Source organism: Streptomyces sp. NPDC057623 (assembly GCF_042800355.1).
GTDB lineage: Bacteria > Actinomycetota > Actinomycetes > Streptomycetales > Streptomycetaceae > Streptomyces.
The window spans coordinates 1-53,501 of the sequence record NZ_JBHVGZ010000069.1 but is presented as its reverse complement, the minus strand read 5'-3'; the positions used below and the strand labels follow the sequence as shown (position 1 = coordinate 53,501).

At 70.0% G+C, this 53,501-nt stretch carries 34 protein-coding genes, 1 tRNA gene and 1 pseudogene; 10 read left to right on the top strand and 26 right to left on the bottom strand.

Translation table 11 applies throughout. The features are described 5' to 3' along the window. Window positions 1-67: 67 nt before the first annotated feature. The 14 genes from ACFU95_RS41345 to bldG form a co-directional block, all read right to left on the bottom strand. Window positions 68-5,599: an RHS repeat-associated core domain-containing protein gene (locus ACFU95_RS41345; RefSeq protein WP_383839738.1), complete on the bottom strand. Its 5,532-nt coding sequence runs from the start codon at window positions 5,597-5,599 to the stop codon at window positions 68-70. Between the two features lie 456 nt (window positions 5,600-6,055). Next, on the bottom strand, window positions 6,056-9,535 hold the full coding sequence (locus ACFU95_RS41340) for a LamG domain-containing protein (RefSeq protein WP_383839729.1): 3,480 nt from the start codon (window positions 9,533-9,535) through the stop codon (window positions 6,056-6,058). Continuing rightward, complete coding sequence (locus ACFU95_RS41335; protein ID WP_383839726.1) at window positions 9,522-9,755, bottom strand: hypothetical protein; 234 nt, start codon at window positions 9,753-9,755, stop codon at window positions 9,522-9,524. The genes ACFU95_RS41340 and ACFU95_RS41335 overlap by 14 nt, the downstream gene beginning before the upstream one ends. Window positions 9,756-10,363: 608 nt before the next feature. Continuing rightward, a tRNA-Thr gene (locus ACFU95_RS41330) sits at window positions 10,364-10,440 on the bottom strand. A 165-nt stretch (window positions 10,441-10,605) separates the two neighbouring features. After that, the gene (locus ACFU95_RS41325; RefSeq protein WP_383839724.1) at window positions 10,606-12,240 is read right to left on the bottom strand and encodes an alpha/beta hydrolase; all 1,635 of its coding nucleotides are present in this window, start codon (window positions 12,238-12,240) and stop codon (window positions 10,606-10,608) included. A gap of 180 nt (window positions 12,241-12,420) precedes the next feature. After that, the gene (locus ACFU95_RS41320; protein WP_383839721.1) at window positions 12,421-13,626 is read right to left on the bottom strand and encodes a DNA polymerase III subunit delta'; all 1,206 of its coding nucleotides are present in this window, start codon (window positions 13,624-13,626) and stop codon (window positions 12,421-12,423) included. Window positions 13,627-13,867: 241 nt separating this feature from the next. Continuing rightward, a complete protein-coding gene (tmk, locus tag ACFU95_RS41315) occupies window positions 13,868-17,089 on the bottom strand; it encodes a dTMP kinase (RefSeq protein WP_383839720.1) in 3,222 nt (1,073 codons plus the stop codon). Between the two features lie 188 nt (window positions 17,090-17,277). After that, window positions 17,278-20,112: a type I DNA topoisomerase gene (topA, locus tag ACFU95_RS41310; protein ID WP_383839717.1), complete on the bottom strand. Its 2,835-nt coding sequence runs from the start codon at window positions 20,110-20,112 to the stop codon at window positions 17,278-17,280. Between the two features lie 249 nt (window positions 20,113-20,361). Beyond that, complete coding sequence (locus ACFU95_RS41305) at window positions 20,362-20,559, bottom strand: hypothetical protein (protein WP_383839714.1); 198 nt, start codon at window positions 20,557-20,559, stop codon at window positions 20,362-20,364. A 443-nt stretch (window positions 20,560-21,002) separates the two neighbouring features. Then, a complete protein-coding gene (locus ACFU95_RS41300; RefSeq protein WP_383839712.1) occupies window positions 21,003-22,541 on the bottom strand; it encodes a methyltransferase in 1,539 nt (512 codons plus the stop codon). A 36-nt stretch (window positions 22,542-22,577) separates the two neighbouring features. Then, window positions 22,578-23,168, bottom strand: coding sequence for a small secreted protein (locus ACFU95_RS41295; RefSeq protein ID WP_383839709.1), 591 nt, complete (start codon window positions 23,166-23,168; stop codon window positions 22,578-22,580). Between the two features lie 214 nt (window positions 23,169-23,382). Then, window positions 23,383-25,788 (bottom strand): sodium-translocating pyrophosphatase, encoded by a 2,406-nt coding sequence (locus tag ACFU95_RS41290; RefSeq protein WP_383839707.1) that lies wholly within the window; start codon window positions 25,786-25,788, stop codon window positions 23,383-23,385. 324 nt (window positions 25,789-26,112) lie between these two features. After that, complete coding sequence (locus tag ACFU95_RS41285) at window positions 26,113-26,550, bottom strand: ATP-binding protein (protein ID WP_383839704.1); 438 nt, start codon at window positions 26,548-26,550, stop codon at window positions 26,113-26,115. 121 nt (window positions 26,551-26,671) lie between these two features. Beyond that, window positions 26,672-27,013 carry an anti-sigma factor antagonist BldG gene (gene bldG / locus ACFU95_RS41280; RefSeq protein WP_003975386.1) on the bottom strand — a complete coding sequence of 114 codons (342 nt, stop codon included), beginning with the start codon at window positions 27,011-27,013 and terminating at the stop codon, window positions 26,672-26,674. A gap of 83 nt (window positions 27,014-27,096) precedes the next feature. Between bldG and ACFU95_RS41275 the strand changes: the two genes are divergently transcribed. Further along, window positions 27,097-29,727, top strand: coding sequence for a DEAD/DEAH box helicase (locus tag ACFU95_RS41275; RefSeq protein ID WP_383839701.1), 2,631 nt, complete (start codon window positions 27,097-27,099; stop codon window positions 29,725-29,727). On the opposite strand, the gene ACFU95_RS41270 is transcribed toward ACFU95_RS41275, so the two are convergent. The 7 genes and pseudogenes from ACFU95_RS41270 to ssd form a co-directional block, all read right to left on the bottom strand. After that, window positions 29,633-30,229 carry an Rv3654c family TadE-like protein gene (locus ACFU95_RS41270; RefSeq protein WP_383839698.1) on the bottom strand — a complete coding sequence of 199 codons (597 nt, stop codon included), beginning with the start codon at window positions 30,227-30,229 and terminating at the stop codon, window positions 29,633-29,635. The genes ACFU95_RS41275 and ACFU95_RS41270 overlap by 95 nt on opposite strands. After that, window positions 30,226-30,615, bottom strand: coding sequence for a TadE family type IV pilus minor pilin (locus ACFU95_RS41265; RefSeq protein ID WP_383839695.1), 390 nt, complete (start codon window positions 30,613-30,615; stop codon window positions 30,226-30,228). Before ACFU95_RS41265 ends, ACFU95_RS41270 begins: the two co-directional genes overlap by 4 nt. Beyond that, entirely contained in the window at window positions 30,602-30,811 is a 210-nt protein-coding gene (locus ACFU95_RS41260; protein ID WP_383839692.1) for a DUF4244 domain-containing protein, read from the bottom strand. Before ACFU95_RS41260 ends, ACFU95_RS41265 begins: the two co-directional genes overlap by 14 nt. Window positions 30,812-30,971: 160 nt before the next feature. Then, on the bottom strand, window positions 30,972-31,772 hold the full coding sequence (locus ACFU95_RS41255) for a type II secretion system F family protein (protein ID WP_383839689.1): 801 nt from the start codon (window positions 31,770-31,772) through the stop codon (window positions 30,972-30,974). Window positions 31,773-31,811: 39 nt separating this feature from the next. Continuing rightward, on the bottom strand, window positions 31,812-32,663 hold the full coding sequence (locus ACFU95_RS41250) for a type II secretion system F family protein (RefSeq protein WP_383839735.1): 852 nt from the start codon (window positions 32,661-32,663) through the stop codon (window positions 31,812-31,814). Between the two features lie 94 nt (window positions 32,664-32,757). Then, entirely contained in the window at window positions 32,758-33,990 is a 1,233-nt protein-coding gene (locus ACFU95_RS41245; protein WP_383839686.1) for a TadA family conjugal transfer-associated ATPase, read from the bottom strand. A 374-nt stretch (window positions 33,991-34,364) separates the two neighbouring features. Continuing rightward, window positions 34,365-35,491, bottom strand: a pseudogene (gene ssd, locus ACFU95_RS41240) (septum site-determining protein Ssd). A 558-nt stretch (window positions 35,492-36,049) separates the two neighbouring features. On the opposite strand from ssd, the gene ACFU95_RS41235 reads away from it, so the two are divergent. Next, window positions 36,050-36,883, top strand: coding sequence for an HAD family hydrolase (locus ACFU95_RS41235; protein ID WP_383839683.1), 834 nt, complete (start codon window positions 36,050-36,052; stop codon window positions 36,881-36,883). A 412-nt stretch (window positions 36,884-37,295) separates the two neighbouring features. Here ACFU95_RS41235 and ACFU95_RS41230 read toward each other — a convergent pair whose 3' ends face one another. After that, on the bottom strand, window positions 37,296-38,120 hold the full coding sequence (locus ACFU95_RS41230) for an oxidoreductase (protein WP_383839680.1): 825 nt from the start codon (window positions 38,118-38,120) through the stop codon (window positions 37,296-37,298). 101 nt (window positions 38,121-38,221) lie between these two features. Between ACFU95_RS41230 and ACFU95_RS41225 the strand changes: the two genes are divergently transcribed. Next, window positions 38,222-39,232, top strand: a complete 1,011-nt coding sequence (locus ACFU95_RS41225; RefSeq protein ID WP_383839678.1) for an ATP-binding protein — start codon at window positions 38,222-38,224, stop codon at window positions 39,230-39,232. Here ACFU95_RS41225 and ACFU95_RS41220 read toward each other — a convergent pair. Beyond that, window positions 39,222-40,493: a hypothetical protein gene (locus tag ACFU95_RS41220; RefSeq protein WP_383839732.1), complete on the bottom strand. Its 1,272-nt coding sequence runs from the start codon at window positions 40,491-40,493 to the stop codon at window positions 39,222-39,224. The genes ACFU95_RS41225 and ACFU95_RS41220 overlap by 11 nt on opposite strands. Window positions 40,494-40,866: 373 nt before the next feature. On the opposite strand from ACFU95_RS41220, the gene ACFU95_RS41215 reads away from it, so the two are divergent. The 6 genes from ACFU95_RS41215 (at window position 40,867) to ACFU95_RS41190 (ending at window position 49,249) form a co-directional block, all read left to right on the top strand. Further along, window positions 40,867-43,446, top strand: a complete 2,580-nt coding sequence (locus tag ACFU95_RS41215) for a bifunctional SulP family inorganic anion transporter/carbonic anhydrase (protein ID WP_383839675.1) — start codon at window positions 40,867-40,869, stop codon at window positions 43,444-43,446. 362 nt (window positions 43,447-43,808) lie between these two features. Next, window positions 43,809-45,767: an acetate--CoA ligase gene (acs, locus tag ACFU95_RS41210; RefSeq protein WP_383839672.1), complete on the top strand. Its 1,959-nt coding sequence runs from the start codon at window positions 43,809-43,811 to the stop codon at window positions 45,765-45,767. Window positions 45,768-45,971: 204 nt separating this feature from the next. After that, the gene (gene nhaA, locus ACFU95_RS41205) at window positions 45,972-47,411 is read left to right on the top strand and encodes a Na+/H+ antiporter NhaA (protein ID WP_383839670.1); all 1,440 of its coding nucleotides are present in this window, start codon (window positions 45,972-45,974) and stop codon (window positions 47,409-47,411) included. Window positions 47,412-47,488: 77 nt separating this feature from the next. Beyond that, a complete protein-coding gene (locus ACFU95_RS41200) occupies window positions 47,489-47,992 on the top strand; it encodes a phage holin family protein (protein WP_383839667.1) in 504 nt (167 codons plus the stop codon). Beyond that, on the top strand, window positions 47,989-48,939 hold the full coding sequence (locus tag ACFU95_RS41195) for an alpha/beta fold hydrolase (protein WP_383839664.1): 951 nt from the start codon (window positions 47,989-47,991) through the stop codon (window positions 48,937-48,939). Before ACFU95_RS41200 ends, ACFU95_RS41195 begins: the two co-directional genes overlap by 4 nt. Before the next feature lie 127 nt (window positions 48,940-49,066). Continuing rightward, window positions 49,067-49,249 carry a hypothetical protein gene (locus ACFU95_RS41190; protein ID WP_383839661.1) on the top strand — a complete coding sequence of 61 codons (183 nt, stop codon included), beginning with the start codon at window positions 49,067-49,069 and terminating at the stop codon, window positions 49,247-49,249. Between the two features lie 13 nt (window positions 49,250-49,262). On the opposite strand, the gene ACFU95_RS41185 is transcribed toward ACFU95_RS41190, so the two are convergent. The 3 genes from ACFU95_RS41185 to nth form a co-directional block, all read right to left on the bottom strand. After that, window positions 49,263-50,462 carry a MarP family serine protease gene (locus ACFU95_RS41185; RefSeq protein ID WP_383839658.1) on the bottom strand — a complete coding sequence of 400 codons (1,200 nt, stop codon included), beginning with the start codon at window positions 50,460-50,462 and terminating at the stop codon, window positions 49,263-49,265. A 13-nt stretch (window positions 50,463-50,475) separates the two neighbouring features. Further along, window positions 50,476-51,171 (bottom strand): NUDIX hydrolase, encoded by a 696-nt coding sequence (locus tag ACFU95_RS41180; RefSeq protein ID WP_383839655.1) that lies wholly within the window; start codon window positions 51,169-51,171, stop codon window positions 50,476-50,478. 105 nt (window positions 51,172-51,276) lie between these two features. Beyond that, the gene (gene nth, locus ACFU95_RS41175; RefSeq protein ID WP_383839652.1) at window positions 51,277-52,320 is read right to left on the bottom strand and encodes an endonuclease III; all 1,044 of its coding nucleotides are present in this window, start codon (window positions 52,318-52,320) and stop codon (window positions 51,277-51,279) included. 273 nt (window positions 52,321-52,593) lie between these two features. Between nth and ACFU95_RS41170 the strand changes: the two genes are divergently transcribed. Continuing rightward, on the top strand, window positions 52,594-53,268 hold the full coding sequence (locus ACFU95_RS41170; RefSeq protein WP_030046018.1) for a Crp/Fnr family transcriptional regulator: 675 nt from the start codon (window positions 52,594-52,596) through the stop codon (window positions 53,266-53,268). Window positions 53,269-53,501: the final 233 nt, after the last annotated feature.

The window sequence follows — 53,501 nt, the reverse complement described above, 5'->3', positions numbered from 1 at the left end:
GACGACTCGACACGTCACCACTCCCCGAGACTCCCGACCTCACGCCCGACCAGCGGAAACGCAACCCTCAACGCCGGAACGACAACAACCACTTAGGGCTGCACTCCGAGAACCACTTCATCAGTTCGTCGAGGTCGTTGGTAGTCGGCGAGTGGTTGGCGACCCACCCGCTGCTGTCATACCCGGTGCCCGTGCCTGTCTGGGCACCGCCTCCGGAGTCGGACGGCTCAGGTCCGGGTCCGGGCCCGCATTCGTTCCAGCCGCCCTCGCATTGCGTGCCGTCGGGATTGAGCCGGATGGTACCGGTCGGGTCGCTGAACGAGACGGGGTTGTTGCCGGCGTAGCTGTAACCGTTGACGGTCTGCGGTGCGGCCGGGTCCAGGATCGGGTCGACGCTGATGAACTGGCCGATGGACGGGTCGTATTCGCGCGCCCCGACGTGCGTCAGTCCGGTCCCGGCGTCGGCGGACTTTCCGAGGAAGCCCTTGTCGTCGGGCCAAACACCAATCATCGCTCCCCGGCTCGTGCCGAAGGGCGTGCTGTAGCGCTTGGTCAGCGCCTGGGTGGAGTCGGCGGTGACGGAGACCGAACTCGTGCCATGCCGGTCGGCGGCGAGGAAGCTGAGCTTCTCGGAGCCCGACTGGTTGGTGCGCAGGGCGATGGTGGAGCCGGCCACGCCGTAGTAGCGGTTGGCCCACTTCTGCCCGGTCTTGAGGTGGACCTCGGTGTTGCCGAGGTAAAGGACGGTCTCACCGTCCGTGGCGTTGTCCCGGCGGATGAGGAGATCGCCGTCGGCGTCGTAGAGGTAGTTGGTGGCGGTGGCCGCCGCGCCCTCGGTGACTCGGGTGAGCTTGCCCTCGGCGCCCCAGGCGAGGCTCTGTGTGGAGGTGGAACCGGCCTTCTCGACGCGCTTGTCGGTGTTGCCGGTGGCGTCGTAGGTGTACTGCGCGGCCACACCGGTGCAGGTGCTGCCGGTCGTGGTGGCGGTCAGGGCGTGCGAGCGGGTTGTGTCGTTATAGCAGTAGGTGGTGGTGACCGGGGTGGCCGTGTTCTGCTTCTCCGTCTTGCGCTGGCCGGACGTGGTGTACGTGTACGACGTCCAGTACGGTGCCGGACCGCCGAGGTTGGCTGTGGTCCGGCCGGAGGCTGCGCAGTCGGCGGTCTTCGGCGTCCAGGCCTCCGTCAGGCGGCCTTGGGGGTCGTAGGCGAAGCACTGGTTGTCGGTGCCGGTTCCGGTGTTGGCGCTGTCGGCGACGGAGGTGACATTGCCGGCTTGGTCGTACCCGTAGGTCAGTTCCTGGATCGGACCTCGAGTCTGGTCGTCTACGGCCGCGTTCAGCAGGCGGCCTGTGCCCTTCTCCCAGGTGTTGGTGACGAAGACCCGCTTGGTGCCTGCCGCGGTTCCGAGCTGGAGCTGACCGACCTGACCGAGCGCCGTGTAGTCGGCCGCGAGCAGGTAACCGGAGGCGCCGGAGAGCTCGTTGGGCAGGCCCGCACTGTTGTAACGGGTCTCGACGGTCTCCGATGCCAGGCCGCCGGCCGCGGGCGACTTCGTGCTGCCGACCGTGCCGTCGAGCCGGTACGTCGTTTCGAAGGTGACGGTGGGCGCAATAGCACCGGAGGTCACCAGCGCGTCGTCGGATGGCAGAGTGAGGCTGGTCGCGGTGGGTCGGTAAAGGTTGTCGTAGGCCGTGACCTGCTTGGTGTAGGTCTTGCCGCCCTGGTAGCGGGTGGACGCGGTGGGCAGGCCCTTCAGGACAGTGTCGAAGGTCCAGGCGGCAAGCTTGTTCGCGTCCGTGCGGCTGGTCTGCCACATGCCCGTCTTGCGGCCCAGCTCGTCGTAGCCGTACAGCAGGACTCGGTTCTCGGCGTCCTTCGCCGTGTCGATCTGATCGAGCTCGGTGTAGCCGGTGACCGTAGTGCCCTTGTCCGGGTCGACCGACTTCACCTGCCGGCCGAACAGGTCGTAGGTGTAAGACCACTTGGCATTGTCAGGACCGGTGATGGTGTCCTGCTTGTCGTCGTCCGTGTAGGTGTTGTGGACGCTCGTGTAGGACGTACCAGTGGTCGCACCGTATTCGGTGTCGTTGGGCGCTGTGCCACCATAGGTACGGGTCTCGACCGTGCGACCGAAGACGTCGGTGATCGCGCGGGTGGCGTTGCCTCCCTGGACTGCCGTGATCGCCGTCGAGTCACCGGTGTAGGTCGTGGTCGTCGACCACTTCTTCACCCCGTCCACGAGCACGGTCGACGTGGTGGGCCGCTCGGCGCCGTCGAATTCCGTGTTGGTCTGGCTGCCGCCGCCGTACGGAACCTGGCTGTACTTGCTGGTCGGCCCCGTGGTGTTGTCGTAGACGTCGGCGTAAGTCTCGTAGGCCAGACCACGGCTGTCGTAGCGGGTGTCGGTCAGGACCCGGCCGCCCTGCGGCGAGGTGACCTGTGTCTGGATCGGCCGCAGTTGCGCGTCGTACAGCGCGTAGGAGGTGGTGTACGTGGCGCCGTCGGCCTTGAGCGTGGCCACGGAGGTCCAAGGCGCCTTGTCGCGCTCCATGCCATAGCCGTACTTGACGTTCGGGCTGTCGCCCGCGGACTTGGAACGGTTGGGTATCCAGGTCGCCGTGACTCGGCCGAGGGAGTCGTAGGTGTTCTCGGTCCGCTTGGTGTTCTGGTCGAGGGTGTAGTTCACGGAGCCGCGGGCCGGGTCGTAGACGGTGGTCGTCTGGTGGGCCTGGCTGTTGGAGGCCAGCTTCGGCTGCGTGATGACCTTGGTGGTCATCGGTCCCGCGGCTGCCGGGTAGTAGGCCGTGTTCGTGGTGCGGCCCTTGGCATCGGTGACCGTAAGGGGGCGGCCCAGCTTGGCCGCGGCGGTGTCGTACGTCGTCGTGGTGACGGTCTGCCAGCCGGTGGCCGGGAGGGGGTTGCGCTCGGCGGCTCCCGAGGCCGCCGGGTACGCCTTCGCGCGACCGGTCCACGTGGGCAGGCCCAAGGTCGGAACCTGGTCCGGCGACCAGCCGGTGACCGACGGGCTGTCGTACACCGTCGCCGTGTCGGACAGGACGTCCCCGCGAGTGTCGGGGTTGGCCGGGAGAGTGAGCGAAGCCTCAGTCGTGGCACAGGGCTTGGCCACAGTACGAGTCCGGGATACCAGCGAGGTCAGGCCCTTGGCGTCGTTGCGCGCGTACCAGGTGCGCGCACAGGTCTCATCCCCGGACACCGACCAGTCGCCGTGGTTCTCGACGGACGTGGTCATGCCGTAGGTGGAGTCGTACGTGGAGGTGACCGCACCGGCCCGCCACTTCTTCGCGGCCGTCAGGTAGGTATAGGTGTAGGTGCGGGCGGTCCTGACGAAGTACGCCTCGATGTCCGCGTACGACTTCTGCTGGCTGGCGGTCCGCTTTGCCCAGAGGTTGTTGACCGTCGCGGAGACCGCTGTGGCGCCGTCATAGACGATCTCCTGGCGCAGCTGGCCCGCGTAGTAGTCACGGTCGTCGAGGTCTGCGACGTCGAGGTTGTCGGTCGTGACCGCGGAGGTGTTGTCCAGATCTATGCCTGCGACGACGGCCGTACGGGTCGTGCCGTCCTTCTTCTTGTCGCCGTCCATGCCCCGCGCGAACAGCTTCACGGTCTTCGACCGGGTCGCTCCCGCATCACCCTTGTAGACGGTGACCTTCTGATAGCCCCGCCAGATCGACCAGGTCCGCTCCTTCTCCTTGGTGAAGGGGTCATCGTTGTAGTGCCAGCCGGGTGTTGAGTAGTCGTACGACGTCTGTGTACCCGGGTTGCCCGCGCCGGGGTCGTTCGTGGTGATCGCGGTGACCCGGTACTTGTGGAACCAGTCCAGCTTCGGGTCGCCGCCGTTGACCGGCCAGTACACCGGGTAGCAGGACATGCTGTTGTTGTCTTCGGCCGCGGGCATGTTGCTGTCCCGCGCGCACTCCGGGTCGTTGAAGGTGACCGAAGTGATCGCACCGGTCTCCGCGATGATGGAGGCGATGCGCGGGCGGGTCAGGGCCAGAATGTCGTCGTCGGTGGTGTCGACCCGGTTCGGGCGCTGCTGGTAGATGAAGTCAATGGGCGGCACGGAGATGTCCGTACCGTTCTTGCCCGTGCGGGTCAGGGACTCCAGGACCAGGACCTGGTCGGAGCTGTTGCCGATGTCCTGACCGTTGAAGAAGTCCTGCTCCAGTGTGTAGGAGTCGACCGGCAGGAAAGCGTCCGGCTCGGCCGCCCGCGACCAGAAGTGCGTGTTGATCGACGCCAGACGCTTGCGCGTGAAGAAGGACGGACCGTTGGAGTTGCAGTCATCCTCGTCCTGCGAGCAGATCGCGTCGAAGGGCACGTCGGGCCAGTTGTCCGCGGTGTCCTCGGTCAGTGAGGAGCAGTCGGAGGCGGTGCAGCGCTCTTTGTAGGTGAAGGTCACCTTGTTCGAGGCCGGCGCGCTGAACAGAGTGTCGCTGCGCTGGCCGTAGCGGATCTCCTCCAGGTAGCCGCCGCGCGTGTAGGACGCCAGTGCCGTCTTGTCGCCGTTTTTGGCGTAGTTGTTGGTCTCCGACTTGTACCAGTACGTCGCGGCGTTGCCGCGCGGGTCTTCGACCAGGTCGAGGTTCCAGCGCCAGGCCTGTCTCGTCGAACGGCTCTTGAACTCGCTGCCCTTGTCGTAGCCGGACTCGTCGCTGTCGTCGCCGAACACTGGGGTGGTCCACACCGAGTCTGTGCGCTCGCTCCCCGCGCCCGGCAGTTTGTTCAGGCCGAACGTGTACGTCGTACCGTCACCGGTCACTACCTTCCAGTACTCGCCCTCGCCGTCGATGTCGGCGTCGCCCTCATCGCCGTTGTCGGCGCCGGTGGAGTGGGTGACGACGGAGGCGTCGTCGTCCTTCAGGCGCCACTCGCCGCTGGTGTCGTCCTTGACGAGTTCGCTGGCGGAACCGTTCAGCACCAGGGAGGCATTGTCGTACTTCCAGCACAGGTCGGACTTGTCGGCGTGACCGTCGTCCTCGCAGACGCCGTACTTGCGCTCGATGTACGACGAGGTCAGGTCGAAGCCCTCACCGACCATCGAACCCTGGTTGTTGGTGTTGGCCGTCCGCCCGTCGATGGCGGCCGAGTTGTAGGACAGCTCCAGAGCGGGCGCCGGGCCCGCGGCGGCGGGAGGTGCCGTGATCGGATAGGACCAGGCGAACGCACCGGAGGAGCCTCCGGCCTCCCAGGTCGACGAGGCCGCCAGCGGAGTGGCCTTGAAGTCACCGGAGCCCGCCGTGGAGGCCGTGGTCGCTGTAGCGGCCAGGGCCATGACAGTCGGAGCGGCGGTCGAGGCGACCGAGGTGCGGGAGGTGACCAACTCCTCGGTCACGTCGTTGTCCGAGGCCACCGGAGTGGTGGTGCGGCAGGCCGCCTTCTCGGGAGTCGTCATCGCACAGGCCGGAAGCCGGACCAGGCCAAGGCGTGAGGCCCAGTTGCCGCCCACGGCCGACGCGAACGCGCCATAGTCGACAGTGACCCGAGCCGCGCCCGGCTTCTCTGCGGCGACCGTGAAGAGCACGCCCGTCACGCCGGCGCGGCGGGCCGCCTTCTGGTCCAGGACGGTGACCTTCGCCATCCCCGAGGCTGAGGTGGCGCCGGCCTTCACCGGCTCCACCTCGACGACGGACTTCGCCTTGGACGCGCGGGCCAGGTCCGTGGTCGATGTGGACGCCTTCGGCCACGCCGAGGCGCGCTCCGCCCGGGCCGTGTCGACGAGCTTCTGGTTGGCCTTCTTCTGCTGGGCCACCTTGGCGCGGGCGGCCTTGGCCTGGGGGGTGGTGATCTGCCGTACCTTGGTGGGCTTCACCCCGGGTACGTCGGGGCGGCCCGGCAGTTCGGCCGCCTGCGCCAACGGTGTCAGCGAGGCCGGCACGGACAGGAGTACCGCGAGGAGCACGGTCAGCGCACTCCGCCAGCCGCGTGGGCCTGGTGGATACAAGCGAGGGGACACAGGGAGTTCTCCAAAGAGGTGAAGACGGCTCCAGTGCCCGCACCACTCCTCACCAGGGGGTGCGGGCACAGCAGCGGGGGTTCAGTAACCGATGAGGTTCTCGACCTGAGTGGCGTCGGTCACCGCGCCCGCCCACAAGCGGATGTCCGTGATCCGGCCGGACAGGTGGTGGCCCCACGCGCCGGTGTAGCCGCTGCCCACCGCGAACTCTCCGGTTCCGGCCGAAGCGGTGTAGGCGAGTGGATCGCCCTGTCGCGTGCTGCCGACGAACAGCGTGATCTCGCGCGTCCGGGCGTCATAGGCGCCGACCAAACCGACCTCGCTGTCCAGGACAGCGGCCTCGTCGCTGACGACGGAGGTGCCACTACCGTCGCCCGTAAGCCTGCCGAAGTGCCAGCGGGCCACCGCGACCGTGCGGGTCTGCGGGACTCCGTTGTCGTCCAGGACAGGGTTACCGTCGTCGTCCAAGACCGGCTCGCTCTCCGTCCCGGTCTTCTCCACCCACAGACTCCACGACGATCCCGACGCCGTGCGCTGACCCAGAACCTGGGCACGGTAACCGTTCGGCTTGCCCGTCAGTTCCTGCGTGTCGACGCTGACCGACGTGGCCGCGGTGAAGGAGCCGGTGTCGGACACCAGCGGCCGCGACGCCATCGCCGCACCCGCCGTGCCGTCCAGCACGAGGGCCTCGCCATCCAGGGACGCACCAGGTGCGGAGAGCGTGAGGTTGTTGCCGTACCCGGAGGTGTCGGTCAGCGTGGCGCCTGTCGCGCCTTCCGAGGTGTACTGGGCGACCAGCTCGGCGTACGCCTTGCCGGCCGCGTCCACAGGGCTGGCCTCCCTGGCGATCGCATCAGACAGTTTGATGTCCTGCCAGACGGTGACCTCATCCACCTCGCCAGGGAAGTAGTCGACGTAGGATCCCTGATACTTCACCCGGCCGATCTGCAGCCCACCCGCAGCCGACCAGGCACCCGTGGTGAGGATGTCACTGCCCTGCGGCACGCCGTTGACGTAGAGGGCAAGAGTCTTGGCGCTGGTATCGATGACCGCAGCAAGATGCGTCCACACCTTGGTCTGAGGTGCGTCCAGCGAGTCCACCCGCTGGTTGTCCAGTGAGGTCGTCGCCGCGTCCGCATCGGCCAGGCGCAGGCACCACCGATCTGCACCGGCGCAGTAGCCGAGGAAGAACGGGCTGTAGTACGTGCCGTCCTGGCCCAGGACGGTGGCCGCGGCACCGGTGGCGTCCAGGCGCACCCAGGCCGACACGGTGTACGACGCCTGCGTCTCCAGCACCTTCCCCGCGGTCGCCGCATAGCGGGTGCCGCCGACCTTCAGCGCCTTGTCCTCGCCGGTCACGCCGTTCTCGGTAACCACACCACGCCGGCCCGTGTTCACCCGAGTGGCGCCGCTGACGGTCGCGTCGTCGCGCTGGGCGGCAGCTGCGGCAGAGACGTCGACGGCTGCACCGGATGCCTCGTTGAACGTCCACTTACCGACGGGACCGTCACCCTCGTCGACCAGAAAGCGGATCTTGTTCTGTCCCGTGCGGCCCACCGAGTCCTTGGCCATGACCTCCAGGGTGATCGTGCCCGAGTCGACCGGAGTGATGGTCTCGGTCACCGTCGTCCCGGACTTCCACGGCCGCCAGGAGCTGTCCGTGGACAGCTTGTAGGCGTAGGCGGTGTTCGTGTCCCCGCTGGCCGGGCCGAATGTCACCGTCCCCGACTTGCCCGGAGCACCCTTGGGCGTGCAGTCCCCTGGTACGCACACGGAATACGTCGAGGTGAAGGTGATCGACGGCGGCTTTGGTGCACTGCTGTCGATCTTGAAGTAGCAGAACGGAGTCGCGGAACCGCCCAGAATGCTGTCCCCGCTGTTGTAGTACGAACGGGTCCAGGCGCGGTAGCGGTACTGCTTGCCGTCCGCCAGCGTCGCATCCCACGTCTTGTTCAGGTCATGGCCGTCACCGACATAGCCGCTGGTGGGGCTCTCCGAGCCGGTGGAGGGCTCCTTCGCGTCCGACCACGTGCCGTCCGTGTTCTTCACGTCCAGGTCGAAGTAGACGCGCAACGAGGCGGACGCCTCACCGCCCGCGACCGTCTGCGGCGTCGCAGCCAGATTCGGGGTCGGGTCCGACCAAGTCGTTGGCGTGCCCGAACTCTTGGAGCAGATCTGATTGGTGCCGGTCTCCAGGCCGTACTCGGTCGGCACGGCCGGCTTGCCGACGTACGTCACATCAACGACGGCGTCGTCGTCGAAGCGCTTCCACGCGATCGGATCCGACTCGTCCTTCGCCTTCAGCATCAGCGTCAGCGTCTTGAACTTGCCTTCCGCGAACGCCTTCACCGTCGAGGTGAGGTTCTCGTCCCCCTCCTCCGGGTTGTCGTTGAACTCGATCGGCTTGCGAGGCTGCGACGGGCTGCATGCGTCGCCCCGGCCCGCCGAGACGTCCCGGTCACCCATCTGATCCCAGGAGTTGTCAGACTTCGGACCACCCGGACCCGGCCAGTGCGTCGAGGACGAAATGCCGTCCGTGCGCTCCAGGTCAACCCACCGCGCGTCACACGAGAACGACCACGTCTCCGTCACCGCGAACGTCGCGTCCAGCACCTGCTTGCCCTTGAGCTTGCCCGGAGTGAACTCGAAGTACATGCGGTTGGTGTAGGCACTGCCAGTGGTGCAGTAGTAACGCACGCTGCCGATCACGGCGGAGCTGCACCGGCCAACACTCACGCCGTTGTCACCGCCGGAGAAGTTGTAGAAGACATCCCCGTCCGAGGAGAGCACAGTGCGCTCGGACTCGTTCATCTCCACCGACGGGTCGATGTAGAGCGGTAGTTCGGCACTTGTGGTGTCCGCGATCAGGTCGGCGTCAGGGGTCACCGTGACTTGATCTTGCGTCACGTCCACGTCCATGACGGCCGCTTCGTCTCCGACGCCGGGACCGGCCAGCGGATCGCCCTCCTCCAAGGGACCGACGGGTTGCTCGTCCACCGAGTTCGCGGTCGGTGTCGCCTCGGGCAACTCGTCCGCCAGGGTCGTACCCCCTGGCCGCACTGCAATGCTCTGCGCGCCAAGGCCTTCAGCGTTCCCAGCCTGCCCGGCGGAGTTCCACATGCGCGCCGACGGGGAACGGAACACGACCCGCCCGTTGCCGTCCACGGCCTCCATGGTCCCGGCCGCGCCTTCACGCACCCGCAGGCCCTCGACATCCATCGAGTACTTCAGCGACGCAAGCCCAGGATCCTTCGCAGCTTCCAACGTCTCGACCTCCAGCACCTGCCGGAAGCCCTCCACCGTCGCCGTCAGGATCAGGTTCACATCGGGGCGCACGTTCTCGTAGATCGCTCGCGTGCCCTCCAGACGCGGCGCCGGAAGTTTGCCCGGCCAGTCGAGGGTGACCGACTGGCCGTCCTCAGCGATCGTCACCAGACCATTGCCGTCCCCACCACCGGAAAGCGACAGCTCCACCGCGGCCGCCTGCGGCCCGATGGACCCGTCCGCCCGCTTCACCAATTTCGCGTCCGGGGCGGTCCAACTGCCGTCAGGCTTCTCCACTCGCACCGGCGCAATCGACTTCCGAAGCGTGAACGTCCTGCCGTCCGGGATTGGCGAACACCGTCTCCCGTTCGGTGCGCTCGCCCACCACCTCGACCTGCTCCCCCGATTCGGCCGCCTGTTCCTGCGCGCGTTCCGACTCCGACAGATCGACGCCCTCTGACGCAAACGCTTTCTGGGCCGCCGAAACCGGCGTAACCGCTGCAACCGTTGCCAGCACGGCAAGCGCTGTCAGCCACGCCAGACTGCCCCGTCGTCCGCCAGCGCCTCTTCGGGCACGCTGCCGCCCGTCCCCCACCGCCCCACCCCTTGCTTCCACGTGATCAACACAAGTGGTGCACATGACACATGTAGAGGCGTGTAAGTGTCAAGGAAATGTCAAATTGGCTTTTGTCGTAAACGAGACCCACCAACAAGGGCCAGTCCAAATGCCGTTGCCGCCCACGGCCGGGTCGAGACGGCGAGCACCCCGGCGGCGCGAACGAGTTGCCCACCTGCCCGCACATCGCGTTGCCGAACAGCCACAAACACAAGCCTCTACACGGCGGTCGCCGAGAGCTCAGCAGCCCTCTCCCACGCACCGCCGTTGCGCAGATGGCCACCCCTTGGCCACCCCGCCCTCGAACGCGCTGCCTCACCCATTAAGCGATCTCCAAGAAGCCGCAGGCCAGCGCCATATCTGACGCGAGAGGCGCCTCGGTGAACCCCAGGAGTGAAGCTCCGGCCTACGCATTCCATACACAGAGGCAAGCAGCGCTACAGGCACACATTCCAAGGTCAAGAAAACGAAAAAACCGCAGGTCAGAGGGCCTGACCTGCGGTTCACCTTGGAGCCGCCTTCGGGATTCGAACCCGAGACCTACGCATTACGAGTGCGTTGCTCTGGCCATCTGAGCTAAGGCGGCGCGCCGTCCGCACCATGGTGCGATCAGCAACGTCGGTAAGTCTACACAGTTTCCGAGAGTGCTCCGCACCACCCCCTCCAGGGCCCTCCCAGCCCGCCACCGGCCCCGGAGCGCGGCGCTCCGGGGCCGTTCGCGACGGTTCACAGCGGCCGCCGGCACGGGCTGTCAGCAGCGCTGGTCCCGGCTCGGGGGCGTCCCCCGGAGGAGATACGCGTTGATCGTCCGGTCGATGCAGGTACTGCCCCGCCCGTACGCGGTGTGGCCGTCGCCCTCGTAGGTGAGGAGGCGGGCGGAGGAGAGCTGGCGCGAGAGGGACTGGGCCCAGCGGTAGGGGGTTGCCGGGTCGCGGGTGGTGCCGACCACGACGATCGGGGCCGCGCCCCTCGCCTCGATGCGGTGCGGCTCGCCGGTGGGCGCCACCGGCCAGTACGCGCAGTTCAGGGTGGCCCAGGCGAGACCCTCGCCGAAGACGGGGGACGCCTTTTCGAAGGCCGGGAGGGACCTGCGGACCTCGTCGGGGGTGGAGAAGGCCGGCGGGAGGTCCACGCAGTTCACCGCCGCGTTGGCGAACATCAGGTTCGTGTAGCGGCCCTCGGCGTCGCGCTCGTAGTAGCTGTCGGAGAGGACGAGGAGGCCCGCTCCGTCGTTCTCCCGCATCGCCGCGGACAGCGCGTCGCGCAGATGCGCCCAGGCGCCCTCGTCGTACATCGCCGCGATCACGCCCGTCGTGGCGAGGGATTCGCCGAGCTCACGGCCGTCGGCGTCACCGGTCGGGATGGGCCGCGCGTCGAGCTTCTCGAAGAAGGCCTTGAGGTTCTTGCCGACGTCGCCCGCCTTCTTGCCCAGCGGGCAGTCGCGCTGGCGCACGCAGTCCCGGGCGAACGCCTGGAACGCCGTCTCGAAGCCCGCCGTCTGGTCGAGGTTCAACCGGCGGGCGGGCAGGGAGGGGTCCATCCCGCCGTCCAGGACCAGCCGGCCCACCCGGTCCGGGAAAAGCCCGGCGTACGTCGCCCCGAGGAAGGTGCCGTACGACGCCCCCACATACGTCAGCTTCTCGTCGCCCAGCGCCGCCCGCAGGATGTCCATGTCCCGGGCCGCCTCGGCGGTGGAGACATGCCGGAGCAGTCCGGCCGCGTCCGCGCCGCAGCCTTCCGCGAACTTCTTGTACGCGTCGACGAGCCGACCGGACTCCTTGGCGTCGTCGGGCGTGAAGTCCGTCTGCGTGTACGCGTCCATCGCCCGGCCGTCGAGGCATTCGACCGGCTCGCTGCGCGCGACTCCGCGCGGGTCGACCGCGACCATGTCGTACTGCGCGCGCACCTCGACCGGGTACCCGATCCCCGCGTACTGCTGGAGGTAGCCGATCGCCGAGCCGCCGGGACCGCCCGGGTTCACGAGCAGCGACCCGAGCCGTGCGCCCGGCCCCGTCGCCTTCTTGCGGGCCACGGCGAGCCGGGCGTCACCGGCGTCCGGCTTCGCGTAGTCGAGCGGTGCCTTCATCGTGGCGCACTGGAAGCCGGGCACCCCGCAGCTGCGCCAGGTCAGCTTCTGCGCGTAGTACGGCGCGAGCGCGGTCGGCGTGGACCGCGGCAGCGCCGCCAGTGCAGCCCCGGCCGCCGGGCCCCCCGACTTCGTCGCGCTGGTCACACCACCGGAGGTGCATGCGGAGACGAGCAGCGCGGCCGCGGCGAGGAGAGTGCCGACCGTGCCGGTTCGCCGTGCGTTCGAGCGACGGTTGCGCGGGCCCTGCCCGCTGGCGCTCGGGTCTGGGCTGGCTGGAGAGCTGGGCCTGGTGTACATCAGGCGAGCGTAACTCTGCGCAGCCGGTTGGATGCCGTGCGTGCACGCCACGGCTCGTACGTGTTACACGGTCAACCTCCCGTTGATCACCTGGGTTGGCTTCGCGTCCCAGCAGCCGGGGCCCGGCTCCCAAGCTCCCGGCCCGCCCCGCTGGCCGCTGGCCGCTGGCCAGCGGGCTATTCAGCCCGCTCTCAGCGCCATCGTCATCGCCTCCACCGCCAACAGCGGCGCCACATTGCGGTCGAGAGCGTCACGGCAGGCGGCGATCGCCTCGATACGGCGGAGTGTGGACTCGGGGGCGCTGTCGCGGGAGAGGCGCTCCAGGGCGTCCTCGGCGTCGGTGTTGGCGAGGGCGACGCGGGAGCCCAGTTGCAGGGCGAGGACGTCGCGGTAGAAGGCGGTGAGGTCGGTCAGGGCGAGGTCGAGGCTGTCGCGCTGCGTCCGCGTACGGCGCCGCTTCTGCTTGTCCTCCAGATCCTTCATCACGCCCGCGGTGCCGCGCGGCATCCGACCGCCCTGGGCCGCGCCCAACGCCGCCTTCAGCTCCTCGGTCTCCTTGACGTCGATCTCCTCGGCGAGCTGCTTGGCGTCCTCGGCGGCGGCGTCCACGAGTTCCTGGGCGGCCTTGAGGCAACCCCCGATGTCCCCGAGCCGGAGGGGCAGCTTGAGGACGGCGGCCCGGCGTTCGCGTGCGGCCGGGTCGGTGGCCAGGCGGCGGGCCCGGTCGACGTGGCCCTGGGTGGCGCGGGCCGCCGCGGCGGCGACGGCGGGCTCGATGCCTTCCCTCCGTACGAGCATGTCGGCGACGGCGTCGACCGAGGGCGTGCTCAGGTTCAGATGGCGGCAGCGGGAGCGGATGGTCGGCAGGACGTCCTCCAGGGAGGGCGCGCAGAGCAGCCAGACCGTACGGGGGGCGGGTTCCTCCACTGCCTTGAGGACGGCGTTGGCCGACTTCTCGTTCAGCCGCTCGGCGTCCTCGACGAGGATGATCTGCCAGCGGCCGTTCGCCGGCGAGGTGAACGACTTGCGGACGGTGTCCCGCATGTCGTCGGCGAGGATCTGGGTGCCGACGGCGGCGACGGTGGTGACGTCGGCGTGCGTGCCCACGAGTGCCGTATGACATCCGTCGCAGAATCCGCAGCCGGGGGCGCCGCCCAGCGCCCGGTCAGGGCTGACGCACTGCAAGGCGGCGGCGAAGGCCCGGGCCGTCTGGTTCCGCCCCGCGCCGGGCGGGCCCGTGAACAACCAGGCGTGGGTCATCTTGGACGCCTCGGGGGGCGGCGTGTCCGTGGTGGCGGCGGTGACGAGCGCGTCGGCGTCCCGAGCGGCGGCATCCAGCTGCTCGCTCACCCTCGCCTGCCCCACCAGGTCGTCCCACACGCTCATGGGTCACGCCGCCCTTCGTTCACATTTCGCGGTGCGGGATCCATTGTGCGGGGCGGCACTGACAACGGGTGCCTGAGCGGGCCGGCCCGACGAGTGAGCCGAGCCGACGAGCACCCCAACCACGCCGGGCATCAACCCCGCCCAGCCGACAACACCGGCCGCAGCACCCGTCCAAGCCCCAGCGCCGCCCCCCGTACAGCCCTCCAAGCTCAGCGCCCTCCAAGCTCAGCGCCGCCCGATCTCAGCGCCGTCGGCCCCGCCCGCGGCCCCCGTCCTCGTCGTACTCGTCGTCGTGCGGCCCCAGCAGCTCGTCCGCCAGTGTGGGCAGATCGTCCAGCGGCGTCTCTTCGGCCCAGTCGGACCGAGCCCTGCGCCGGGGCGTCCCCGCCTCGTCGACCTGCGGCATCTCGCGCGTACGTTCCTCCTCGCGGAAGTACGCCGGCGGAACCCGATCCGCACGCTCCTCCCCGGACACGGAGGGCAGCACGGCCGTCTCATCGGCGGCCCCCGGAGGAACCGGCGGCAGCACGGCGGTCTCGTCGGCGGCACCGGGCACCACCGGCGGGAGCACGGCCGTCTCGTCAGCCGCCCCCGAAGGCGCCGGCGGCTGCGGCAGCTTCGCGGTCACCTCGGACTCGGACACCCCGGAAGCGCGGCCACCGGAAGAGCGGCCACCGGAAGAGCGCTCGTCGTCCGTCTCCCGCGGCTCCTCATCGCGCACCGGCCGCAGCACCGTCGTCTCGTCCGACGCTCCGCCCGGCGCCTGCCCCGGCGTCACCACAGGTGTGGGAACCGTCATCGCGTCACTCGGGGCAGCCCCGGCGCCAGGCGCCGCCGGCCTCGGTCCCGCCTGGGCCTGGGCGGCCGCCTGCTCCGCGAGCCGCCGTGCCTCCTCCGCGCGCAGCAGGGCCTCCTCGGCCTTGCGCTGCTTCTCCAGGCGCAGTGCCTCAGCCTCGGCCCGCAGCCGGGCCTCTTCCTCGGCCTGCTTGCGGCGGCGTTCCTCATCGGCCTTGCGGCGCGCTTCCTCCTCGGCGCGCACCTTCTCCTCCGCGAGGAGCCGCTGCCGCTCCTCCTCGGCACGCCGATGCGCGTCCTCGGCCCGCTGCCGGGCCTCCTCCGCCTGCCGTTCGGCCTCGCGCCGCTGCGCCTCCTCCAGCTCGCGCCGCTTGCGCTCCTCCTCCTCGGCGCGCAGCCTGGCGAGCTGCTCCTGGCGCTCACGCTCCAGGCGCTCCTCCTCGGCCTTGCGGGCGGCCTCTTCCTCGGCCTTGCGGCGGGCTTCCTCCTCGGCCTTGCGCCGAGCTTCCTCCTGGGCCTGAATCTCGGCTTCGGACAGCGGCAGCATCTGGTCGAGCCGGTGCCGGACGACCGTGGTCACCGCCTCGGGCTCCTGGCCCGCGTCCACCACCAGGTAGCGCCCGGGGTCGGCCGCGGCCAGCGTGAGGAATCCGGAGCGCACGCGCGCGTGGAACTCCGCCGGCTCCGACTCCAGCCGGTCCGGCGCCTCGGTGAACCGCTCACGGGCGATCTCCGGCGAGACGTCCAGCAGCACGGTCAGGTGGGGTGCGAGTCCATTCGTCGCCCAGCGGTTGATGCGGGCGATCTCCGTCGGCGACAGGTCGCGGCCCGCTCCCTGGTAGGCGACCGAGGAGTCGACGTAACGGTCCGAGATGACGACCGCGCCGCGCTCCAGCGCGGGCCGGACCACCGTGTCGACGTGCTCCGCGCGGTCCGCCGCGTACAGCAGCGCCTCGGCCCGGTGCGACAGGCCCGCGCTCGACACGTCCAGCAGGATCGACCGCAGGCGCTTGCCGACGGGCGTGGCTCCCGGCTCCCGCGTGACGACGACCTCGTGGCCCTTGTTCCTGATCCACTCGGCGAGCGCCTCGGCCTGGGTGGACTTCCCGGCCCCGTCGCCGCCCTCCAGGGCGATGAAGAAGCCGGACGTCACGGGCACCTGCTCCGGGTCGTCCCCACCGAGCAGCGCGTCCCGCAGGTCCTGGCGCAGCGGCACGCCGGAACGGTCGTCGACCTTGGCCAGCACCAGCGCGGCCACCGGCAGCAGCAGCGCCCCGGCCAGCATCAGCGTGAACGCCGCACCGCCGTGGGCGAAGACGAACCTGCCGCTCTCCAGCCGGTGCGGCCCGATCAGCGCGGCGACCAGCGGCGCGATCACCGCGCCGAGCGCCACACAGACCCGTACGACCGCGTGGAGGTGCTCCGTCGTGCGCGGGCGTCGGAATTCCTCGGCCTCCTGGTCGAGGAGGGTGTGCCCGGTGTTGGCGGCCACGCCCGCGCCCATCCCGGCCAGCGCGATGATCAGCAGCACGGTGGTGACGTCCGGGACGAGGCCCGCGGCCAGCAGCGCGACACCGGTGAAGGCGATCACCAGCGCCAGCAGCCGGCGCCGCGACAGGGCGGGCAGCACGGAGGGCGCCGTACGGATGCCGACGACCACTCCGCCGGTCAGCGCGAGCACCAGCAGGCCGTACAGGACCGGTCCGCCGCCCAGGTCCTTGGCGTGCAGCACGGACACGGCGACCCCGGCGGAGACCGCCCCGGCGACGGCCGCGCACGCCGTCACCAGCAGCGGGATCGCACCGGTACGGCCCTTGTCGACGCCCGAGCCCGTCTTGGGGCGGCGCAGGCCCTCGAGCGGCGACCGCGCGCGCGGGGTGCGCGTGCCGGGCAGCTCCAGGAAGGTCAGTACGGACAGGGAGGCGGCGAACAGTCCGGCCGCGACATACGAGGCGAGGGCCGCCTGGTGCTGGTCGAACCAGTCGAGTCCGGTACCGAGCAGGTTGTTGAGCAGGGCGGCGGCGACGAGCGCGGCGGCGGCCATGGGGATCGCCACGAAACCCGTACGCAGTGACAGTCGGCGCAGGGCGTCCATGTGGTCCGGCAGCGGTCGTACCGTCGCGCCCTCCGGCGGCGGGGGCGGCAGCAGCGCGGGCGCCGCGCTCTCCCGGCACACCGTCCAGAAACGCTCGGCCACGCCGGACACGAAGACCGTGACCAGCAGGACGGCCAGCGCGTTGTCCGGCGTCCAGTCGATCCACAGGGGCGCGACGATCAGCAGGGCGGCCCGCAGCCCGTCCGCGCCGACCATGGTCCAGCGCCGGTCGAGCGGGCCCTCCTGGGAGGTGAGCGACGTCAGCGGGCCCAGGAGTACGGCGCCGAAGAGCAGCGTCGCCAGGATGCGCACCCCGAAGACGGTCGCCACTGCGAACGCCACGCCCCGGTACCCACCGCCGAACGGCCCCTCGGCGATCGCCGCCTGAAGTGCCAGCAGGACCAGCACCAGGAGGGCGAGGATGTCGCCGACACCCCCCACCAACTGCGCGCTCCACAGCCGCTTGAGCTGCGGTCGGCGCAGCAGGGCGCGGACGGCACGCTCGCGGGAGTCCGCTGCGAGGGCGTCGTCGGAGGCGGGGTTGGGGGCCGTTGGCTCCTCGGCTCGCGTCATGCTTTCAGCCTATCGGGACCCACCGACAGCCCGGCGCACCCGCCCGAACGTACGCACGCCCCGACACCAAACTGATGCCGAGGCGTTCGTTTTGCGAACCGAAGGTGAAGAACCGGGCCCTCAACCGGGCTCCGAAAGAGCCCGGTTGGACCTCATGGCGCCCGATCGGCCCTCGCGGTGAGGACGGCTCAGTCGTCGCTCGCCGACTTCGAAGCCGTCGTCTTCTTCGCGGTGGTCTTCTTCGCCGTCGTCTTCTTCGCGGCCGTCGTCGTCTTCGCCGCGGTCTTCTTGGCGGCCGTCTTCTTGGCCGGGGCGGCCTTCTTGGCGGTCGTCTTCTTCGCGGGGGCCTTCTTCGCCGTCTTCTTGGCGGGCGCCTTCGCCCGCTTCTCGGCGAGCAGCTCGAAGCCGCGCTCCGGGGTGATCTCCTCGACGCTGTCGCCGGAGCGCAGGGTCGCGTTGGTCTCCCCGTCGGTGACGTACGGCCCGAAACGGCCGTCCTTCACGACGACCGGCTTCTCACTGACCGGGTCGGTGCCCAGCTCCTTCAGCGGCGGCTTGGCGGCCGCGCGACCGCGCTGCTTGGGCTGGGCGTAGATCGCCTGCGCCTCTTCCAGCGTGATCGTGAAGAGCTGCTCCTCGGCCTGGAGGGAGCGCGAGTCCGTGCCCTTCTTCAGGTACGGGCCGTAGCGGCCGTTCTGCGCGGTGATCTCCACGCCGTCCGCGTCGGTGCCGACTACGCGCGGCAGCGACATCAGCTTGAGCGCGTCGTCGAGCGTCACCGTGTCGAGCGACATCGACTTGAACAGCGAGGCCGTACGCGGCTTGACCGCGTTCTTGCCGGTCTTCGGGGTGCCCTCGGGGAGCACCTCGGTGACGTACGGGCCGTAGCGGCCGTCCTTGGCGACGATCGCGTGGCCGGTCTTCGGGTCGTTGCCCAGCTCGAAGTCGCCGCTCGGCTTGGCCAGCAGTTCCTCGGCCATCTCCACGGACAGCTCGTCCGGCGCCAGGTCCTCCGGGATGTCGGCGCGCTGGTGCTGCTCGGTGTCCTTCTCGCCGCGCTCGATGTACGGGCCGTAGCGTCCGACCCGGAGCACGATGCCGTTGCCCACCGGGAACGAGGACACCTCGCGCGCGTCGATCGCGCCCAGGTCGGTCACCAGCTCCTTGAGGCCACCGAGGTGGTCCCCGTCGCCGTTCCCGGCGTCGGCGGCACCGCCCTCACCTGTGCCCTCGCCGAAGTAGAACCGCTTCAGCCACGGCACGGACTGGGCCTCGCCGCGGGCGATGCGGTCGAGGTCGTCCTCCATCTTGGCGGTGAAGTCGTAGTCGACGAGCCGCCCGAAGTGCTTCTCCAGGAGGTTGACCACGGCGAAGGACAGGAAGGACGGCACGAGGGCCGTGCCCTTCTTGAACACATAGCCGCGGTCGAGGATGGTGCCGATGATCGACGCGTACGTCGACGGGCGGCCGATCTCGCGCTCTTCCAGCTCCTTGACCAGCGAGGCCTCGGTGTAGCGGGCCGGGGGCTTGGTGGCGTGCCCGTCGACCGTGATCTCCTCGGCGCTGAGCGCGTCGCCCTCGTTGACCTGCGGCAGCCGGCGCTCGCGGTCGTCCAGCTCGGCGTTCGGGTCGTCGGCGCCCTCGACGTAGGCCTTCAGGAAGCCGTGGAAAGTGATCGTCTTGCCGGACGCGCTGAACTCGACGTCCCGGCCGTCGGCCGCCCTGCCGCCGATCTTGACCGTGACGGAGTTGCCGGTCGCGTCCTTCATCTGGGAGGCGACGGTCCGCTTCCAGATCAGCTCGTAGAGCTTGAACTGGTCGCCGGTCAGTCCGGTCTCGGCAGGCGTGCGGAAGCGGTCGCCCGAGGGACGGATCGCCTCGTGCGCCTCCTGCGCGTTCTTGACCTTCCCTGCGTACGTCCGCGGGGTCGGCGGCAGGTAGTCGGCGCCGTACAGCTGCGTGACCTGGGCGCGGGCGGCCGCCACGGCGGTGTCGCTCAGCGTCGTGGAGTCCGTACGCATGTAGGTGATGTAGCCGTTCTCGTACAGCTTCTGCGCGACCTGCATGGTGGCCTTCGCGCCGAAGCCGAGCTTGCGGCTCGCCTCCTGCTGCAGCGTCGTCGTACGGAACGGGGCGTACGGCGAGCGGCGGTACGGCTTGGACTCGACCGACCGGACGGCGAACTGCGTCTGCTCCAGGGCGGCGGCGAGGGCGCGGGCGTCGCCCTCGTCGAGGTGGAGGGTGTTCGCGCTCTTGAGTTGTCCCAGGGAGTCGAAGTCACGGCCCTGCGCGACCCGCCTGCCGTCGACGGTCTGGAGGCGGGCGACCAGCGACGACGGGTCCGACGAGTCCCCCGCGCGGCCGGTCGCGAAGGTGCCCGTCAGGTCCCAGTACTCAGCAGAACGAAACGCGATGCGCTCGCGTTCCCGCTCCACGACGAGCCGGGTGGCGACGGACTGGACACGGCCGGCCGACAGGCGCGGCATGACCTTCTTCCACAGGACCGGCGAGACCTCGTAGCCGTAGAGGCGGTCGAGGATGCGGCGGGTCTCCTGGGCGTCGACGAGCTTCTGGTTGAGCTGGCGCGGGTTGGCCACGGCGGCCTGGATCGCGGCCTTGGTGATCTCGTGGAAGACCATCCGCTTGACCGGGACCTTGGGCTTGAGTACTTCCTGGAGGTGCCACGCGATGGCCTCGCCCTCGCGGTCCTCATCGGTGGCGAGGTAGAGCTCGTCGGAATCCTTCAGCAGGTCCTTGAGCTTCTTGACCTGCGCCTTCTTGTCGGCGTTGACGACATAGATCGGCTCGAAGTCGTGCTCGACGTCGACGCCGAGGCGGCGGACCTCACCGGTGTACTTCTCCGGCACCTCCGCGGCGCCGTTGGGAAGGTCGCGGATGTGCCCGACGCTCGCTTCGACTACGTAGCCGGGGCCCAGGTAGCCCTTGATCGTCTTCGCCTTGGCAGGCGACTCGACGATGACGAGTCGGCGGCCGCCCTGTGCGGTCTCGCTGGTCGGGGACAACTTCGCTCTTCTCTCCGGTCGAGGCTGGGGCCTCCCCGGGGTCGCTCGGATCCCGGGGTCGGGTGGTGGTGACGCTGCGGAGTGTGACGGTACATCCCGCCCCGTTGTCAAACGGGAAAAGCCCGCAACGGCCACTCGAACGGTAACCCGACTTCCGCCATTCCTGCCGCCCGGAGTGCCCACCGGCCTTTTCGAGCCTTTCCGGAAGAGGCCCTCCCCATTATCCGCCGCGCAGCTCGCGGGCCGTTCTCAGAGTCGGGTGAAGCACCACGTCGCGAAGATCAGCGCGATCACCGAGCCAAGGCCCGCGAGCGTCGCCGATGCGACGGGACTCACACCGTGAGCGACGGGCCGGCGCTGCCGTACCCGGATCGCGGTCCACGCCAGCAGCCCGCCTCCGAACAGGGCGAACACGACCCCAGCGAAGATCGCCGGTCCACTCTCCATGGTTCCGCTCGCCCCTTTTCTCCCGTCCGTGAGCGCTCAGCCCGGCGAGGCTGTCACGCACGGGCGGCGCACAGGCGAACCTCAGGTGAACGCGGAACCGGCGCCACCGCGGACTCTCCGGGCCCTTGGGGCCCAGCAGCCACAACAGCCCCACAGGACCCGGCGCCCTCACCGATCTCCGTGGCCGGGCCACTCCTGCCTGGCCCCGGAGATCGTCTGAATTTGTCGCCCCACAGCACGGTGACCTACTCGGGGCTCTTCCCGCGGCTCATTTCGCCGGGCGCTCGATCGTGTCCGTGCCCTGGTCGGTGCGCGGTGTGGTGCCGCAATCGATCAGCGGGACGGGCGAGTCCTCTCGCCGACGGTTCCGGCCACCTGGCAGGGCCTTTCCCACTTTCCACGGGCACACGATCTCCAAGCGGCGGCAGCCCCCCGGCAGGGTCCTACCGTGCCGGTTCGAGGAACCCCTGCTCCACCAGCAGCCGGATCTGCGCGGGCGTGCGGTCACGCAGCGACACCGGATCCTCGCCCATCAGCTGGGCGATCGCGTCCAGAATTCGTCCTGCACTCAACGAACCATCACACACGCCCGCGAAGCCCGCGCCGACCGTGTCCACCCGGGTCGCCCGGCGCATGCCGCGATGCTGGCGCAGCACCACGTGCTCCGGGTCCTCGGCTCCGGGCAGCCCGACCTGCTCCTGCACGACCTCGCCGACGAGCCTGAAGTGGTCCTCCAGCAGAGCCGCGTCGTCGCGGGCGCGCAGATAGTCGAGCCGGTCGAAGTGCGCCAGCACCGCGTCCCCGAGCGGCTGCTCGACCGGATGCGGCCACTCCTCCACCGTGATCGAGGGCACGGCGGCCGACGCCTTGCGCAGGGTGATCCACCCGAACCCCACGGCCTTCACCTTGCGCGCCTCGAACTCGTCCAGCCATGCGTCGTACCGCGCCTGGTACTCGGCCACGTCACCCCGGTGGTCACCGGCGTCCCTGAGCCACAACTCGGCGTACTGCGTGATGTCCTGGACCTCGCGCTGCACGATCCAGGCGTCGCACCCGCGCGGCACCCACGACCGCAGTCTGTCCTGCCAGTCCTCCCCTTCCACGTGCTGCCAGTTGGCGAGGAACTGCGCGAACCCGCCCTCGTTCAGCCGCTCCCCCGCCCCTTGAACGACCGAGCGGCACAGATCGTCCCCGCCCATCCCGCCGTCGCGGTACGTCAGCCGGGCGCCGGGCGAGATGACGAAGGGCGGGTTCGACACGATCAGGTCGTACGTCTCGCCGTTCCTGAGCGGCTCGAACAGCGAGCCTTCCCGCAGGTCCGCTGCCGGGGCGCCGGACAGCGCGAGGGTGAGCGCGGTGATGTGCAGCGCGCGCGGGTTGAGATCGGTCGCCGTCACGCGCGTGACGTGCTGCGCGGCGTGCAGCGCCTGGATGCCGGAACCGGTGCCGAGGTCGAGGGCGGAGGCGACGGGCGTGCGGACGGTGATGCCGGCGAGGGTCGTCGACGCGCCTCCGACGCCGAGGACGACAGCGGTGTCCGCCTGACGGCCGTCGCTGCCGCTGCCGCCGGCCCCGCCCACCGCGCAGCCCAGGTCGGACACGATGAACCAGTCCTCGCCCCCGGGCCCGCCGTACGGCCGTACGTCCACGGTCGCGGCGATGTCGTCGGAGTCCTGGCCGGCCCGGACCAGCCACCCGCTGTCCAGGCAGGCGTCGACGGGCAGAAAGCCCGCCACGCGCGCGTGCGGCACCGGTTGCTGCAACAGGAAGAGCCGTACGAGCGCCTCCAGCGGGGTGTCTCCCCGGGTCGCCCGGAGCGCGGGCACGGTCTCGCTGCGGGCGAGCGCCGCGTACGCGGGCGCACCGAGCAGTTCGAGCAGCCCGTCTGCGGTGAAGGAGGCCGCTAGCAGGGCCTCCCGCAGCCGGGCGGCGACATCGGGACGGTCGGAGGCGGGCAGGGCAGACAGGCTGGAGTCACTCACGCCCTCATTGTGACCCGCGCCCGCTCCGAAGGTGGCTCAGCTGTCGGTGGCCGCCGCGGACGCGGAGGCCGCCACCTGCTTGCAGCCCTCCTGCTCCAGCAGCGCCTGCTTGGTGTCGCCGCTCGATTCCAGCTTCTTCAGGGCGTCGAGCGCGCTCTTGCGCTGGCTCACGACGTCCTTCATGTCCTTGCCGACCTTGCTCAGCCCGGACGCGAACTTGCCCTGGTCCTTGGTGTTGAGCCCGTCCATCTGCTTCTTCAGGTCGGCGTAGCTCGCGGAGAGCGCGGTGAGCTTCTTGATCGCGTCCTGCTGCTTCTTCGCGCCGTCCTCCACACCGGGAGGCGCTCCGGCCTCGGCGAGCAGGGTCGCGCGCGCCTTGAAGCCGTCGGAGAGGTCCTGGAAAGCCTTGGCGTCGACCTTCTGGAGTTCCGCGGGCGGGCTGTCCTTGGCCGCCTTCGTGATCGCGCTGTCGGCCGCCGCGATCTTCGCGTTCTGCGTCGGCGCCGTGTCGCAGATCTGCTTGGCCCAGGCGTCCAGCTCCGGGTTGCCCTCGTCGCTCGTGCATCCCGTCAGCGCCAGCACCAGCACCGCACCGCCGGACAGTGCGGCCGTGAGCTTCTTGTTCACCGGTTCGGTCCCTTCCGTGGCTCTCGGCCAACGGACCTTACACGCCGCGCGGGAGACACCGATGCACCGAATGCAGCATTAGTGACGTTATAAGACTCTTTACACCATGTGAGAGAAGGGTCACGGCTAGGGCGTGAACACGCACAAGGCGGGCGGGCGGCACGCCAACGCGCGCCACCCGCCCGCTTCTTGAGCTGGGCCGTCGTAAGACCGCCTACGAAACCACCGCGGGGTCGGCCGGTTTGGCCACCCTGTCCGCGTTGCCTTCGTCACCCATGGCGATGCCTCGCCGCTTGGAGACGTAGACCGCGCCGACGATCACAAGGAGCGAGAGCACGGCGATCACGACCCGTACGCCCACGTTCTTGTCCTCGCCGTAGCTGAACTGGATGACCGCGGGCGCGATGAGCAGCGACACCAGGTTCATCACCTTCAGCAGCGGGTTGATCGCGGGACCGGCGGTGTCCTTGAAGGGGTCGCCGACCGTGTCGCCGATCACCGTGGCGGCGTGGGCCTCACTGCCCTTGCCGCCGTGGTGACCGTCCTCGACGAGCTTCTTGGCGTTGTCCCAGGCGCCGCCGGAGTTGGCGAGGAACACGGCCATCAGCGTGCCGGCGCCGATCGCGCCCGCCAGGAACGCGCCGAGCGCGCCGACACCGAGCGTGAACCCGATGAAGATGGGCGCCACCACGGCGAGCAGGCCGGGCGTGGCGAGCTCGCGCAGGGCATCCCGGGTGCAGATGTCGACGACCTTGCCGTACTCCGGCTTCTCCGTGTAGTCCATGATCCCGGGCCGCTCACGGAACTGCCGTCGTACCTCGTAGACCACGGAACCCGCCGACCGCGACACGGCGTTGATGGCGAGTCCGGAGAAGAGGAAGACGACCGCCGCGCCCGCGATGAGGCCGACGAGGTTGTTGGGCTGCGAGATGTCCATCATCAGGCTCATCGGCGCTCCGTCGCCGCTGAGTTTCTCGCCCACGTCCCGCGCGCCGGTGGTGATGGCGTCGCGGTACGACCCGAAGAGCGCCGCCGCCGCCAGGACGGCGGTGGCGATGGCGATGCCCTTGGTGATGGCCTTGGTGGTGTTGCCGACCGCGTCCAGGTTGGTGAGCACCTGGGCGCCCGCGCCCTCGACGTCGCCTGACATCTCGGCGATGCCCTGCGCGTTGTCGGAGACCGGCCCGAAGGTGTCCATGGCGACGATCACACCCACCGTGGTGAGCAGACCGGTGCCGGCCAGTGCCACCGCGAACAGCGCCAGCATGATCGACGTGCCGCCGAGCAGGAACGCCCCGTACACGCCGAGGCCGATCAGCAGGGCGGTGTAGACGGCCGATTCGAGACCCACGGAGATGCCGGCGAGCACGACGGTGGCGGGACCGGTGAGCGAGGTCTTGCCGATGTCGAGGACCGGGCGGCGGTTGGTCTCGGTGAAGTAGCCGGTCAGCTGCTGGATGACAGCGGCCAGCAGGATGCCGATCCCGACCGCGACGAGCGCGAGGATCCGCGGGTCGCCGTCCTTGGCGGCGATCGCCGCGTCGGTGACGCCGTCGAGGTCGGCGTACGACGACGGCAGGTAGACGAACACGGCGATCGCGACCAGCACGATCGAGATCACCGCGGAGATGAAGAACCCGCGGTTGATCGCGGTCATGCCGCTGCGGTCGGTCCGGCGCGGAGCCACGGCGAAGATGCCGATCATCGCCGTGATCACGCCGATCGCGGGCACGATCAGCGGGAAGGCGAGCCCGGAGTCACCGAACGCCGCCGATCCGAGGATCAGCGCGGCGACCAGGGTCACGGCGTACGACTCGAAGAGGTCGGCCGCCATGCCCGCGCAGTCGCCGACGTTGTCGCCCACGTTGTCGGCGATGGTCGCGGCATTGCGCGGGTCGTCCTCCGGAATGCCCTGCTCGACCTTTCCGACCAGGTCGGCGCCGACGTCGGCGGCCTTGGTGAAGATGCCGCCGCCGACCCGCATGAACATCGCGATCAGCGCGGCACCGAGTCCGAATCCTTCGAGCACCTTCGGCGCGTCGGCCGCGTAGACCAGCACCACACAGGAGGCGCCCAGCAGACCGAGCCCCACTGTGAACATGCCGACTACGCCGCCCGTACGGAAAGCGATCTTCATGGCTTTGTGGGAGACGGCGGTGAGATCCTTTTCCGGTTCACCCTCCGCCGGGGTCGCTTCCCGTGCGGCCGCGGCGACGCGCACATTGCTGCGCACGGCGAGCCACATGCCGATATAGCCGGTGGCCGCCGAGAACCCGGCGCCGATCAAGAAGAACACCGATCGGCCGATGCGCTGATTCCAGTCGTCCGCGGGCAGCAGCAGGAGCAGGAAGAACACGACGACGGCGAATACGCCGAGTGTCCGCAACTGCCGGGCCAGATAGGCGTTGGCACCTTCCTGGACCGCGCCTGCGATCTCCTTCATGCTCTGGGTGCCCTCGCCCGCTGCGAGCACCTGGCGCACGAGAACGCCGGCGACCACCAGCGCTGCCAGCGCGACAACGCCGATGACCGTGATGATGATCCGGTTGTCGTCGGTGAGCACTGCGGCTGCGAGGGTTGTGGGGTGGTCAATCTGATGAGGGGTAGAAAGCCCCGCCATTCGTCCTCCTTGACGCTTGGGCTGAGCTCAAGATGTGGACGGATTCTAGGTACCGGAACCTGATCAAAACAGATGGCGGTAAACGGAATTAGCCTTCACATGCCGTTCAGCAAATGATCGACATCACGCCACTGAACCCGAAAGTGCTAATGCCTCAAAACCATTGACGCCCGCATTTACTTGATCAAATTACTGGAAGGTTGATCGTGAATTCCTTCACGAATTCCCCTGCGCCGATGACGAAAACGCGAAGGGGCCCTGCTGAGCAGGGCCCCTTCGCGTGGAGAGTGAGTCGAGCAGAGAGTGATTCGGGTCGACAGCTCGTCAGGTGAGCACCGCGGCCGGCGGTGTGGTCGGCCAGGTCATACGAATCAACCCGCCGTGCTCCCCCGCGGAGACCTCCACGTCGTCGACGAGACCGCTGATGACCGCGAGGCCCATCTCGTCCTCCTCGGCATCCACTTCCCCGTCGTCGCCCGCGACGCCGTCTGCCCGCTCACCGGGAACGGAACGCGGCGCCTCGTCACCGACCTCGATGGAGAATGCCTTCTCCTCCTCGATCAGCGACACCTTCACCGGCGCCGTGATGCCGACGCTCTGATGCAGTCCGACGGCACGGGTGCAGGCCTCACCGACAGCGAGCCTGACCTCGTCCAGGACGGCCTCGTCCACTCCGGCCCTGCGCGCCACCGCTGCCGCCACCAGACGGGCGGTCCTGACGTGCTCGGGCAGCGCGCTGAAGCGGAGTTCAACGGTGGCCATGCATCCCCCTCCGAACTACGGGCGTGCTGTCCGGAGGACCGGGCTGCCGAAAGCCCGGTCCCCCTTCTCTTTCAACTTCTGCCGCCCCGGGCACGCCCTGCGGCGGGCCCGGGTCCGGTGGTCAGTCGGTCGCCGCCACCGCTTCCTCGACCGAGGTGTGGATCGGGAACACCTTGGTGAGGCCGGTGATACGGAAGATCTTGAGAATGCGCTCCTGGTTGCAGACCAGGCGCAGGGAGCCCTCATGGGCACGCACACGCTTCAGGCCGCCGACCAGCACGCCGAGCCCGGTGGAGTCGAGGAAGTCCACGCCCTCCATGTCTACGACGAGGTGGAAACTCCCGTCGTTCACCAGCTCGACCAGCTGCTCGCGCAGCTTGGGCGCGGTATATACGTCGATTTCGCCACCGACCTCGACGACCGTACGATCGCCGACGGTACGGGTCGACAGGGACAGGTCCACGGATCCTCCAGCACCTTGCTAATCGAGCGGTCGTCCCTCGGGACACCTCGGCTTACAGCCCCCAGGACGGTTCGCCAGCCGCGATGGCATTCAATCACTTACCGGCAGGCGTGCACGACGCCTTGGTCCCATTGTCCGTCACGCCAGTGACACACTCGGTGCCGATGGCCAAGAATCACCGATCCGATCGATCCCCGACGGGCCCCGTTTCCCGGGTGGACCCGGGCGCGGTGCTGGGCCGACTCGCCTCGGGGCCGAGCCGGGCTTCGCGCATCACTCATACGGAGCATGTGCCCCCGCGCGAGGGTCGCCATGCCGTCTGGCCCGACCGGATCCGTGCGGAGATCATCGCCGCGGTGCAGACTGCGGGAATCGAACATCCCTGGGCCCACCAGGCACGCGCCGCCGAGCACGCCCTGGACGGGGACTCGGTGGTCGTCGCCACGGGCACGGCGTCCGGCAAGTCCCTGGCCTACCTCGTGCCGGTCCTCTCGACGCTTCTGGACGGTTCCGAGGCGCCGAACGGCCGCGGCGCCACGGCTCTCTACCTGGCTCCCACCAAGGCTCTTGCGGCGGACCAGTGCCGTTCGGTGAAGGAACTTTCACATACGCTGGGCAATTCTGTTCGCCCAGCTGTGTACGACGGCGATACTCCATTCGAGGAACGCGAGTGGATCCGCCAGTACGCCAACTACGTCCTCACCAACCCCGACATGCTGCACCGCGGCATACTCCCGTCCCACCCCCGCTGGTCCTCCTTCCTGAAGGCTCTGAAGTATGTCGTCATCGACGAGTGCCACACCTACCGCGGCGTCTTCGGCTCCCATGTCGCCCAGGTCCTGCGCCGTCTGCGCCGCCTCTGCGCCCGCTACGGCGCCTCTCCCGTCTTCCTGCTGGCCTCCGCGACCTCCGCGGAGCCCGCGGTGGCCGCCCGCCGTCTCACCGGCCTTCCCGTGGTCGAGGTCGCCGACGACGCCTCCCCGCGCGGCGAGCTCGTCTTCGCCCTCTGGGAGCCCCCGCTCACCGAGCTCCAGGGCGAGAAGGGTGCCCCTGTCCGCCGTACCGCCACCGCCGAGACGGCCGACCTGCTGACCGACCTCGCCGTCCAGGGCATCCGCTCGGTCGCCTTCGTCCGCTCCCGGCGTGGCGCCGAGCTGATCTCGGTCATCGCCCAGGAACGCCTCGCCGAGGTCGACCGCTCCCTCGCCCGGCGTGTCGCGGCGTACCGCGGCGGTTACCTCCCCGAGGAGCGCCGTGCCCTGGAACAGGCCCTCCACTCCGGCGAACTTCTCGGTCTGTCCGCCACCACCGCCCTGGAACTCGGCATCGACGTCTCCGGCCTCGACGCCGTCCTGATCGCCGGCTACCCGGGCACGCGCGCGTCCCTGTGGCAGCAGGCGGGCCGGGCGGGCCGCTCCGGGCAGGGCGCGCTGGCCGTCCTGGTCGCCCGCGACGACCCGCTGGACACCTACCTCGTCCACCACCCCGAGGCCCTGTTCGACCGTCCGGTGGAGTCGACGGTCCTCGACCCCGACAACCCGTACGTCCTGGCCCCCCACCTGTGTGCGGCGGCCGCGGAGATCCCGCTGACGGACGAGGATCTGGCACTGTTCGGCCCGGCAGCCGAGGCGTTGTTGCCGCAGCTGGAGGCCGCGAAGCTGCTGCGCCGCCGCACGAAGGCCTGGCACTGGACGCGCCGGGAGCGGGCCGCCGACCTGACCGACATCCGGGGCGGCGGCGGCCGACCGGTTCAGGTGGTCGAGTCCGGGACCGGGCGGCTGCTCGGCACGGTCGACGCGGGCGCCGCGCACGGTTCGGTGCACGAGGGCGCGGTCCACCTGCACCAGGGCCGGACGTACCTGGTGCGTTCCCTCGACCTGGAGGACTCGGTCGCCCTGGTCGAGGAGGCGGCCCCGCCGTACTCGACGGTCGCCCGCGACACGACGTCGATCTCCGTCCTGGAGACGGACATCGAGGTCCCGTGGGGCGACGGCCGCCTGTGCTACGGCTCCGTCGAGGTCACCAACCAGGTGGTCTCCTTCCTGCGCCGCCGTCTGATCACCGGCGAAGTACTGGGCGAGACGAAACTCGACCTCCCTCCTCGTACGCTGCGCACCCGCGCGGTGTGGTGGACGGTCACCGAGGACCAGCTGGACGAGGCCCGGATCAACCCGGAGATCCTCGGCGGCGCCCTGCACGCCGCCGAGCACGCCTCCATCGGCCTGCTTCCCCTCTTCGCGACCTGCGACCGCTGGGACATCGGCGGCGTGTCGATCCCGCTGCACCCCGACACGCTGCTCCCCACGGTCTTCGTCTACGACGGCCACCCCGGCGGCGCGGGCTTCGCGGAACGTGCCTTCCACACCGCCCGCACCTGGCTCACGGCCACCCGTGAGGCCATCGCCTCCTGCGAGTGCGACGCCGGCTGCCCGTCCTGCATCCAGTCCCCCAAGTGCGGCAACGGGAACGATCCGCTGCACAAGCGGGGGGCCGTGCGGCTGCTCACGGTGCTGCTGCGGGGCGCACCGGAGGAGAAGGCGGACTCCGCCCTGGACCGGGAGGGGGAGCCCGTCCTGGATCCCGAGCGGCCAGAGGAGCGGGCGGTGGCCCCGCAACCGGTCAGGGACCCTGCGTCGAACGGTTCGTCACCGCTGGGCCGAACGGCGGATTCCCCGACCGCGGGTCGTCCGTCGGCCGGTCGTCCGCCCCCGTAGGACCGAACGGCGGGGACCCGGTCGGCGGGTTCGCCCCGGGCGCCCCCGCAGGCCCCGCCCGAGCCCTTACCTCCGCCGCGAACGGCCCCCGGCCTGATGCCGCCGTCACGTCCGACATGTCCCCCACCAGCACGCACCGCACGAGCCGCACACCTTGCGCCCGAGCCACCCGTTCAGCGCTGCCGCAGGCCGCCGTACCGCCCTTTGCCCAGTGGTCGGCCGCCGCCAGCGCCGCGAGATCCGCACCGCCGGCCGCCCGGTGTCGGCTTACGACGGCGTGCCCCAGGGCGAGTACGACGCCGAAGACGATACAGAGCACGGTGATGGCACCGACGCTCCAGACGGTGGCGGAACCTCGGTCGGAGCGCAGGCCGGCGGCAGGTCCTCTGAGGGCGTGTCGGCCGATGGCCCGCCACCGGGTCGCATGTCGGCCGATGGCACGCCACCGGGCTGAGGGCCGGCCGATGACTGCTCTGCGGCCCCGTGAGAAACCCTTCCTCATGCCCCCTCCCCCACCCTCTCCTCCGCCATCGCCACGGCCTCTTCCCGTACCTCGAAGGGGAGACCACGCAGCACCGGCGGCTTGGCCACGACGACCACGCGGACCTCGTCCCCCTTCCGCCCCACCGTGACCGTCGCGCCGCGCGGTGCGGCCTCACGGGCCACCTCGATGACCGTGTCGGCCGGATCCTGTCGGGCTGCCGCGCGGGCGCCCGTCCGCGCGGCGTCCACGCACTGGATCTGCGCGGCCACCATGAGCAGCCCCCACACCAGCGCCATCGCGAACATCACCAGGACAGGAAGCACGACAGCCGACTCCGCCGTCACGAACCCCCGGTCCGACCGCAGGCCCGACCGCCGCTCGCTCCCGCGCTCACATCCGCGCATCGAGGGCCTGCTTCACGATGTCCTGAAGCTCCGCGCTGACCTGCCCGCTCGTGACGACCTTGTGGAGCACCACGGCGAACGCCACCGCCGCGACGATCCCCATCGCGTACTCGGAGGTGACCATCCCCGCGTCACCCCGCGCCGCCCGCGCCCTGCACACCAGGGCACGCAACTGCGCCCGAACCGCCTTGTACATCTCAACCCCCGTATGACTCAGTCGTGTTGAAATCAGTTGTTGAAGCCGACGCTTGAAGCCGGCTGTGGGACATCTGCTGCCGAACTCCGAACTCCGAAGTCGGAACTCGGCACTCGGCACTCCGTCTACTGACCGGCGGCAGCTGCCGCCCGTCGCCCCGTCACCCACCACCCCCTCCCAGCACCCCGCCCGCGAGCCCGATCACCACCGGCGCCACACCGACCGCGATGAACGCGGGCAGGAAGCACAGCCCCACCGGCGCGGAGACCATGACGGCCGCCCGTCTGGCCCGTTCCGTCGAGGTGCGGGCCCAGTCGGCGCGGGCCTCCGCGGCGAGCCGCGCGACCGGTCCGGCCGCCGGGAGCCCCGACACATCGGCCCGTTCCAGCAGCCGCGCCAGCGCCCCGGCCCGTGGCAACGACGCCAGCCGCTGCCATGCCTCACCCGGCTCACCACCCAGCCGCACCTCCGCGGCGCCCCGCGCCAGCACGCCCCCCACGGGGCCGCCCAGCGCCTCGCCGACGGCCTGGGCCGCGATCACCGGACCGGCTCCCGCAGCGATGCAGGCCGCCAGCAAGTCCGCCGCGAGCGGAAGTTGCCGAGCGACCTCACCGGCGTCGTAGTCCTCGACGGCACCGACCGCATCCTGCCGCCGCCGCCAGAACCACAGCCCGCCCGCGACGACCAGCCCCACCGCCACACCGGCGACACCGCCGACGAGCGCCCAACCGGCGGCCACGACCGCCCCCATGGGCAGCGCGCGCCGCAGGCCGTGCCGGACGTCGACCCGTCGGCGGGACGAGTCCACGGTCGACACAACGTCGACTGTCGGCATCAACTGGGCGAGCCGTCGCCGGGCCCTCCGCTCGTGCCGGGCCGCGGCCCACCAACGCAACAGCCACCCTGCGGCCAGCGCCACCCCCACAGCCGTCCCCAACCTGTGGACAACCTCCGCGCTCACACCATCACCTCCCTCTCACACCCCGACCGGTTCGAGTCCTCACGCCGCCTCCGCTCCCCGCACGATCCGCATCGCCCACCACATCCCCAGCCCCTCCAGGGCTCCGCCCACCACCAGGCACCCGATCCCCGCACCGGTATGCAGCAGCACACGCAGCGGCTCAGCTCCCATCGCGGCACCGAGCAGCAGCCCGAGGACCGGCAGAGCGGCGAGCATCACCACCGTCGACCGAGCACCGGCCAACTGGGCTCTGAGCTCGGCACGTTGATCCCGTTCGGCCCGTAGTGCCCCTTCCAGCCGGTCGAGCCCGGCCGCGAGCCCCGCGCCTTGGTCCACGGCCACCCGCCAACACGCCGCCAGGCCCAACAGGCCCTCGGCGCCTGGCTGCCGACCCGCGGCGGCGAGCGCGCCCGGCACATCTCCGCCGAACCGCGCCGCCGCCAGCACCGCGGCCTGCGCCCCACCGAGCCCAGCCGAGTCCCGCGCCGCCCACAGCAACGCCTCACCCGGCTGCCGTCCCGCCCGCACCTCTCCGGCCAGTGCTCCGCACAGCGCGATCACCGCGCCCCCTCGACGTTCCCGCGCCCGCCGCGCCTCCCCGGCCAGCCGCACCCGCCGCAGCAACGGCACCCCGACCGCCCCCGCGACGACCGGCAGCAGCGACGACCCCAGCACGGCCAACGCCAACCCGACGGCCGGCGCCCACCACTCGGCTCGCAATCTCCCTCGCAGCCGCCGCAGCCTCTCGGCCAGTTGCCGCCAGTCGGGCGGACCGGCACCCACCGCCCCACCGCCCGCGAGCAGCAACTGAGCCCGCCTCGCCCCGGAGTCCGGCCCGCCCAGCAGGCAGACCACCGCCCCGAGACACACGACGGCCGCGCCCCACGTCATCTCACCCACTCAACCCACCGAGCCCCTCATGCCACCGAACCCCGCACGCCACCGACTCCCTCGCGTCACCGAACCCCGCACGTCACTGACTCCCTCACGTCACCGAACCCCGCATGTCACGATCACCACGCCCCTCCTGCGCGCCCCCGCCCGTACCCACACGGCCCCGGCGCCCCTCGTCGCCCTCTCTCCCCAGCAGTCCCCGCAGCCGCTCCCACCCCCGCTCGCAGACGAACCCCTCCGCGCGCCACCGCAGCGCCGGCACCGTACGGACCAACCCCGACGGCTCCCGCTCCAGCACATGCACCTCGGCGATCCGCCGACGCCCGGTCCGGTCGCGTACGAGATGGAGTACGACCGATAGCGCGGACGCCAACTGGCTGTGCAGCGCGGCGCGGTCGAGCCCGGCCGCCGTGCCGAGGGCCTCCAGCCGGGTCGGGACGTCGGCCGCAGCGTTGGCGTGGACAGTCCCGCAGCCTCCTTCGTGGCCGGTGTTCAACGCGGCCAGCAGGTGGACCACTTCGGCCCCGCGCACCTCGCCCACGACCAGCCGGTCCGGCCGCATCCGCAGCGCCTGTCGCACCAGGTCCTCGAGGGTGACGAGCCCGGCGCCCTCCTGGTTGGCGGGTCTGCTCTCCAGCCTTACGACATGGGGGTGTTCCGGCCTGAGCTCCGCCGAGTCCTCCGCGAGTACGATCCGCTCGCCGGCCCCGACCAGCCCGAGCAACGCGCTCAGCAGCGTCGTCTTGCCGCTGCCGGTCCCGCCGCTGATGAGGAAGGACAGCCGCGCGTCGACCAGCGCCCGCAGCACCCGGTCCCCACCCGGCGGCACCGTGCCGGCCGCGACCAGCTCGTCGAGCGTGAACGCCCTGGGCCGTACGACCCGCAGTGAGAGGCAGGCGCAGCCGACGGCGACCGGTGGCAGCACCGCGTGCAGCCGGGTCCCGTCGGGGAGCCGGGCGTCCACCCAGGGCCGCGCGTCGTCCAGTCGTCGCCCGGCGACCGCGGCGAGGCGTTGCGCGAGGCGTCGTACGGCCGCCGCATCCGGGAAGAACACGTTGGTCAGCTCAAGGCCACCGCCCCGGTCCACCCAGACCCGGTCCGGCGCCGACACCAGCACATCCGTCACCGACGGATCGGCGAGCAGCGGCTCCAGCGGGCCGCTGCCGACCAGTTCGGACCGCAACTGCTCGGCGGCCCCGAGGACTTCGGCGTCTCCCAGTACCCTGCCTTGTTCCCGCAGGGCCTGCGCCACGCGCGCGGGCGTCGGCTCGCCGCCGCTCTCGGCCAACCACTGCCGCACCCCGTCGAGCAGCCCCAACGGCATACCTGGCCCGGTGACCGTCCTGTTCGATGCCCATGGCCCGGCCGTGGGGCCGCCTCGATCGCCCGACTCCCGCCGCTCGGTGGCCGCACTCTTCGCGACCTCCGGCCGCCGCCGCGCCACAACGGCGCTCGTCGAACCGTGCGGCACCCGCCGCGCCGCGACGGCGCCCACCGAATCGTCCGGCCCGAACCGCGCTACAGCTTCGCTCGCCGAGCCCTCCATCGCCCATCTCGGTGTGGCCCTACGGACTGTCCCGGCCTCCGTCCCGCGCGACCTCCACCGCTCAGGGGACGCCCGCACCGAGCCACCGCTCACCCGATCGGGCCCCGAAGCCGTACTGACGCCCTCACCCATGCCGCCCCTCAGGTCGTCGCTCATGCCGCCCTCGCCTCAAGCAGCGCGCGCTCCCAGAACTCCTGGCAGAACCGCGCCAGCGGCCCCCGCCGTACCGCCCCCGGAGGCTCCTTGCTCTCGTGCGGCGGCAGCAGTCCCGACTCCAGCGGCACCTCACCCAGCAGCGGCAGCTCCAGCAGACGCGCCACCTCGCGGTCGTCGAGCCCGGGCGCGTACGGCCCGCGTACCGCCACCCGCAGATCCCGCAGGACCAACTGGACCGCGGAGGCCACCTGCCGGGCGGCCGCGACGGCGCGCAGTTCGGCGGGGACCACGAGGATGCCGATATCGAGTTGGGCGAGGGCCTCCGCCGTCCCGTCGTCGATACGGCGGGGCAGGTCGACGACGACCGTGCCGCCCCGGCGCCGGGCCGCGGCGAGCACCGCGCGCATCGCCGGCGGTGGGACGGCGACGCAGGCGCCGCGATCCCAGCTCAGGACCCGCAGCGAGTGCAGTCTCGGCAGCGACTCCTCCAGGGCGCCGCTGCCGAGCCGCCCGCGCGAGCCGGCGAACGCGGGCCAGCGCAGGCCGTCGGCCGCCTCGCCGCCGAGGACCACGTCGAGTCCGCCACCCAGCGGATCGCCGTCCACGAGCAGCGTGCGCAGCCCCTCACGCGCGGCGGTCACGGCGAGGGCACACGCGAGCGTGGAAGCCCCGGCCCCACCGCGTCCGCCGATGACGCCGACGGTGAGAGCAGGACGGCCGACGCCCTCGGCGACGTCGGCGATGCGGTCGACCAGCCACTGCTCGCCGTCGGGCAGCATCAGGACGTGATCGGCGCCGATCTCGACGGCCCGGCGCCAGACCCCGGAGTCGTCCTGATCTCGGCCGACGAGCACCACTCCTCGTCTGCGGGCGACCCCGCGCACGCGGCGTGCGGCGTCGTCGCCGACCAGGACGAGCGGCGCGGCCTCCCAGCCACCCCTGGTCTCGGGCACTCCGTGGTGGACCTCGGGTGTGGCGCCTGCCGCCGCGCACGGCGCAACAGATCGTCGAGCAGTTCGGCGTCCTCCGTGACGATCAACGGCTTGCCCGGCCGCCCTGAGGCGGCGGACGGCGGATCGTCTGTGACGACTGCGGTCACGGTTTCCGTCCCCCTTCGCTGCATCACTCGCGCAGCCCTGCGGCCCCGCGATTCCCATACGTGTGAAGAACCGGCAACCGGCCTCCATATGAACGGCCGATACGAACCGGCCAAACACGCCCGACTAACCAGAACCGGCCATGAAGTCGGCCTGAGCGGTGCGCGTTGGAATCACGGTGCAGCGATCCCGGAAATCGTGTGGATCTTGGTCGATAACTGTGGACAACTCGGTGGTTGTGAATATCGCCGTCACCCAAACCGGTGACCCCCGCACCGACCTCTGTGCGACTTCCGCAGAGCAGCGCGACAGCTACACACAGTGACGGATCATGGGCATGCAGACCGGGCGTCCTCAGACGCCTCGCTGCGGCCTCTCGGCCACGCTGAAAAGAGGAAAACCCACCCGGACATGCGACGACCCCCGCCGGGGGGGAGAGCGGGGGTCGTCTCCACGGCCGACTCGGGGGGGGAGGAGTCGGACCGGGTTAGCACGGTCGCGAACGATCCGTGACTTCCATGGTGTACCCGAGAGCCCTCTCAGGCAAACCCACGCGCCCACCTTACGCCGAATGGGCTGCACCTATGCTCAGGGTCGTGGAAAACCACTCCTTGCCCCGCACAGCGGCCTTCTTTGACCTGGACAAGACGGTCATTGCGAAGTCGAGCACGCTCACGTTCAGCAAGTCGTTCTACCAAGGCGGTCTGATCAACCGTCGGGCCGCCTTGCGAACCGCATATGCCCAGTTCGTCTTCCGCCTGGGCGGTATGGACCATGACCAGATGGAGCGCACACGCGAGTACCTCTCCGCGCTCGTCCGCGGCTGGAACGTCCAGCAGGTCAAGGAGATCGTCGCCGAGACGCTGCACGACCTGATCGACCCGATCATCTACGACGAGGCAGCCTCCCTCATCGAGGAGCACCACACCGCAGGTCGTGATGTGGTGATCGTCTCCACGTCGGGCGCCGAGGTGGTCGAGCCGATCGGCGAATTGCTCGGCGCCGACCGCGTGGTGGCCACGCGCATGGTCGTGGGCGAGGACGGCTGCTTCACCGGGGAGGTGGAGTACTACGCGTACGGCCCTACCAAGGCCGAGGCGATCAAGGAGCTGGCCGAGTCCGAGGGCTACGACCTCTCCCGCTGCTATGCCTACAGCGATTCGGCCACCGACCTGCCGATGCTCCAGTCCGTCGGCCACCCGCACGCCGTGAATCCCGACCGCGCACTGCGTCGCGAGGCACTCGCGCGCGGGTGGCCGATTCTCGACTTCCATCGCCCCGTTCGGCTCAAGCAGCGGCTTCCGTCCTTCTCCGTGCCGCCGCGCCCCGCCCTCGTCGCCGCCGCGGCGGTAGGAGCGGCGGCGGCCACCGCGGGCCTCGTCTGGTACGCGAGCCGACGCCGTTCCACGCTCGCCTGAACTGCCCTTCCCGGGTTTCACACACCTCGTTCGACACACCGAAGTCCGTTTGTCTCCGTTTTGCGAACAAAAGTAAAGAACTGTGGCCAGGCCTTCCGCTTGGTTGGGTCCTGGAGTACAAAGGACTCAACGGCCCGCGAGACCAAGGACATCCGAGAGGATCACCTTAAATACGCATTTGGCCCCACGGACCGAGCATGAACATTGGGCACCCACGCGACGTCGACCCGTCGATTACGGGCCAGCCGCACCAGGTGACGGGCAAAGTTCCCGACCTGATGGGCAACATATCGAGGACGCTTGGTAACCCGGTGAACATGCCAGCGGCGGTACGAATCCTCGTACCGCCGCAACTCTTATGAGCCCCCGCGCGGGGCTTTTCGTGTTTTACGACACCCCACGCGCGCGTGCTTTACGCCGCGCCGCGCTGAAGCGCCTCACAGACGGCCGTCGACTCGCGCGCCCCGAGCTCGATCGCCTTGCCACAGTGGGCGATCCAGGCGGCCATGCCTTCGGGGGTTCCGGAGACGTAACCGTCGAATGCCGCGAGATAGGCCGCGCGACCCAGTTCCGCGTGACCCACCTCGGCGGGGCAGACGGACTTCGGGTCCAGTCCGCTGCCGACCAGGACGATGCGTTCGGCCGTGCGCGCGATCAAGCCGTTGCGGCTGGTGAAGGGGCGCAGGGCGAGAAGCTCACCGTGCACGACGGCGGCCGTCACCAGTGCGGGCGCCGAACCGCCGGCGATGATCAGCTCGGACAGCCCCTCCAGCCGGCCGTGCACCTCCGCCGCGCTCGGCAACGGCAGCTCGACCAGTGGCTCGTCGACGGGCTCGTCCCCCTGCCGCGGCCGTCCGACCCGGTCGTCATTGCTCGCCGCGGCCACCAGGTGCAGCCGGGCCAGCACCCGAAGCGGCGACTGCCGCCAGATGGACAGCAGTTGCCCCGCCTCGGCCGTCAACCGCAGGGACGCGCCCATGACGCGCGCCTCGTCGTCACCGCTGAAGTCGGTTCGCCGACGCACCTCTTCGAGCGCCCAGTCGGCCCCGGACAGCGCCGCGGAGCCGCGGGCCCCGCGCAGGGCCGCCTCGGAGGTGATCTCGTTGCTGCGACGCCGCATGATCCGGTGCCCGTACGTGCGGTCCACAGCCTTGCGCACGGACTCCACGGACTCGGGCACTCCGGGCAGTGAACCGAGGGCCGCGAGCGGATCGGCGGCCGCGCCTGTCGTACTCATGAGTACGACACTACGCACCCCGGGCCCGCACCCCACGATCGAGTGGCCTTCTTCACGCACTCCCGCCACGTACAGCTATCACGCGACTACCCTTCGTGAACATGAAAATTGCTTTCGTCGGGAAGGGCGGCAGCGGCAAGACGACCCTGTCCTCCCTGTTCATTCGCCACCTCGCCGCCGCCGGTGCGCCCGTGGTCGCCGTCGACGCCGACATCAACCAGCACCTGGGAGCCGCCCTCGGCCTCGACGAGACGGAGGCCGCCGCGCTGCCCGCGATGGGCGAGCGGCTTTCGGCGATCAAGGACTGCCTGCGCGGCTCCAATCCTCGGATCGACTCCGCCCGGACCATGATCAAGACGACACCGCCCGGCGACGGGTCGCGGCTGCTGCGGGTGCGCGAGGACAACCCGGTGTACGACGCCTGCGCCCGGCCGGTGGAACTCGACGGCGGCGCCGTCCGTTTGATGGTCACCGGCCCCTTCACGGACTCCGATCTGGGGGTCGCCTGCTACCACTCGAAGACAGGGGCGGTGGAGCTGTTCCTGAACCACCTGGTGGACGGCCCCGACGAGTACGTCGTGGTCGACATGACGGCGGGCTCGGACTCCTTCGCCTCGGGCATGTTCACCCGCTTCGACATCACGTTCCTCGTCGCCGAGCCGACCCGGAAGGGGGTCTCCGTCTATCGCCAGTACAGGGAGTACGCCCGCGACTTCGGCGTCATCCTGAAGGTCGTCGGCAACAAGGTGCAGGGTCAGGACGACCTCGACTTCCTCCGCGCCGAGGTCGGGGACGACCTGCTGGTGACCATCGGGCACTCGGACTGGGTGCGCTCCATGGAGAAGGGCCGCCCGCCCCGGTTCGAGTTCCTGGAGGATGCCAACCAGCTCGCCCTGCGCCGGCTGCGCACGGCCGCGGACGCGACCTACGAGCTGCGGGACTGGGAGCGCTACACCCGCCAGATGGTGCACTTCCACCTGAAGAACGCCCGGTCCTGGGGAAACGAGCGCACCGGGGCCGATCTGGCGGCGCAGATCGATCCCGGCTTCGTCCTCGGCGAGAACGCCCTCGCCCGCCCCGAGGACAACTCGCGTCTGACTCCTACTGCTTGACCGCAGGCGCCCCGGGCACTCCCTTCGGGGCCGGGGCCGGGTGTCCCGACAGGAAGGACGCCCAGCCCTGCTTCGGGGCCTCACCGACCTCCAGGGTGTGCAGCTTCCTCAAGGTCGCCGGGTCCTGGGCATCCAGCCAGTCGGCGAGCTGGCGGAAGGAGACGCAGCGTACGTCAGGCTTGTTGCACACCGCCTCGACGACGTCCTCGACAGCGCGCATATAGGTGCCGCCGTTCCAGGACTCGAAGTGGTTGCCGATGATCAGGGGCGCACGGTTGCCGTCGTACGCCCGGTAGAAGCCCTTGAGCAGGCCGTCCCGCATCTGGTCGCCCCAGAAGTCATGTTTGGCGGGATCACCCTGGGTCGCGGTGCCCGACTGGTTGACCATGAAGTTGTAGTCCATGGTGAGCTGCTCGTAGGAGTGCCCCGGAAAGGGCACCAGCTGCATGGACAGGTCCCACAGTCCCGCCTTCTTCGTGGGCCAGACCTGATTGTTGACGCCGCTGGAGTCATAGCGGAAGCCCAGCTCACGCGCGGCCTTGAGGAAGTTCTTGCGGCCCTCCAGACAGGGCGTGCGGGCGCCGATGAGCTCCTTGTCGTAGTCGAAGGGCAGAGGGGCCGCCCGTGTCATGCCGGTGGTGGTCTTCCAGGACTTCACGAACTTCTTCGCCTGGGTGATCTCGTCCTTCCATTCCTCCACCGACCACTCGCCGACTCCGCCGCCGCTGCCGCAGAAGTGGCCGTTGAAGTGGGTGCCGATCTCGTTGCCTTCGAGCCACGCGAGGCGCAGCTGCTTCACGGTGTCGGCGATGCCCTCCTCGTCGTTGAAGCCGATGTCGGAGCGGCCCGGGGAGTGCTGGGGCGGCCGGTACAGATCGCGTCTGTGGTTCGGCAGCATGTACACACCGCTGAGGAAGTACGTCATCGTCGCGTTGTTCGCCTTGGCGACCGCGCGGAAGTGGGAGAACAGCTTCTGGCTGTCCTCACCGGCGCCGTCCCAGGAGAACACCACGAACTGCGGCGGTCTCTGACCTGGCTTCATTCGCTCGGGTCTGGGCAGATGCGGCTGCGCTCCGGTGTACGCGGTGGATCCGTCGCCGATCAGACGCATGACGCTCTGCGGCGCGGGCGCCGCCGGCTTCGCCTTCTGTGGTCCGGGCACCCCCTCGCGACCGTCGTCGCCGGTCGAGCAACCGGCGAGCGACGCGGCACAGACCGCGGCGATCGCGGTCCCCGCAGCGATCCTGTGCGCCTGTGCGATCCGCTGCGTCGCGGCGGCCCTCCGCGCCACGGCGATCGTGCGGGGGGCGGCGTTTCTGCGGGTGGCGGCCATGTTCCGTCCACCTTCTTCCTTCTCTCGGGGTGCCGACAGCGCCGCCAAGGTCGCATGGGACCGAGAAGGAATTAGTACGACAAGCCAACTAATCGGCCGCTTCACCCTTCAGGGGGATTTATTAGTCCATTTGCTCGGAAAAACTATTCCCGCCCTTTACTCTGCATTACGGTCTGTTTACCGACTGTTGATGCATCCCGCCGCTGCATGCCGTGACCACACGGCCGCGACCCGACCCCTCGCCCGAGAGCGGGGGACCGCCAGATCCGCGACCGCGCTGCCCCGGAGGAGACGGGAAACCATGTCAGCCTTCGTTCCCACCCGCGCCGACGACCCGAGTCGAGAGAAGCGCATCCACGAACCCCACAGCCCCCCGCCGACCCCGCCCCGCCGACTCCGCGTCGAGGGCGCCGATCTGTCGGCCTCGATCGCGGTCTTCCTGATCGCACTCCCCCTGTCCCTGGGCATCGCCCTCGCCACCGGCGCGCCCCTCCAGGCCGGCCTCGTCGCGGCCGCCGTCGGAGGGCTCGTCGTCGGCTACCTGGGCGGCACCCCACTCCAGGTCAGCGGCCCCGCCGCCGGCCTCACGGTCGTCACCGCCGAACTCATCCATCAGTACGGGTGGCGTACGACCTGCGCCATCACCGTCCTCGCGGGCATCGCCCAACTCGGCCTCGGCTTCGTACGCGTGGCACGCAGCGCGCTCGCCGTCAGCCCCGCCATCGTGCACGGCATGCTCGCCGGCATCGGCGTCACCATCGCCGTGGCCCAGCTGCACATCGTCCTCGGCGGCACCCCGCACAGTTCGGTACTCGACAACATGCGCGGGCTGCCCGCCCAGCTGGCCTCTGCGCACTCGGCCGCCCTGTCGGTGAGCGCGCTGACCCTGGCCCTGCTGCTGGTCTGGCCCCGGCTGCCCGGCCGCGCCGGCCGGCTCCTGCGCAAGGTGCCGGCCCCGCTCGTCGCCGTCGCCGGAGCCAGCACGACCGCGTCCCTCACTGGACTCAGCCTGCCCAAGGTCGACCTCCCGTCGTGGAGCAGCCACGCGCTGGCCGCTTTCCCCGAAGGCCCGGTGCTGGGCCTGGTCGCCGCAGTACTGACCATCACGCTGGTGTGCAGCGTGCAGTCGCTGCTCGGTGCGGTCGCGGTGGACAAGCTGGTCGCCACCCGGCCTGAGCTGTCCGCCCGCGTCGGACGCTCCGACCTGGACCGTGAACTGCTCGGACAGGGTGCCGCCAATGTCGTCTCCGGCGTGCTCGGCGGCCTGCCCGTCGCCGGGGTGGCCGTGCGCAGTTCCGCGAATGTTCAAGCCGGTGCCGTCAGCCGGAACTCCACGATGCTGCACGGCGTTCTCGTAGTAGTCGCCGCACTGCTGATGGTCCCGATCCTGGAGCTCATCCCGCTCGCCTCGCTCGCCGCCCTGGTGATGGCCGTCGGCATCCAGATGGTGTCCCTGCACCACATCCGTACGGTGACCCGCCACCGAGAAGTGCTGGTGTACGCCGTCACGACCCTCGGCGTGGTGTTCTTCGGCGTCCTGGAAGGCGTGACGCTGGGGATCGCCATGGCCGTCGCCGTCGCCCTGCACCGCCTCACCCGCACCCGGATCACGCATGACGAGACGGAAGGAGTCCATCACGTACGTGTACGAGGGCAGCTCACGTTCCTCGCGGTGCCACGGCTCAGCCGGGCCCTGCATCTCGTACCCCAAGGCGCCCACGCCGTCGTGGAGTTGGACGGGTCGTTCATGGACCACGCGGCGTACGAGTCACTTCAGGACTGGCAGAACACGCAGACCGCCCATGGCGGCACCGTCGAGCTGATCGGCCGCAGGTCCGGGGTCCGGATCGGCGAACCGACAGGACCGGTCGGCCTCCATCTCGACGCGGGGACGGCCATGGCGGACGCGGCCGACTGCCGTTGCCACCCCTGGACGCCCTGGCGCAATCACCAGTGCGAGATCCCGGAGTCCGTCGCAGCCGGCGGCGGTCACCCCGGGGAAAAGGGTGCGACCGGGTCGGACGGCAGCGATACGGCCGACGCCCCCGGCGCCGACGACGCCTCCGGCAGCACCGGTGAGCTCGACGCGGCCGGCCGAACCGCCGATGCCGGTGGTACGACCGGTGCCGTAGTCCCGACTGGGTCCGGCCGACTCGGTGCGGGCCCGGTCGACGGGGTCGGGGGCACGGACGGGAGTCGGCCGAGCGCCCACCAACTGGCCCGGGGCATCAGCGCGTTCCAGCGCAACACCGCGCCCCTGGTGCGGGGTGAACTGGCACGGCTGGCACGTGAGGGGCAGCAGCCTTCCCAGCTGTTCCTCACCTGCGCGGACTCACGGGTGGTCACGTCGATGATCACCTCCAGTGGTCCCGGCGACCTGTTCGTGGTGCGCAACGTGGGCAACCTCGTTCCGCTGCCCGGCCAGGAGAGCGGGGACGACTCGGTGGCCGCCGCGATCGAGTACGCGGTGGACGTCCTGGAGGTGCGGTCCATCACGGTGTGCGGGCACTCCGGATGCGGGGCGATGCAGGCGCTGCTCAGCTCCGAGCCGGACGACACGCAGACCCCGCTGAAAAGGTGGCTGCGGCATGGGCAGCCGAGCCTGGAGCGGATGTCCGACGAGAGCCGGCCGTGGGCCAGACTCGCCGGGCGCGCACCGGCCGACGCGGCCGAGCAGCTCTGCCTGACCAATGTGGTCCAGCAGTTGGAGCATCTGCGCGCCCACGAGTCGGTGGGCCGGGCCCTGCGGGAAGGGATGCTGGAGTTGCACGGGATGTACTTCCACGTGGGCGAGGCGCAGGCGTATCTGCTCGCAGAGGAGAGCGGGGAGGGGGAGGACGACGTGTTCGACCATGTGGGCGTGGCGAATCTGTCGGCATGACGCGGGGAAGGTGAGCGCGGCCCCGTTCGTGCGGGGCCGCGTTTCCTGGTGGAGCCGCGTTCCCCTCGGGGCCGCGTACCCATGAGAGCTGCCTTCCCATGAGGGCCGCCTTCCCATGAGGGCCGCCTTCCCGTGGGACGGTGTCTCACCTGGACCGGGTCGGAGTGTGAAAGGGATTACAGACCTGAACCGCGTCCGTCCGGCGTCCGTGGGAACGGATGACCCCGGCGCCGAGAACGCCACCCGCGCCCACCCTCGCCGACAGGTCTAAACCAATTTTCCGTCGACCCTTGTCATCGGGCCCCCAGGTCTGATGAGCTGTGGCCTGGGACACAACGGACACCCTGGGAAAGGGAGATGTCGTGAGCAACGAAAGCCTGGCCAACCTGCTGAAGGAAGAGCGCAGGTTCGCACCCCCCGCCGACCTGGCCGCCGGCGCCAACGTCACGGCGGAGGCGTATGAGCAGGCCAAGGCTGACAGGCTCGGCTTCTGGGCCGAGCAGGCCCGTCGGCTGACCTGGGCCAAGGAGCCGACGGAGACACTGGACTGGTCGAACCCGCCGTTCGCGAAGTGGTTCAAGGACGGCGAGCTCAACGTCGCGTACAACTGCGTGGACCGGCATGTCGAGGCCGGTCTCGGCGACCGGGTCGCCATCCACTTCGAGGGCGAGCCCGGCGACAGCCGCGCGATCACCTACGCCGAGCTCAAGGACGAGGTCTCCAAGGCGGCCAACGCCCTGCTGGAGCTGGGGGTTCAGAAGGGCGACCGGGTCGCCGTCTACATGCCGATGATCCCCGAGACGGCCGTCGCGATGCTGGCCTGCGCCCGGATCGGCGCCGCGCACTCCGTCGTCTTCGGAGGCTTCTCGGCGGACGCCCTCGCCACCCGGATCCAGGACGCGGACGCCAAGGTCGTCATCACCTCCGACGGCGGCTACCGGCGCGGCAAGCCGTCCGCCCTGAAGCCGGCCGTCGACGAGGCCGCCCACAAGGCAGGCAATGTCGAGCATGTGCTCGTGGTCCGCCGCACCGGCCAGGACGTCGCCTGGGACGACAGCCGTGACGTCTGGTGGCACGAGATCGTCGAGCGGCAGTCCGCCGAGCACGCCCCCGAGGCGTTCAACGCCGAGCAGCCGCTGTTCATCCTCTACACGTCCGGGACGACGGGTAAGCCGAAGGGCATCCTGCACACCTCCGGCGGCTACCTCACCCAGACCGCGTACACCCACCACGCCGTCTTCGACCTCAAGCCGGAGACGGACGTGTACTGGTGCACCGCCGACGTCGGCTGGGTCACCGGGCACTCGTACATCGTGTACGGGCCGCTGGCCAACGGCGCGACGCAGGTCATGTACGAGGGCACCCCGGACACGCCGCACCAGGGCCGCTTCTGGGAGATCGTGCAGAAGTACGGGGTGACGATCCTGTACACGGCGCCCACCGCCATCCGTACGTTCATGAAGTGGGGCGACGACATCCCCGCGAAGTTCGACCTCAGCAGCCTGCGGGTGCTGGGTTCCGTGGGTGAGCCGATCAACCCCGAGGCCTGGATCTGGTACCGCAAGCACATCGGCGCCGACAGCACCCCGATCGTCGACACCTGGTGGCAGACCGAGACCGGCGCGATGATGATCTCGCCGCTGCCGGGTGTGACCGAGACCAAGCCCGGTTCCGCGCAGACCCCGCTGCCCGGCATCTCCGCGACCGTCGTCGACGACGAGGCGAACGAGGTGCCCGACGGCGGTGGCGGCTACCTGGTCCTGACCGAGCCGTGGCCGTCGATGCTGCGCACCATCTGGGGCGACGACCAGCGGTTCCTCGACACGTACTGGTCGCGGTTCGAGGGCAAGTACTTCGCCGGTGACGGGGCGAAGAAGGACGACGACGGGGACATCTGGCTCCTCGGGCGCGTCGACGACGTCATGCTCGTGTCGGGCCACAACATCTCCACCACGGAGGTCGAGTCCGCCCTGGTCTCCCACCCGTCGGTCGCCGAGGCAGCCGTCGTCGGTGCCGCCGACGAGACCACCGGGCAGGCGATCGTCGCCTTCGTGATCCTGCGGGGCACGGCGAACGCCGAGGACGAGGGCCTGGTCAACGACCTGCGCAACCACGTCGGCGCCACCCTCGGCCCGATCGCCAAGCCGAAGCGGGTCCTGCCGGTCGGCGAGCTGCCCAAGACCCGCTCCGGCAAGATCATGCGCCGTCTGCTGCGCGACGTCGCCGAGAACCGCCAGCTCGGGGATGTGACGACACTGACCGACTCGACCGTCATGGACCTCATCCAGGCGAAGCTCCCGGCAGCGCCGAGCGAGGACTGAGCACGGCACCGAGGGCACACCGAGGGCACCCGGCGACAGGCGCGCCGGGTGCCCTTCGTGTACGTGCGATACGTACCGTGGAGATCGACGGATGCACTCCCGGGCGCCCTTAGGTAAACTAACCAAAACAGTCGCAACCTCAGGTGCGCCGGGAAGTCTGGTCGGCATGTGCTCTGTCCTGCCCACCGACCGGAGGTCTCCCTCGTGGCCCCGCCCCGCACCCCCGCCCCCGTCCGCAAGGTCTTCGGACGGCTGTCCCTCCCCGAGCGGAACTTCGTCGCGGAGGCGCTGCGTACCGAGACCGTCGGTGGGGTGCTGCTGCTCGTCGCCGCGATCACCGCGCTGGTCTGGGCGAACGTCCCCGCGCTGCACGACAGCTACGAGAGCGTCGGCCACTACCACCTCGGCCCCGAGGCCCTCGGCCTGAGTCTGTCCGTCGAGCACTGGGCCGCCGACGGACTGCTCGCGATCTTCTTCTTCGTCGCCGGCATCGAGCTCAAGCGTGAGCTGGTGGCCGGCGATCTCAAGGACCCCAAGGCGGCCGTACTGCCGGTCGTCGCCGCGCTGTGCGGAATGGCGGTACCCGCGCTCGTCTACACCCTGACCAACGTCACCGGGCACGGCTCGACGGCGGGCTGGGCGGTGCCGACCGCCACGGACATCGCCTTCGCCCTCGCCGTGCTCGCCGTCATCGGCACCTCCCTGCCGAGCGCACTGCGCGCCTTCCTGCTCACGCTCGCCGTCGTCGACGACCTGTTCGCGATCCTGATCATCGCGATCTTCTTCACCGAGCAGATCGACTTCGCCGCGCTCGGCGGTGCCGCCGTCGGACTGGCCGTCTTCTGGGTGCTGCTGAGGAAGGGCGTGCGCGGGTGGTACGTGTACGTCCCGCTCGCCCTCGTCATCTGGGGGCTGATGTACAACAGCGGCGTCCACGCCACCATCGCGGGCGTCGCCATGGGCCTGATGCTGCGCTGCACCCGGCACGAGGACGAGGAGCACTCGCCCGGCGAGCACATCGAGCATCTCGTACGCCCCCTGTCGGCGGGACTGGCCGTGCCGCTGTTCGCGCTGTTCAGCGCCGGTGTGGCTGTCTCCGGCAGCGCGCTCGGCGATGTGTTCACCCAGCCGGAGACGCTCGGTGTCGTCCTCGGGCTGGTCGTCGGCAAGACGGTCGGCATCTTCGGCGGCACCTGGCTGACGGCACGCTTCACCAGGGCCTCGCTCAGCGAGGACCTGGAGTGGGCCGACGTCTTCGCCGTCGCGACCCTCGCCGGCATCGGCTTCACCGTCTCGCTGCTCATCGGCGAGCTCGCCTTCGTGGGCGACGCCGCACTGACCGACGAGGTCAAGGCGGCCGTACTCATGGGCTCGCTCACCGCGGCGATCCTGGCGACGATCCTGCTGAAGATACGGAACGCCAAGTACCGCCGGTTGTGGGAGGACGAGGAACGCGACGAGGACGCGGACGGCATTCCGGACATCTACGAACAGGACGAGCCGGAGTACCACCTGCGGATGGCCGCCGTCCACGAGCGCAAGGCCGCCGAGCACCGTCGGCTCGCCGAGGAGAAGGCCGCCGCACGCCACAGGCTTGCCGAAGTGGCGGGCGGGGCAGGCGACGAGGAGCATCGTCGGGCATGATCTGACGGGACGGTACAAAAGACGGAACCGTACGCAGTCAGGCAGAAGACGGAACCGTATCTACGAGGGAGACCGCGATGAGCGCACCCGACGGCAGCCCGGTCGGCGCCGAACGCAGCATCGGCCAGCTGTTCGCGTCGGCGACGACCGAGATGTCGGCGCTGGTGCACGACGAGATCGCCCTGGCGAAGGCTCAGCTCAAGCAGGACGTCAAGCGCGGCGCGACGAGCGGCGGCGCCTTCACGGTGGCCGGCGCGGTACTGGTGTTCTCCCTGCCGATGCTGAACTTCGCCCTCGCGTACGGGATTCGGACCTGGAGCGACTGGAACCTCGCGATCTGCTTCCTGCTGTCCTTCGCGGCGAACGTCCTCATCGCCCTCGTCCTCGTCCTGATCGGGGTCGTGTTCGCGAAGAAGGCCAAGAAGAGCAAGGGACCGCAGAAGGTCGCCGCCTCGGTGAAGGAGACGGCGGGCGTCCTCCAGAAGGCCAAGCCGCATCCGCGTCCGGCCCCCGTGACGACTCCGGAGCTGGAGGACCGGGCGCCCGCGGCCATCGAGGCTGTGGCACGCTCGTCGTCATGACGGATCCCGCCACCCCCTCGGCGCAACCTGCCTCGGTCGTACGACTGGACGTCCCCGGCGGGAAAGAGGTGACCCACCGGGACGTGGCCGCCAACGGTGCGCGCTTCCACATCGCGGAGATGGGCGACGGACCGCTGGTGCTGCTCCTGCACGGCTTCCCGCAGTTCTGGTGGACGTGGCGGCACCAGCTCGTCGCCCTCTCCGACGCGGGCTTCCGGGCCGTGGCCATGGACCTCAGGGGCGTCGGCGGCAGCGACCGCACACCGCGCGGTTACGACCCGGCCAACCTCGCCCTCGACGTCACCGGCGTGATCCGCTCGCTCGGCGAACCGGACGCCGCGCTGGTCGGCCATGACCTGGGCGGATACCTGGCCTGGACGGCGGCCGTGATGCGCCCGAAGCTGGTCCGCCGGCTCGCGGTCGCGTCCATGCCGCACCCCCGGCGCTGGCGCTCGGCGATGCTCTCGGACGTCAAGCAGACGAGTGCGAGTTCCTACATCTGGGGGTTCCAGCGGCCCTGGATTCCCGAGCGTCAGCTGACCGCCGACGACGGGGCGCTCGTCGCGCGGCTGATCCGGGACTGGTCGGGCCCGCGCCTGCCCGACGACGAGGCGGTGGAGACGTACCGCCGCGCGATCTGCATCCCGTCGACGGCGCACTGCTCCATCGAGCCGTACCGCTGGATGGTGCGCTCGCTGGCCCGCCCCGACGGCATCCAGTTCAACCGGCGTATGAAGCGACCGGTGCGGGTGCCGACGCTCCACCTGCACGGCTCCCTCGACCCCGTCATGCGCACGCGCAGCGCGGCGGGTTCGGGCGAGTACGTCGAAGCCCCGTACCGCTGGCGGCTGTTCGACGGCCTCGGACACTTCCCCCACGAGGAAGACCCGGTCGCTTTCTCCACCGAACTGATCAACTGGCTGAAAGATCCCGAACCCGATCGGTGACCGCGCCGATGCGCCCGGTATCCGGACCTGAACACGTGTACTACGAACAGCCAATTGCCTGGCGCATAGGCCAATTGGGGGCCCTGGGGGCGGTTATCGACCTTGGGGCAGGGGCAGACGTCGGGGTATGGGCTGGACGCACGACTACAGTGACGCAGCACGCAATCGACGCTCCGCCGGAGGGCTGAGCTCCCACCCGCGAGGCAGCGCCCCGCAGATGCAGGGCGCGGACCTCCGAGTGGGCATTCCGCGCATTCTGCGCCGCCGGGCCCGCTGGGTCTCGGTGCGCCTGCGCCACCCGCGCGGCTGACCCCGGCCGACCGTCAGAGCGCGCAGCTGTCGCTGTCCACCTGCTGGTTGGCGGTACGCCCCTTGACGATGTCCTCCTGGATCTCGTCCGCGGTGAGCGCGTAGCCGGTGTCGGCGTCATCGAGGGACTTGGCGAAGACCACGCCGTACACCTTGCCCTCGGGCGTGAGCAGCGGGCCGCCGGAGTTGCCCTGGCGGACGGTCGCGTACAACGAGTAGACGTCACGGCTCACCGTGCCACGGTGGTAGATGTCGGGGCCGTTGGCCGGCAGCCGCCCGCGCACACGCGCGGCACGCACGTCGTACGCCCCGTTCTCCGGGAAGCCCGCGATGATCGCGCTGTCGCCGCTCTCGGCGTCGGTGGCCGTGAACTGGAGAGCGGGCGCGGCCAGGTCCGGCACGTCGAGTACGGCGATGTCGCGCTCCCAGTCGTAGAGGACGACCGTCGCGTCGTACTTCCTGCCCTCGCCGCCTATCTGGACGGTGGGTTCGTCGACGCCGCCGACGACATGCGCGTTGGTCATGACGCGGCGCTCGGCGAAGACGAAGCCGGTGCCCTCCAGGACCTTGCCGCAACTCGGCGCCGTGCCCATCACCTTGACGATGGATCGCTGGGCGCGGGTGGCCACCGGGCTGTTGGCCAGGGCGGGATCGGGCGGCTGGACCTCGTTGATCGGCTCGTTCGCGAAGGGGCTGAAGACCTGCGGGAAGCCGTTCTGCGCCAGCACGGAGGAGAAGTCCGCGAACCAGGTGTCGGCCTGGTCGGGCAACGCCCGCGAGACGCCGAGCAGCACCTTGGAGTTACGGACTTCCTTGCCGAGCGTCGGCAGTGTCGTCCCGGCGAGGGCGGAGCCGATCAGCCAGGCCACGAGGAGCATCGCGACGACGTTGACCAGGGCGCCGCCGGTGGCATCCAGGGCGCGGGCCGGGGACCAGGTGATGTACCGGCGCAGCTTGTTGCCGAGGTGGGTGGTCAGGGCCTGGCCGACGGAGGCGCAGACGATGACGACGACGACCGCGACGACGGCGGCGGTGGTACTCACCTCGGCGTTGTCGGTCAGCGCGTCCCAGATGACCGGGAGGAGGTACACGGCCACGAGACCGCCGCCGAGGAAGCCGATCACCGACAGGATGCCGACGACGAAGCCCTGGCGATAGCCCACGATCGCGAACCACACGGCGGCGACCAGCAACAGGATGTCCAGCACGTTCACGGCAGACACCCTGTCATGACCGCCAGTCGAGCGGGACCTGCTTCTGACGGTCCCAAGGCCGCTCCCAGCCCGAGAAATGGAGCAGACGGTCGATGATCCCGGCCGTGAAACCCCACACCAGCGCCGATTCGACCAGAAATGCCGGGCCTCGGTGACCGCTGGGGTGGACGGTCGTGGCCCGGTTGTCCGGATTCGTGAGATCCGCCACGGGAACGGTGAAGACGCGGGCCGTCTCGTTCGGATCGACGACGTCGACCGGGCTCGGCTCGCGCCACCAGCCCAGCACGGGCGTGACGACGAAGCCGCTGACCGGGATGTACAGCCTCGGCAGAACACCGAAGAGCTGGACACCGCTGGGGTCCAGCCCGGTCTCCTCCTCGGCCTCGCGGAGAGCGGCCCGCAGCGGCCCGTCGGCCTGCGGGTCGCCGTCCTCGGGGTCGAGGGCGCCGCCCGGGAAGGAGGGCTGGCCGGCATGAGAGCGCAGCGAGCTGGACCGCTCCATCAGCAGCAGTTCGGGCCCGGACTCGCCCTCGCCGAAGAGAACGAGCACGGCCGATTGCCGCCCCGCTCCGTTCTCCGGCGGCAGGAACCGGCTCAGCTGCACCGGCTCGACCGTCTCGACCACCCGCACCACCGGGTCCAGCCAGTCCGGCAGCCCGTCCTTGCTCAGCATCACCGGCCCGTCCTGCGTATCACTCGCTCGCGTCATCGCCACCCCGTCGTCCTGCCCAGTCCAACGCCCGACGGCACCTAGATCGTTCCTGCCGGGCCGTACGACCGCACGGCGACGCCCCGATCCGTCCTCCTCGCCCGATCATCCGGCCGTCCCCAGCGGCGGGGCCGGCTTGCCGCCCGCGTCCAGATAGGACTGCGGGGGGTTGAGACGCTGGCCCGGGAAGCCGCCCTTCTCGTACTTCAGAAGCTTCGTCGCCTTCTCCGGGTCCGTCTCGCCCTCGCCGTACGCCGGGCAGAGCGGCGCTATGGGGCAGGCACCGCACGCGGGCTTGCGGGCGTGGCAGATGCGGCGGCCGTGCCAGATCACGTGGTGCGAGAGATCCGTCCAGTCGCTCTTGGGGAACAGCGCGCTGATCTCGGCCTCGATCTTGTCGGGGTCCGTCTGCTCGGTCCACTGCCAGCGCCGCACCAGCCGCTGGAAGTGCGTGTCCACGGTGATGCCGGGGCGGCCGAAGGCGTTGCCGAGCACCACGAAGGCCGTCTTGCGGCCGACGCCGGGCAGCTTGACCAGGTCTTCGAGCCGACCCGGGACCTCGCCACCGTGGTCTTCCACCAGCGCTTTCGACAAGCCCATGACCGACTTGGTCTTGGCCCGGAAAAACCCGCACGGACGGAGGATCTCCTCGACCTCCTCCGGATTCGCGACGGCCAGATCCTCGGGAGTGGGGTACTTGGCGAAGAGCGCGGGGGTCGTCTGATTGACGCGCAGGTCGGTGGTCTGGGCGGACAGAACCGTAGCGACCAGGAGCTGGAACGAGTTGACGAAGTCCAGTTCGGGATGGGCGTAGGGGTAGATCTCGGCGAGCTCCCGGTTAATACGCCGCGCACGACGCACGAGCGCGGTCCGGGACTCGGCGGCAGGAGGCTTCACACTGACCGTTCTGACGGAGGAGGCACCCTTGACCACGGCGGTGGCCTTGCCGGGAGCGACGGCGGGTTTCTTGGCGACCGCCTTCTTGGTGGTCACCTTCTTCGCGGCCGCCGACTTCTTCACCCCCGCCGACTTCTTCACCCCCGCAGCCTCGTTCGCCGCAGTTTTCCCGCCACCTGCCACCACTTCACCAGCCGCCTTTTTCGCCCCTTTTGTCGTTTTCTTTCCGCCACCGGGACCCTGTTCGCCCACAGCGGAATCGCGACGTACAACCACCCGCCCAGCCCCCTTGGCCTGTGCTCTCACCGGCGATTTGGACACCCGGCCAGCCTAGAGCCCGGCACCGACATCCGCCCTGGCCCCTGAAGATCAGCCCCCAATTGGACCCCTGCCGCTTACCTCGGGACACGTGTGCGGCATCCTTGTGACAGATCACACTGTTTGGACCGTCCGGCAAAATGGGGAGCACGGTCCCCTGGTACGTAGGGGAAAGATCCCCTGAGCAGGTCGACAAGGAGAGAACTCGTGGACGACCCTCTGCGGCGCAACCCGCTCTTCGCGGCTCTGGACGACGAGCAGTCCGCGGAACTGCGCGCCTCCATGAGTGAGGTCACCCTCGCCCGTGGCGACTCCCTGTTCCACGAGGGCGACCCGGGCGACCGGCTCTATGTCGTCACCGAGGGCAAGGTCAAGCTCCACCGCACGTCTCCCGACGGCCGCGAGAACATGCTCGCTGTCGTCGGCCCCGGCGAGCTCATCGGCGAACTGTCCCTCTTCGACCCGGGCCCACGCACGGCGACCGCCACCGCGCTGACCGAGGTCAAGCTGCTGGGCCTGGGCCACGGCGACCTCCAGCCCTGGCTGAACGCGCGCCCCGAGGTGGCCACCGCGCTGCTGCGTGCCGTAGCCCGCCGGCTGCGCCGCACCAACGACGCGATGTCCGACCTCGTCTTCTCGGACGTCCCCGGCCGCGTGGCCCGCGCCCTGCTGGACCTCTCCCGCCGCTTCGGCGTGCAGTCCGAAGAGGGCATCCACGTCGTGCACGACCTGACGCAGGAAGAGCTGGCCCAGCTGGTCGGCGCATCGCGCGAGACGGTCAACAAGGCGCTGGCCGACTTCGCGCAGCGCGGCTGGCTTCGCCTGGAGGCCCGCGCGGTCATCCTGCTGGACGTGGAGCGCCTGGCCAAGCGCTCGCGCTAGCCACACGCCCCCGGGGCCCCACCTCACCACGAGGCGGGGCCCCTCGCGTTTACCCTTGGGGAGGCCCAGCCCCCACGGAGCGGCACCCGCGTACGGCGGCAAGGGGACGCACCGGGGGATGGCGCGTACCGCCACGGCCCCGGCGGCCGCGTACGGCGGCAAGGGGACGCGTCGGGGGGTGTCCGCCCGCAGAGTCCGGTGTCAAGGCTCGGCACCTCCTGGCAAAAGCCCAA

What these genes read in the sequence shown, in the direction of transcription:
- ACFU95_RS41345 (WP_383839738.1), bottom strand. Translation starts at nt 5,599, where the DNA reads ATGGCGAAGGTCACCGTCCTGGACCAGAAGGCGGCCCGCCGCGCCGGC.
- ACFU95_RS41325 (WP_383839724.1), bottom strand. Translation starts at nt 12,240, where the DNA reads ATGTACACCAGGCCCAGCTCTCCAGCCAGCCCAGACCCGAGCGCCAGC.
- ACFU95_RS41320 (WP_383839721.1), bottom strand. Translation starts at nt 13,626, where the DNA reads ATGAGCGTGTGGGACGACCTGGTGGGGCAGGCGAGGGTGAGCGAGCAG.
- tmk (WP_383839720.1), bottom strand. Translation starts at nt 17,089, where the DNA reads ATGACGCGAGCCGAGGAGCCAACGGCCCCCAACCCCGCCTCCGACGAC.
- ACFU95_RS41305 (WP_383839714.1), bottom strand. Translation starts at nt 20,559, where the DNA reads ATGGAGAGTGGACCGGCGATCTTCGCTGGGGTCGTGTTCGCCCTGTTC.
- ACFU95_RS41290 (WP_383839707.1), bottom strand. Translation starts at nt 25,788, where the DNA reads ATGGCGGGGCTTTCTACCCCTCATCAGATTGACCACCCCACAACCCTC.
- ACFU95_RS41285 (WP_383839704.1), bottom strand. Translation starts at nt 26,550, where the DNA reads ATGGCCACCGTTGAACTCCGCTTCAGCGCGCTGCCCGAGCACGTCAGG.
- ACFU95_RS41275 (WP_383839701.1), top strand. Translation starts at nt 27,097, where the DNA reads ATGGCATTCAATCACTTACCGGCAGGCGTGCACGACGCCTTGGTCCCA.
- ACFU95_RS41270 (WP_383839698.1), bottom strand. Translation starts at nt 30,229, where the DNA reads ATGAGGAAGGGTTTCTCACGGGGCCGCAGAGCAGTCATCGGCCGGCCC.
- ACFU95_RS41265 (WP_383839695.1), bottom strand. Translation starts at nt 30,615, where the DNA reads ATGCGCGGATGTGAGCGCGGGAGCGAGCGGCGGTCGGGCCTGCGGTCG.
- ACFU95_RS41260 (WP_383839692.1), bottom strand. Translation starts at nt 30,811, where the DNA reads ATGTACAAGGCGGTTCGGGCGCAGTTGCGTGCCCTGGTGTGCAGGGCG.
- ACFU95_RS41250 (WP_383839735.1), bottom strand. Translation starts at nt 32,663, where the DNA reads ATGACGTGGGGCGCGGCCGTCGTGTGTCTCGGGGCGGTGGTCTGCCTG.
- ACFU95_RS41245 (WP_383839686.1), bottom strand. Translation starts at nt 33,990, where the DNA reads ATGCCGTTGGGGCTGCTCGACGGGGTGCGGCAGTGGTTGGCCGAGAGC.
- ACFU95_RS41235 (WP_383839683.1), top strand. Translation starts at nt 36,050, where the DNA reads ATGCTCAGGGTCGTGGAAAACCACTCCTTGCCCCGCACAGCGGCCTTC.
- ACFU95_RS41230 (WP_383839680.1), bottom strand. Translation starts at nt 38,120, where the DNA reads ATGAGTACGACAGGCGCGGCCGCCGATCCGCTCGCGGCCCTCGGTTCA.
- ACFU95_RS41225 (WP_383839678.1), top strand. Translation starts at nt 38,222, where the DNA reads ATGAAAATTGCTTTCGTCGGGAAGGGCGGCAGCGGCAAGACGACCCTG.
- ACFU95_RS41215 (WP_383839675.1), top strand. Translation starts at nt 40,867, where the DNA reads ATGTCAGCCTTCGTTCCCACCCGCGCCGACGACCCGAGTCGAGAGAAG.
- ACFU95_RS41200 (WP_383839667.1), top strand. Translation starts at nt 47,489, where the DNA reads ATGAGCGCACCCGACGGCAGCCCGGTCGGCGCCGAACGCAGCATCGGC.
- ACFU95_RS41195 (WP_383839664.1), top strand. Translation starts at nt 47,989, where the DNA reads ATGACGGATCCCGCCACCCCCTCGGCGCAACCTGCCTCGGTCGTACGA.
- ACFU95_RS41190 (WP_383839661.1), top strand. Translation starts at nt 49,067, where the DNA reads ATGGGCTGGACGCACGACTACAGTGACGCAGCACGCAATCGACGCTCC.
- ACFU95_RS41180 (WP_383839655.1), bottom strand. Translation starts at nt 51,171, where the DNA reads ATGACGCGAGCGAGTGATACGCAGGACGGGCCGGTGATGCTGAGCAAG.